The following is a 57,671-nucleotide window of genomic DNA, read 5'->3' as shown; positions in this document are numbered from 1 at the left end:
TGCAATTGTGGGTTAACCAGCCATGATGGAGATTTGGACCTACTAAAACAAGTTCGATATTGTCAATCTCTTCAATACTATCGCCAACAACTCTATTAACCCCTTTGCCATTGCTGATAAAATTCAATTCATATTCAGGATGGAAATGGATAGGAAAATCAAATTCATCCTTAACTCTATCGAAGACTAAAAAACTGTCTTCTGGAGATAGAGGTGTTATTTCTCTGTGTAGTTTATTTAAGATATTCATTTTAGTTGTAATTATATTTTATCATATTGATAAAATAATATCATAGATGGGCTCTATATAATTGTTAATTTTGACTTTCATAAAATTGTCGAAGTAAAATTATATATTTTATATTTAATGTAATATGAAATTATCAAAAAATGGTTACTAAATAAGTATGGGTTGTAAAATATGTGATTTTCAAAAAAGACTAGCAACGATTTTAATTGTGGGATTCATCACTATTTTTAATTCCTGTAAGCCTTTTTATAATATGGTTTATAAAAAGCCACTATTGGTTGATACTAAAGCGTCAAAACAAGTTAAAATACTTCATAAAAAATTATTCTACCTTTCAAAAGAAGGATTTGCTGTTGGTCATCAAGATGCCACAGCTTATGGTATTGGCTGGAAACATGCTGATTTTCCAAATCTCATTAAAAGTGATGTGTATGATATGGTAGAAGATTTTCCTGCCGTTTACGGATTTGACATCAGTGGTATTGAATTAGGAAATGCCAATAATATTGATGGTGTTCCTTTTAATACGATGAAAGCCTTAATGGTTGATGCATATAGTAAAGGGGGGATCATAACGGTAAGTTGGCATGCCGATAATCCAAAAACCAATAGTAATTCTTGGGACACAACGCCAGCTGTAAATGAAATTATAGGAGAAGGAGCGCTTGTCGAAAAATATGAGTCATGGTTGAGCAAAGTAGCCGTTTTTCTAAAATCCGTAAAACATAAAGGAAGAGAAATTCCGATCATATTTAGACCTTATCATGAAATGAATGGCGGATGGTTTTGGTGGGGTAATCCTAATTGTAATTCCATAGAATACATACAATTATGGCGACATACTGTTTACTCATTACGGGATAAGTATGAGGTTCATAATTTAATATATGTGTATGCTCCAAATAAATTGAACCCTAATGATGATTATATGGAATATTATCCTGGAGACCGTTTTGTAGATGTTTTAGGTATTGATATTTATGACTTTCAAAATGCTGTTGAATACAGTAATTCCGTTGTAAACGATTTGGGAATTATAAAAAATATTGCAAACGAAAAATATAAACTATATGCACTTACAGAAACGGGGATACATAAATCAGGTGACATAAACTGGTTTATAGAAGCATCTTATCCTGACCAGAATTGGTTTAATAACGTGTTGTACCCAAATATTGAAAACTCAGGAATTTCCTGGGTGCTTTTTTGGAGAAATGGCTGCGGAGGCGAACAATACATGCCAAACAAAGCGCATAAGAGTGAAGCAGATTTTAAAGCATTTGCAAAACAGCCCCAAGCATTATTTTTAAAAGACATTAATAATATAAAATACTAACCTAAACGAATTTTATGAAATTTCTCCATACTGTAGATATATTAATTATAGCGGCTTATTTAGTGACCATTATTGTAATAGGATTAGTACTTAGGAAAAGAGCTCAGCGTAGTAAAGACGATTATCTATTGGGAGGTAAAACGATTCCTTGGTATTTACTTGGTCTTTCCAATGCATCGGGAATGTTTGATATTTCCGGTACCATTTGGCTTGTTACCATCATGTTTGTTTATGGTATTAAAAGTGCTTGGATTCCTTGGTTATGGCCAGTGTTTAATCAGATATTTTTAATGGTTTATTTATCGAAATGGTTGAGACGATCTAATGCCACTACGGGAGCAGAATGGATAGGAACGCGGTTTGGATTTAAAAAAGGAGCAAAACTATCGCATATCATTGTTGTGGTTTTTGCTTTAATTATGTGTTTGGGGTATTTGGCTTACGGGTTTATAGGTTTAGGTAAATTTATAGAAATCTTTATTCCTTGGGAAGTGATAAGTAACTATATTCCTTTCTCTGTAACACCAGAGTTTGTACCCCATTTTTACGGTATTATTTTTACACTTTTTGCAGTTTTCTATTCGCTCCTTGGTGGGATGTCTGGTATTGTTTGGGCAGATGTTGTTCAATTTGCGATTATGACGATTGCAGCATTGGTAATTGGGTATTTAGGCTTCGTAGCAATTGGCGCAAACACACTTAACGTTCCAGATGGTTGGTTAAGTCCGTTTTTTGATTGGAAATTAAATATGGATTGGAGCGCCATTATTCCTGAGGTCAATCAAAAGATTAAAGAAGACGGCTTTAGCTTATTTACTATTTTCTTTATGATGATGGTTTTTAAAGGCGTTTTGGTAAGTATCGCAGGTCCAGCACCTACTTATGATATGCAAAAGATACTCTCAACAAAATCTTCTTCGGAAGCATCAAAAATGAGCGGATTTGTATCTGTAATCTTAATGCCAATTCGTTATTTAATGATTGCAGGATTTGCAGCTTTAGCCTTAGTGTATTATGAAAAGTTGGATTTGTTAACGGTTTCTGGTAATATTGATTTTGAATTAATTCTACCAACGGCCATAAAAGCATTTGTCCCTGTTGGTTTATTGGGTCTTTTGTTAGCTGGTCTAATCGCAGCGTTTATGTCAACTTTTGCAGGTACCTTAAACGCCGCACAAGCTTATTTGGTAAATGATATTTATTTAAAGTATAAAAATCCAGAGGCCAGTGCCAACCAATTAAAAATCATGAATTATGCTACTGGTATTATTGTGGTTTTTATTAGTATTGTATTAGGCTTGTTTGCAAAAGATGTTAATTCTGTATTGCAGTGGATTGTTTCGGTGCTGTATGGTAGTTATGTAGGGGCTAATATTTTAAAATGGCATTGGTGGCGCTTTAATGGGGAGGGGTTCTTTTGGGGTATGGCATCAGGACTCTTGGCAGCAGCTATTGTGCCAGAATTATTTCCAGATGTTTTAGGGTTATATCTATTTCCTGTTTTACTTGTGATATCAATTATTGGCTCTATTATAGGGACTTATTCCGCCCCTCCAACCGAGGAAGCTGTTTTAAAAACATTTTATAAAAACGTCAGGCCTTGGGGCTTTTGGGCACCGATTTATGAGAAATTAAAACTCGAAAATCCAGACTTTAAAAAGAATTCAGATTTTGGACGGGATATGTTCAATGTTGCCATAGGTATTATAGCCCAAACAGCTTTAGTGATTATCCCCATGTATCTCATATTTAGGCAGAATACACCACTATATATATCCATGGTAGTTTTAATCGTTTGTATAGTTCTATTAAAGAAATATTGGTGGAATACATTAGAAGAAAAATTAGATTAGTAACTTTTAAAAAAGAATACATTGTACAAAATAATTAACCATATAGAAGATGTAAAAATGGCTCATCAAAGATTGATTTGCAGAGAAAATGAGCCTGTTTCTAAATCAAATGGAGTTTATAATAGATATAAAAATCCAGTTGTAACTGCCGAGCATGTTCCAATCCATTGGAGATATGATTTAAATCCAGAAACAAACCCAAATGCTTTAGAAAGAATAGGGTTTAATGCGGTAATGAATTCGGGAGCAATAAAGTGGCATGATAAATATGTATTGTGTCTTCGAACAGAGGGTAATGATAGAAAATCATTTTTTGCCATAGCTGAAAGCCCGAATGGTATTGACAATTTTGAGTTTTGGGATAAACCTTGCGTGATACCCCAAATTGAGGAAAATCCAGATACCAATATATACGATATGCGCTTAATAACTCATGAAGATGGTTGGATTTATGGTGTTTTCTGCACCGAACGAAAGGATCCAAATGTTCCGCCAGAAGACACTAGCAGTGCTATTGCTAATGCTGGAATTGTAAGAACAAAAGACTTGATCAATTGGGAGCGATTGCCAGATTTAATTTCAAATACCGGGCAGCAACGTAATGTGGTACTTCATCCTGAGTTTGTTAATGGAAAATACGCTGTTTATACAAGGCCACAACAAGGGTTTATAGATGTTGGAAGTGGTGGCGGCATTGGCTTGGGGTATATTGATGATATGACGAATCCAGTTGTAAAAGGTGAAAGCATAATCAATAATAAAGTATACCATACCATCTACGAACTTAAGAACGGTTTGGGACCAGCACCAATTAAAACAGATAAAGGCTGGTTGCATCTTGCTCATGGTGTAAGAAATACAGCTGCAGGATTGCGTTATACCTTGTATATGTTTATGACAGATTTAAACGATATCTCAAAAGTGATCCACCGCCCAGCAGGTTATTTTATGGCACCGGAAAATGAAGAAAGAGTAGGAGATGTGTCTAACGTATTATTTTCAAATGGTTGGATAGCCGATAAGGATGGCACTGTTTATATTTACTATGCATCATGCGATACAAGAATGCATGTAGCAACTTCAACCATTGAAAAATTAGTGGATTATTGTATGAACACACCAGAAGATAAATTTACTTCTGCGGGTTCAGTACAAACAATTTTAAACCTCATAGAAAAAAACAAAGGTTTGTACTAATTATGAATGCCTACAACCAACTCAAATCAGAGCTGAATTCTGAATTAAAAAACATACTAAGTTATTGGACTAATAACACATTAGATTTAGAACACGGAGGGTTTGTAGGCAAAATAAATCATTATAATAAAGTTGTTTCGGAAGCCCCCAAGGGTATTATTTTGAATTCACGCATTCTTTGGTCGTTCTCAGCAGCTTCAAATCATTTAAAAACAGATGAATACCAAGATATTTGTGATAGAGCATTTCAGTATTTAAAGACTTTTTTTAAAGATGAAACTAACGGAGGGGTTTTTTGGGAACTTGATTATAAAGGGAATCCTTTAAACAAACGCAAACAAGTTTACGCTCAAGCATTTACTATTTATGCACTGTCTGAATATTATATATTTACAAAAAATGACGCAGCAAAAAAGTGGGCTATAGGAATTTTTGAACTTATAGAGAAGCATGCAAAAGACCCATTAAATACAGGTTATTTCGAAGCTTTTAATGAAGATTGGAGTCCGATAGAAGATATGCGATTAAGTGATAAGGATATGAATGCTTCCAAAACAATGAATACACATTTGCATGTTTTGGAAGCTTATACGACATTGCTTAAAATTTATGACACTATTCAATTAAGAGATTCTTTAAAAACACTTGTAAACCTGTTTTTTGAAAAATTCTTGAACAATCAAAATCATTACGATTTATTTTTTGATGACACTTGGACTTTATTGAGCCATACAGTATCTTATGGTCATGATATTGAAACCGCATGGTTGGTTATTGAAGCAGCGAAACAATTGAATAATGAAGATTTGGTAAATCAAGCGAATGTTATAGCTATAAAAGTAGCTGATACTTTTTTAAATGAAGCTATTGATGATGATGGCGCTGTTTTAAACGAAAAAAATTTAATCACCAACCATATAGATACAGATAAGCATTGGTGGCCACAAGTGGAAGCTTTAATAGGATTAAAATATGCCTTTGAATTAAATCCCGATAAAAACTTTAGAATCACTTCAGTAAAAATATGGGATTATATTAAAAAACATCTCATAGATCATGAAAACGGGGAATGGTTTTTTAGGGTAGATAAAAAAGGAAATGTTTATACGGAAGAAAATAAGGTAAGTATGTGGAAAGCACCTTACCACACATCTAGGGCATGTATAGTTTTAAATAATTAAACCATCTATAATATGTGCATAAGCAAATGAACAATCAAAACGAACCAATGTTAGGCAAAAGTAAGGTGTCCTTAATGCTTGTAATAGTTTTATTATCTGTAAGTTGTTCTAAAGATGAACTTACTGAAGATACGCCAATTCCAGATAATGGTTTTGTTTTGCAGCCACAAGATGCTACACTTTATATGGTAAACCCAAATGCTACAGCCGAAACAGTTGCTTTGTTTTACAATCTTAAAACACTATCAAGAACACACTTTATCGTTGGTCAGCATAATGCGTTTCATGATTTTTATAATAACATGGCAGGAGATTCCGATATTAAGAAAACAACAGGGAGTGATCCTGGATTATTAGGATCGGATTTTTTGTTTATTACAGACGACCTGAATGATGGCACATCTTCAAATTGGTTTTATCAACAAGAACAACGCATTAAATCCGATGCCATTGAAGCCTACAATAAAGGTATGGTAAACGCCTTTAGTTGGCACTTAAGAGAACCTTATGAAGGCGTTTCTTTTTACACCAGTGAGATGACGGATTTCCAGAAAAGCAATGCCTTTATTAGCATTTTACCTGGAGGGGAAAATCATGAATATTATAAACAAAAACTTGAAAAAGTTGCTGAAGTTGCCAAAAGTATGGTAGGTGCCGATGGTAAATTAGTACCCTTTATATTTAGGCCTTTTCATGAGTTTGATGGTGATTGGTTTTGGTGGGGAAAATCATATTGTACACCGCAACAGTTTATTTCTCTTTGGCAATTTTCGGTTCAATATTTAAGAGATATTTTGAATGTTAATAACATTCTTTTTGCTTTTTCTCCTGATAATAGCTTTGATTCTTCAATTGAATATTTAGAAAGGTACCCAGGGGATAGTTATGTAGATATTCTTGGAATGGATAATTATGGGGATTTAAATAACCAAGGGCAAACAGGTGTTAATAATGCCAATAAAAAACTTCAAATTATTTCAAATTTGGCGATAGAAAAGGTTAAAATAGCAGCACTCACCGAAACGGGTTATTTTATCACACCAGGAACAAATAATCCAATTCCTAACTTTTACTCAATAAACTTGTATAATGCCATAACAGCTAATAATACTGAAATTGGTTATATGATGTTTTGGTATAACACGGAGACTACATATTGTACACCCGCACCAGGGTTGCCAGATACTGCTGATTTTATTGCCTTTGCAAATAAACCAAAAACGGTACTTCAAAACGAATTGCCTACTATGTATACATTACCAAACTAAAACCAATTTATGATGAAAATAAATAAATTTATCCTGTTCATTTCGACAATTATGCTCTTTTCGGCTTGTAAAAGTGCTAAGTACAGAAAAGCTGTAAGAAGTGTAGATATCGACCAAATTAGAGTTCAGGATTCCCAGTTTGTAAAAGATGGTAAGCCCTATTATTTTGTTGGTGCAAATTATTGGTACGGCCCATTAATAGCGGCTAAAAATATAGGGGATAGGGATCGTCTTATTAAAGAATTGGACTTAATGAAAGAAGTTGGTATTGACAATTTGCGCATTCTGGTTGGAGCAGAAGGCGATGGGGGAGATTCTAAAGTATATCCCGCTTTACAACCAGAACAAGGGGTTTATAATAAGGATTTATTGGACGGTTTGGATTTCTTGATGGCAGAAATGCGCAAACGACAGATGTATGCCGTTTTATATTTAAACAATAATTGGATTTGGTCTGGAGGTATGTCCGAATATTTAAAATGGAATGGTTATGGAGAAGTTCCAAACCCATTTTTAGAACAATATTCTTGGGACGAGTATATGAATTACACCAAACAATTTCATAGCTGTAAACCGTGTAAAGAGGCTTATTATAATCATCTTAAATTTATTATTGGCAGAACCAATAAATATTCTGGGATAAAATATATGAATGATAATACGATTATGTCTTGGCAAGTTGCTAATGAGCCTAGAGTGTTAATGACTCCCAATCACGAAAAAGCTTTTGCTGGTTGGTTAAATGAAACCGTTGATTTAATTAAGTCTCTAGATCCAAACCACTTGGTATCTACAGGGGCAGAAGGAAAAGCTAGTTATTTAGATGACATCAAGATGTATGAAAGATTGCATTCCAACAAGAACATTGATTATTTAACCATGCACATGTGGCCTAAAAATTGGAGTTGGTATGATATCAATAATGAAAAACAAACGACACAAGAATCCATTGTAAAAGCTTATGAATATATGGATGAACATATCGAAATAGCCAAGAAACTCAATAAACCCATTGTGGTGTCTGAATTTGGTTTTCCACGTGAAAAAGAAAGTTTGTCTCTAGGGGCTTCTGTAGAAAATCGAAATATATTTTACAACGCTATTTTTGCTAGAATTACCGAAAGCTATAAAAAGCAAGAGATTCTTTCGGGATTAAACTTTTGGGGATTTGCTGGGTTTGCTAAAACCAATCCTGAAAAAGGCAAATGGCAACATGGCGATGATTTTACGGCAGATCCGCCACAAGAACCCCAAGGTTTGAATTCCGTTTTTGCCACAGATATTTCAACCTTGGAGCTGATAAAAACAGCCAATAAGGCGTTGGTTAATCAATCAAACTAAAGTCTGCCTCTAGAGTTGTTACAGAGCTTCCCCCAATAAATACTTTGAAATCTCCTGGTTCTACAATATATGTCCCATCATTATCGTAGAACCCTAAGTTTTCTTTGTTTAAGATGAAATGAATGGTTTTTGTTTCCCCAGCTTTTAATTCAACCAATTCGAAGCCTTTTAACTCTTTTACAGGTCGTGTTACAGAGGCAAATAAATCCCTAATGTATAGCTGAACCACTTCTTTTCCTTTAAGGTCCCCGGTATTTTTTAAAGTAACAGATACGTTTACATCTTCACCTATTTTAAACGAATTTTTATTTAGTTCTAAATTTGAATATTCAAAAGTGGTATAACTTAACCCGTATCCAAAAGGATATAAAGGCGTTTTTTCTACATCGGTGTAATGCGACCAAAACACATTGTTGTCTTTATTTGTAGGGCGTCCTGTGTTTTTATAGTTGTAATAAATGGGTACTTGACCCACGTTTCTAGGAAATGTCATAGGCAATTTTCCGCTTGGGTTGTAATCACCATATAAAATCTGGGCAACGGCGTTACCGGTTTCTGTTCCTAAATGCCAAGCTTCAACAATCGCTGGAATATGTTCATCAGCCCAATTGATTGCTAATGGCCGGCCGTTGTTTAATACTAAAACAATGTTTGGATTTACTTTATACACTGCTTCCAATAACTCCTGTTGCACACCAGGTAACAGTAAATTGGTTCTGCTTCTGCCTTCACCAGTTTGAAACCCATGTTCACCTAATACCATGACCACAACATCAGATTGCTCAGCGATGGCAAGGGCTTCAGCAAACCCACTTTTGTCGGTTGTATTGATAACTACTTCTTGAACAAAGTCGGCTTTTTCAGTTGTTACATCTGCTCCTTTGGCATAGGTCAGCGTATTGCCTTTATATCGCTGCATCCCTTCTAAAACAGATACGGCTGTATCGTCTTCGGCGGCAATTCTCCAGCTTCCTAAAGGACTGGATTTGTCATGAGCCAATGCGCCAATCAAAGCGATTTTTTGACCTTCTTTTTTTAATGGAAGCAACTTGTTATCGTTTTTTAAAAGCACAATGGATTTTTTAGCCATATCCAATACCGCTTCATGATTTTTTGAGTTGCCAATGGTTTCCTTTTCACGTGTTTCATCGCAATATTTATAGGGATCATCAAATAGACCCAACTCAAATTTGACTCTTAATATCCTTCTAACGGCATCATCTACTATCGATTCGCTTACAACACCATCTTTTACTAATTGTGCTAATGCTTCAATATACACATAGCCTTCCATATCCATGTCTGAACCTGCTGTAACTGCTATTTTTGCAGCTTCACGTTTGTCTTTGGTATATCCCCAAGTGATCATTTCATTTAAAGAGGCCCAATCTGAAACTACAAAGCCATCAAAACGCCACAAACCTTTTAAAATGTCTCTTTGTAAGTAAGCGTTTCCTGTAGCTGGTATGCCATTTACTTCATTAAAAGAGTTCATTAATGTTCTAACCCCTGCATCAACAGCTGCTTTAAATGGTGGTAATACCATATTATGTAAGGTTGAAGTCCCAATATCAACTGTGTTATATTCTTTTCCTGCTTCTGAAAAACCGTACCCAGCAAAATGTTTGGCACAAGCAGCAATGGTGTTTACTGCGGATAGGTCGTCACCTTGAAATCCTTTTACTCTGACTTCGGCGATTTTGCTTCCTAAGAACGGGTCTTCACCTGCACCTTCCATAACACGTCCCCAACGGGCATCACGAGAGATGTCAACCATAGGGCCAAAGGTCCAATTTATTCCAGATGCCGATGCTTCGGCGGCGGCTGCTTGAGCCGATTTTTTGATGGCTTCTAAGTCCCAACTGGCAGCTTCGGCCAATGGAATGGGACTGAGTGTTTTATAGCCATGAATCACATCAAAGCCTATAATTAAAGGAATACCCAAGCGCGTTTCTTCTACGGCTATTTTTTGAACGGCTCTGACTGCTTTTGCACCTCTTACGTTAAGCATGGAACCGACCCAGCCTTTTCGTAAATGGGCGTATTTCTTTTCTGCACTTCCTCCTTCAGGCGCAGGTCCAGTAACATCCCAAAATCCGTTGTATTGATTCATTTGACCTACTTTTTCTTCTACGGTCATTTGTTTTAAAAGGGTATCAATTTTTTGTTCTATGGTGTTTTTAGTATTCATTTGTTTTGGTTTTTGAGCTTGACAACTCATAAAAGCTATGAGCATTAAAGTGAAAATGAGTTGCGATTTTTTTAAATTCATGATATCTAATTTACGTTTTTATTTTTCTGTTGTAAAACTAGAAGCTGGTAGGTCAGCCTTGTTAAACAGATTGGATTGCAAAGTATTTCCCCAAGCGAATCTAATGTATTTGGGGGTTGTAATTTTATTTGATGAAAGGATAATATCTGTGCCTGATAGCTTACAAGTTGCTGGGTAAAACAATGTATCGGCTTCGGCAATTTCAAATAACGTTTTTTTGTCTTTTAAGTAAAGCCCTTCGGCATTTTTAAAAGAAACAATGGCTTTATTTTTTTTGAATGTGACACTGGAAAAGCTTGGACTTTCAACTAGCCCATCTAAAGTGTTATAATGTTTTTTTAAAGCTAAATTAGCTAATCTAATGCCCACTGATTTTTTGTCCTTTGGATGAATATCGTCTATCGGAGATATGTCACTGATAATGACCATGCCAGTATTTTCAATTTTATCATCGACTTTGCGTTGTGCATCCCTAACTTCAACACCTGAAAAATGATTTTTCCCATACTTGTAGGGAGCTATTTGGACAAAATAAAAAGGAACATTTTTCTGCCATAAATGACGCCAAGATTGAATTAATACTTCAAGGGTTTTATCATATACCTTTGAGCCCACATTTGATTCTCCTTGATACCAAAGTATGCCTGAGATGTTGTAGCCAATCAATGGATTGATCATGGCATTAAAGGCTCTAGCTGGCTCTATGGGGCCGTATGTGGTAGGTGCTAATTTATTTGCGGCTTTATTCAATATAGAATCTCTTTTTATAATTTCTTCAGGCATCCAAATTTCGGCAGGTGTTCCGCCCCACGCAGAAACCAATAGTCCAACGGGAACATTGTTTAGGTTTTCCTGTATTCTTTTGGCAAAAAAATAAGCCAAGGCACTCGTGTGTTCCATGCTCTCGGGGGTGCAGACTTGCCAATTGGCTATTAAATTATTTTGAGGTTTTTCAGCAGAAGCCTTTGGAACTGTGAAAAATCGAATGTTTGGGTGATTGGCTTCAGCTATTTCTTGTTCACCATTTTCAATTCCCCAGCTGGCCGACATTTCCATATTGGATTGCCCAGAGCACAACCATACCTCTCCAATTAAGATGTCCTTTAAAACAATTTCATTATAACCTTTAATTGTAATGGTAAATGGTCCGCCAAATTTCGGGGTCTTTATGGTAAGCTCCCAAAACGCTTGATTGGTTGCTTTTGTTTTGTAATTTTCATCTGTCCAAGAGGGTGATATAACCACTTCTTCATCTGGATTTGCCCAGCCCCAGAACCTTACGTTGTCTTGCTGCTGTAAAACCATATGATCTGAAAATACTGAAGGTAGAACCACATTTGCATAGGATACTTTTACAACCAATAATAGCACGATGATTTTTAAGAACTTCATTATTTAGTATGTAAAATGCTTTTAAAAAAAGGCGTTAGTTTTTCGGCTATTTGTCTATGATTTTCAACACTAGGATGCCATAAACAACCGTTTGTATATGTTTTGTCAAACTCAAATAATAAAATAGATTTATTATTGTTTTCAGCAAAATAGGATTGCACTTCTTTTAAACATGAAAGCAATAATATATTATTTTCGCCACCAACCATGGGGCTATTCAGTAAAACTATTTGTGTGTTGGGATAGTGGTTAAAGACTGTTTTTACAAAGTTTATGTAATTGGCTGTGTACTTTTCTTTATTAAAAGCTAAGCGAGATTTTATACCATCACCATTTGATAAATCGTTGGTTCCTAAACAAATACTAACAATGTTTGGCTTGCGTTCAAAATTGTATTTTTTTGAATGATTGGTATCTAGATACAAGTTTTCATAAACCTGTGGCATAATAGGTTCTTCTATGTTTTCATCGTTCCAATTTCTGTACATTCCGATGCCTGATACAGAACTTAACATAAAATCTGCTTGTAGTGCTCTGGCTATATTGGCGCCATAAGAATAATATACATTTTCATGGTCAAAATAGTCACCTTCATCGCAAGGGGTTACACTACCGTCTGATACGGCACCACATGTAATGGAATCTCCAATATATTCAATATAATATTTTGGTTGTTGAGTATAGCCCATAACTTTCTCTACCTTAATCCCGCTAAATAAGACAAATCCATTACTGGCTTCAGACTCTTTAATAATTTTTAAGGTATGTGTCTTTTCTTCTGAAGAGACTTCTAAAATATAAGGTTCAGTGGCTTCGCTTTCAATTTTTTTTCTGCCGAGGTATTTTCCATCTAATTCAAATGCTACGTAATTATAGGGGGCTTTTTCAGCCTTTAAATAGATTTCGCAAACATTCCCTGAAAAGTTGATAGATACAGAGGCTCCCGGAGATATTAATGCGGCACCATTTTCAATAAGGTCATATCTGCCATTATATTGGAAATTCTTGTTGTCTGCACCATATTTTGTTGGCAGTGTTTCATTGCAATTAAATAATAGCGAAAGTATTAGTATTTGAAGGAGGTGGATGTTCATATATATTATTTTTAATCTATGGAACCTTTATTAATTGTAGTTGTAGCTTTGAAGTTTTTTCTTAAAATACTTTCCATGTCTTGATGGGGTGTAGTTCCAGTTTTCAAATAATCTTGGCGCCCAATTAGGATCAAAAACCCAAACCACATATGAAATTTCTTTTTCATCACAATAATTGGTTATGGCATCTCCATAAGATTCATCTCCTATAACGGGATGGTGCTGACCTATATCTTCAGGGCCACAAAACCCAATCTCAGTTAGTATTACTGGATATGTTTCTTTTACAAATCCCCAATCTGCTGTCCATGCGTCTTCCCATGGCTTTTCTCTTTTTTCTGGGTAAGGGTGACTTACGTATGCAATACCTTCTGCATGGATAGGATTATTAATAATTGGGGTCAAGTCATAGGCCCAATTGAAACCTGCCACAAGCGGAATGCCTTCGCCGCCATTAGCTCTAACAATGGTTATGATTTCCTCATTAAGTGTTTTCCATGTTTCCCAATCTGCTGTACCTAAAGTATTATTGTATGTGGTAGGTTCATTAAATAACTCATAAAAGGCTACCGTTGTGTTTTTTCCATATTTTACAGCGATGGTTCTCCAGAAATCATAAGTTTGTTTTAATGTGGTATCGTACATATCGTGCTGATACATTTCTGTTTGTAAATTACCAATGCTATGCCAGTCAATTATAACGTAAAGACCTAACTCTTCCGCCCATTTTATACCATCATCTAGAAGCTTAAGGTAATTTTTCTTTCCTCTTTTTGTCCAAGTTGTTGGATGTACTGGGAAGCGAACTATGTTTGCTCCCCATTTTTTTATTTCTTTAAAGTAGGATTTGTTCCAATGACCTTGGGATTCCAGCTTATCGGGGTCGCTAGTATTCAAACCTCTAAAAACAAGGATATGTCCTTTTTCATTAATAAAATTGTTTAAACTTACCGATACTCTCTCTAAAGAGCTTTGCGTAAAGCCAAGGGTTATATATGAAAAATAAATACATATTATTAATTTGCCTTTAAAATTATTCATGTCTTGGATTATGGTGTTGTGAACTCATCTTGACTTTTTCTATTTCCTAAAACCTGCCTGCCGGCAGGCAGGAATGGCTAAAATTTATCCATATTTCGTTACTTTTTTTATGCGTAGCGATGCTATGCCTTACAAAAAGTGCCTCATCTGTACAAATTTTATCTCATTTTCGGTTAAAAACAAAAAATCAAGATGAGTTCGTTTTTAAATACAAAATAAATCATAGCAATTTATTTTATTATTAATTAATTTGAAAGTAAAAATTGTGGATTGACAAAATTGTAAATGTAAATGACAATATTGTACGGATTTAAGCAATGATTCATTTTTACATAATATTATAATTAAAAGGAATGCCGACCTTGCTTAGAGACTGTATAAGTTTTATCCTTTGGCTCTTTTACTCTTTTATGTGTCTTTTTCCACCATACATTAGCTATTCTTCGGTTCGTAGCTATGTTATGAATCTCAAAACACCTTCATCTGACAAAAAATACCCTAAAAAACATTTCAAAAAAAAATTTAAACAATCTCTTAGTTATGAACCCGAAAAATACCCCTCAGCTTTTTGGTTTTTTTATTCCCGTAATTTAGACATTCCTAATATAGGCAGGAATGTGTTAGGGCAAACGCACCAGTTTAGAAATAAAAAATTAGCCACGAATGACACTAATTTGCACAAATCTGGATGTTATAATTTAAATATTTCCCCGAAGGCTCAGAACTGCTCGAAAGGCAGTTCTGGGTGAGGTAAAATACAAAATTTCGGTTTTTTGACCCTGAGGTCAAAATGAAACAGGCGAAATACCTCTATGATTCTGCGAGGACAGTCTGTTTAAAGAAATTTTTTATTCCACGAATCTGCCAAAGGCAGATAAAATTTGTGTGATTTTTTAGAATCATTAAAATTTGTGCAAATTAGTGTCATTCGTGGCAAAAATAAAACTCAAGAGTTTGCTCTGAGGAATCTGTTTTTCATCTATATTTTATTATAAATTTGTTTTATCTTCGCATTCTAATAAAAACAAAGCAATGAGTTTACAACAGGATATTATGGTGGCTTTAAAGGAAGCTATGAAAGCTAAAGATCAAACAGCATTGACAGCTTTACGAGCTGTAAAATCGGCTATTTTATTGGCGCAAACAGAAAGCGGAGCAAAAGAAGAACTGACAGAAGAACAAGAACTTAAAATACTTCAAAAACAAGTTAAGCAGCGTAAAGATAGTGCTGCCATTTATTTGGAGCAAGGACGTGAGGATTTAGCAGCACCAGAATTAGCCGAAGCTAAAGTTATCAGTCAGTTTTTACCAACTGCGCTAAGCGATGACGATGTTGAAAAAGTAGTTGTAAATATTATAAATCAAGTGGGTGCGCAAGGCATGAAAGATATGGGCAAAGTTATGGGATTGGTTAGTAAAGAATTGGCAGGACAAGCTGATGGCAAAACCATTTCCAATATTGTAAAAGCTAAGTTGTCTTAAAAAGACGAGTTGTAATATTAATGTATTACAATAATAAATAGCGAATAAAAAATAATTAATATTTCGGCTGCGTAGTTCAATTGGATAGAATATCAGATTTCGGCTCTGAGGGTTGGGGGTTCGAATCCCTTCGCGGTCACTAAAACTAAAATTGTTTAGTAACAAAACCATGTAATTTTTATTAATTACGTGGTTTTTAGGTTTTTAGGAGTACATTAAATTTGAATCATTTTGGTTTAAAATGTTCGCTAATCGACAGTAAAATTTAAAGTGTCGGTTGAATCGTATGGAGAGATAAATAAATAAGCTTAGAGTAAGTAACAATTAAACGAGGGCAAATTCCACCTACAAAAGTAAAACGAGAGTAAAAAAGCTTAAAAAACGTCTATGTTTATATATTATTTGAGATTAACTATATGTTCCAAGGTAAATTGCAAACGGTTACATTGAGAAGACCTTTCGATTTTAATAAATGGGTAGATAATCTTACTGATAATAGAGTTAATATTATTAAAGCTATTCATAAAAACTATAAAGTTTCTAAAAGAGAACTTGAAGAAATAGTTGGCTTAAGTCCTATTGCTATTGATAATAATCTAGATGCTTTAAAGAATATTGCTCTTATTGAAAGAGTTGGTGGTGCCAAAGGTGACCATTTGAAAATCCTTGTTGCGATGTCAAGTTTTTTGAGCAAAAAACTTGACATATAGTATTTATTTGTACCTTTGCAGGATTATGAATATAGCAACTAAAATAGCAAGCCAAATAAAACAGTTTCCGCAAGGTAAAACCTTTGGTTATAAAGATTTAAATATAACTACAGACCAGTATGTAACGGCAGCAAAGGCATTGGAACGCTTACTTAAAAAGGGGATTATTAAAAAAGTAGCTAATGGTAAGTTTTATAAGCCAGAAAACACAGTTTTTGGTGAGCTTAAACCGAGTGAAGCAGAACTGTTAAAACCGTATTTGTTTGAAGGAAACACACGTATTGCCTACATTACTGGAGCATCTTTATATAATCAAATGGGATTGACAAGACAAGTAGCTTCTAAAATTAAAATTGCTAGTAGAGGAAAACGAATATATGTGCAAGCTGGAAATATAAAGGCTACACCTGTTAAAAGTTATGTCGAGGTAACAAATGATAATTATCGACAATTAGGATTTCTAGATGCACTTAAGGACATTAATATAATTTCAGATCTAGACCCAAAAGCAGCAGTTGTTATATTGAGTAACATGTTAAAAGAGATGCCAAATAAAAAATTGGCTGACACTATAAAATATGCCTTAGTATATCCTCCTAGAACTAGAGCGTTATTAGGGGCATTACTTGAAAATATGGAGAAGAATGAGTTTATACAAGTACTTAAAGAAAGTTTAAACCCATTTTCAGAATACAAAACGGCTATTAGTAAGCAACTTTCAACAGGAAAAAATTGGAATTTAGTATGAAGCTCCATGAGGATATAAAAATTTTTGAAGACGCTATTAGAATTACAGCACAGCAATTAAACATTGCTGAAATTCATATAGAAAAGGATTATTGGGTGACGTTAGCCTTGCATACTATATTTAACAATCCAATAGGAAAGCAGACCGTTTTTAAAGGTGGAACGGCATTATCAAAATGTTTTGGTTTTATAGAACGGTTTTCTGAAGACATTGATTTGGTGGTTTTGAATAATGAAGGTGAATCTGGGAATCAATTAAGAAACAAGCTTAAGAAGATAACTAAAGTTGTTGCTACAAAAATTGAAGAAGTCGATGTAGAAGGTATTACGAATAAATTGGGTATGATAAGAAAAATAGCTTATAACTATCCGAAGTTATTTCAAGGTGAATTTGGTCAAGTAAGAAATGTGATTGTCGTTGAAGCCACCTGGTTAGGACGTTTTGAACCTTATCGCAAACAACATATTAGTTCTTATGTTTTTGAGATGATGCAGATGAATAATCAATTAGATATAGCTGAAACTTATGATATGCTGCCGTTTGAAGTACAAGTATTGGATGTGAAAAGAACTATTTGCGAAAAGATTATGAGCCTTGTTCGGTTTTCTTATGGTGATGATGTTATTTATGACCTAAGAAACAAAATACGCCATACATATGATATTCACCAATTATTAAAGCAAGACACTATAAAAGCCTTTTTTAATTCACCTGAATTTGATAGTATGCTATTAACAGTGGGCAATGATGATGTATTCAGTTTTAAATCTGGAAATAAATGGTTAGAGAACCATCCAAAAGACGCCTTATTGTTTACCAATACCGAGGATGTATGGAATGAGTTGAAAGGGACATACAATAATGAATTTAAGGATTTGGTGTATGGTCAATTACCTAAGGACATTGATGTTTTAAAAACATTATTAGAAGTAAAACAGCGGCTTCAAAATATAAAGTGGAATGTGAAAGTATAGGAGCTAAAAGTTCTGATAATAAGAAAATGAAGTTTTAGTTTTGAACCATAATTTATATCTTTTAAATAAGATAATTTTATATCTTTATTTCAGATTGAAAGTCATTGGTCAACAAACCAATTTAATTAAAAGGGTAGTTATTTAACCACCATGAATTAATGACATCTTCAAGCACCTATAAAGATTACTAGTTTAAGATAGGGTTATAATCCCTCCGCGGTCACTAAAACTAAAATTGTTTAGTTTCAAAACCATGTAATTTTTGTTAATTACGTGGTTTTTAGGTTTTTAGGAGTATATTAAATTTGATGCAATTGGTTTAAAATGGTAGCCATTCGTCAGTTAATTTTCAAAGAGTCAGTTGAACTGGCTTTTTGTAAATCCTAACAAATCGGTATAGTTGATTTGACTTTAGACAAAAATCTTTAATAACTTAAAGACGAGAACTATACCTACTACAAATTCACTCTCAATTTTTTTGATTAGACCAAAAAAAGCAATCTTCAACTATGCGTTAATTTATGCCAGAGTTAACGTAAATGCTAAACATGTGGCTACGTCAGGGGCACTTGTAAATTGTTCAATGCAATCAAGATTGTTTAATTTTTATTGTCTAATTTTTTGTTCGATAGTATATTGTTGAATAACAAAATGTTACGTAACAAAAGTCATATTTTTTTTCATTATCAATCTTTACATTGTATAGCTATTCTCAATAGTATATTTTATAGTATTAAGTAACATAAGTTACCATACCAAGTAACATAGGTTACTAAAAGACTTCAAAAACACCTCTACATTTGTTCTGTTAAATAATAATTTTTTAATGAGCAAATGTAGAGGTCGATATCAACGAAAGTAATGCATGACTCATTCAATTTGACAATAAAAACAATAAATCAACAAATGAAAAACAACTTAAATATTTTAACTTTTTGTTTTTTAAGTTTTGCTTCTATTCTTAATGCTCAAGATATTATCCCAATATCTAAAGCAGAAGTGTTAAACAGAGTTAAAGAAGGCAATCAAACCATTAAAATTTCAAAAGAGGACTTTAATCAAGCAAGAGCTGATTATAGACAAACCAATGCCATTTTTTTGCCAAACATAGCAGTTTCCCATACAGGGATTTCTACAACCAACCCTTTAATGGCTTTTGGTTCAAAATTAAATCAGGAAATATTGACTGCCAATGATTTTAATCCAGCATTATTAAATGATCCCGATCAAACCCAAAATTTTGCGACACGCATTGAAGTGAAACAACCACTTATAAATATGGATGGTCTTTATCAGCGCAAAGCAGCTAAAAGTAAGATGGAAGCCATGACTTTACAAACTGAAAGAACCAGTGATTATTTGATGTTTGAAGTCAATAAAGCGTATATGCAATTGCAATTAGCTTATAAAGCATTAGATGTTTTAGAAAAAGCACTTAGAGCAGCAGAATCAAATAAAAAATTAGCAGATAACAGCTTTAAACAAGGCTATTTACAACAAGCCGATGTGTTGGCTGTAGAAGTTAGAGTTACTGAGGTTAAGAATCAGTTGCAAATAGCTAAAAGTCATGTTGAAAACGCTTCAGATTATATATCATTCCTTATGAACGATACCAGCAATGCTATACTAAAACCTACAGATAGCTTAACTGTCAATAATTTTGATTTAGTTGCAGCATCTCAAGTGCCCACAGAACGTTCAGATATTAAAGCCATGCAATTAGCATCCAATGCCTATCAAAGTATGAACAAAGCTGATAAAATGACGTTTCTACCTACTTTAAATGCTTTTGGAAGTTATGAATTGTACGATGACAAAGTTTTTCAAGGTGACGCCAATGGCTATTTAGTGGGTGCCCAATTAAGTTGGACTATTTTGGATGGTACCAAGCGTTTTGGGAAATCTCAAAAAAGTAGAGCAGCATATGAAAAATCAAAATTACAATATGAGCAATATCTATCACAAAGTCAGTTAGAATTGAATAAAGCCAAACGTATGTTTATGGATGCTGAAAACAAATTACAACTTTCAAAACTAGCTATGGAACAATCCCATGAATCTTTAAGAATTAGAACAAATCGTTTTGAAGAAGGCTTGGAAAAAACATCAGACTTATTAATAGCAGAAACGCAATTCGCACAAAAACAATTAGAATATTACCAAACCATTTTTGAATATAACTATACACAAGCATACTTACAGTTTTTAACTAAAGCTGAATGAAAACTATGAAACGAGCCATGTTAATGATGTTGATATCAATAAAAAAATTATTGGCGAATGACATTAACTTCTAAAAACAATAAAAAATAAATAGATGAAAACTAAATATACAATAGCCTTTTTAGCACTCACATTTTTAGCAGGAAGCTGTGGTAGTGAAGAGAAAAAAACAATAGCAGGGAATCCGCCAATTCCTGTGAAAGTAAGCAAAATAAATGAAAATAGTAGCAGGCCGTTTTTAACAGCTAGTGGAACCATACAAGCCGTTAAAAGTGCCAGTTTAAGTACACGGATGATGGGTTTTATTACGAACACGCCTGTAAATGTTGGTGATCATGTAAAAACGGGTCAGTTACTAGTCGCTATTAATAATGCAGATTTACAAGCTAAACTGTCACAAGTTAATGCAGGCATATCAGAAGCGATAGCGGCCTATAAAAATGCTGAAAAAGATTATAACCGTTTTAAAAATTTGTTTGCAGAAAATAGCGCATCTCAAAAAGAATTTGATGATATAACAGCGCATTACAATATGGCTAAAGCCAGATTAGAAGGTGCAAAACAAATGAAAAATGAAGTAGATGCCCAATTTGCTTATGCTAACATTCGTGCGCCTTTTGATGGTGTTATTACGGGTAAATTCATTAAAAATGGCGATATGGCGAACCCAGGAATGCCTTTAATAGCTATAGAAGCACCAGGAAAATTTGAAGTGATGGCTGGTGTGCCAGAAAGTGACATTTCAAAAATTAGTTCAGGAATCTCTGTCAATATCCTTGTAAAATCAATTGACAAAACGGTTGAAGGTAAGGTTACTGAAATAAGTAGTTCTGCAAAAAATACGGGTGGGCAATATATGGTGAAAGTGGCTTTAGATAAAACAGATGATTCAATCCTGTCCGGCATGTTTGTAACGGTTCAGTTTCCAATTACGACCCAAGAAAAATCTGAAATGGTTTTGATACCTAATGAAGTGCTTGTTACTAAGGGGCAACTTTCTGGAATTTATACGGTTAGTGAAAGTAATACGGCGTTATTACGTTGGTTGCGCTTAGGTAGAACGTTTGGTGACCAAGTAGAAGTGTTATCTGGGTTATCATCCAATGAAAGATATATTATTTCGGCTGATGGCAAATTGTTTAACGGAGCTAAAGTAATCCCATCCACAACTCCTTAAGGAAGGTAGTTTGATAAAAGACTTTAAAAAGAAATCAAAATAAGTTAAAAAATTAGTTCATAAGTCTTTGTGGCTTTGGAGTAGTTAAAAACGCGTTAAGGATAGCAGCGGCATCCTTTTTTATATCAGATTGAGTGCCTTGAGGTAACGAAAGGTATCGAGAACAAGTAAAAAAGATATAGCGAATAGCCTGTTAAAACGCCCAAAATAAACGAACATGAAAGAAGGAATTTCAGGTAAAATAGCTCATTTTTTCATCAACTCAAAACTTACCATTTTGTTGATGATTGGTTTGATGGTTATTGGCATATATAGTTCATTTCTCATTCCTAGAGAGGAAGAACCACAAATAAATGTGCCTATGGCCGACGTTATGGTTGGTTATCCAGGAGCAAATCCAGGCGAGGTTGAAAGTCGGGTTATAAAACCTTTAGAAAAGATTATTTCAAACATTAAAGGTGTTGAACACATTCACAGTATGGCTATGAACGGTCAAGCGGTTATGGTGGTTCAATTTTATGTTGGTGAAGATACAGAGCGCTCTTATGTAAAATTATATGATGAGTTGATGAAGCACAAAAATATGTTTCCTGAAGGTGTTTACCAACCTATAGTTAAAACACGTTCTATTGATGATGTGCCCATGCTAGGATTAACCCTTTGGAGTGAAAACTATGATGATTATCAATTGCGTCAAATTGCTGAAGAATTAATTTCGGAAATTGAAAAAGTAAAAGATGTTTCCATTACTAAAGTTATTGGTGGCAGAAATAGGGAGGTAAAAGTGTCATTAGATAAAGATAAAATGGCAGAAAGTGGCGTGGATGCTTTGGGAATTATGCAAATGATAAAAGCCAATAACAGCAGTTCACAATCCGGAAGTTTTGTTAATAATGATACGGAGTATTTAATTACTACCGGACGTTTTTTGGAAACCAAGGAAGATGTTGAAAATTTAGTTGTTGGTGTTAACCAAAATATGCCTGTTTATTTAAAACAAGTGGCTACTATTACAGACGGCCCTTCATCACCGAAAAGTTATGTGTCTTTTGGTTTTGGGCAAGCTAACGAAGGTTTTAAAGACTTTAAATCAGAATATCCTGCTGTTACCATTTCAATTTCAAAAGTAAAAGGGGCAGACGCCATGAAAATATCTGAAAAGATATTAACGCATATTGATAAATTAAAATCAACCTTAATTCCAAATGATGTCCATGTTGATGTGACGCGTAATTATGGTGAAACCGCATCAGATAAAGTAGGTGAGTTGTTATTGCATTTAGGTGTTGCCATATTAGCTGTAACTATTTTAGTCATGTTGGCGATGGGTTGGCGAGGTGGATTGGTGGTATTTTTCTCGGTGCCATTAACCTTTGCATTGACCTTGTTTGCATATTATATGCTGGGTTACACATTAAACAGAATTACATTATTTGCTTTGGTATTTGTAGTTGGTATTGTAGTAGATGATAGTATCATCATTGCCGAGAATATGCATAGGCATTTTAAAATGAAGCGCTTACCATTTAAACAAGCTGCCATTTATGCCATCAATGAAGTAGGGAATCCGACCATATTAGCCACTTTTACAGTAATCGCTGCCATATTGCCGATGGCTTTTGTATCAGGGATGATGGGACCTTATATGAGCCCAATGCCTATTGGAGCATCTATTGCCATGATATTATCATTATTTGTTGCATTAACTGTGACACCTTATTTAGGCTATCATTTATTACAGGGAAAAGAGAGGCAAACCCATAAAGAAGAAGCAGGATTAGAAACAAGTAAAATCTACAAAATTTATAAAAAAGTTGAGCAGCCGTTTTTAAACAGTTCTAAAAAACGTCATGTCATGTTTGCCATTACTGCTTTACTGCTTGTTGGTTCCGTACTCATGTTTTTTACCAAGACTGTTGCTGTTAAAATGTTACCTTTTGATAACAAGAATGAATTTCAAGTAGTTATCGATATGCCAGAAGGCACCACTTTAGAAAGGACAGCTGTTGTTACCCAAGAAATTGCACACTACTTAAAAACCGTTCCTGAAGTTGTAGATTACCAAAATTATGTTGGAGCTTCTGCGCCTATTACCTTTAATGGTTTAGTACGTCATTACGATTTACGAGGCGGTAGCAATATGGCAGATATACAGGTAAATCTGTTACATAAGGAAGATAGGGATTTACAAAGCCATGATATCGCAAAAAAGGTACGACCAAGTATTCAAAAAATTGCTAAAAAATACCATGCCAATGTAAAAATTGTTGAGGTTCCGCCAGGACCACCAGTACTTTCTACATTAGTAGCTGAAGTTTATGGACCAGATTATGATGAGCAAATAAAAGTTGCCCAACAAGTTAAAAATATTTTAGAGCATACTGTTGATGTGGTTGATACCGATTGGATGGTCGAAGCGAATCAAGTTGAATACCGTTTGGTGGTAGATAAAGAAAAAGCCATGTTAAATGGTATTGCTCCGCAGCAAGTGGTTGGAAACTTGACATATTTACTCCAAGAATATCCTATAGCTAATTTATATGATGAAACATCAAACGATCGTGTAAGTATGGTGCTTTCTTTAGATGATAAAGATAAAACATCACTTCAGGATATTCAAAACCTGAAAATAAAAGGAAATCGAGGACATGTTATTCCAATAAGTGATTTGGTGTCGGTTAAAAAAGAAACCTTAGAGAAAACCATTTACAGAAAAGATCAAAAACGTGTTGTTTATGTACTGGCAGATATGGCTGGTGCGCTAGAAAGTCCTGTATATGCCATTTTAGGGATGAATGAAAAACTTCAGAAAATAAAACTGCCCAAGGGCTATAAAATTAACGAACTGTATGTGGATTCACCTACCGAAGAAACAGATTTTACTGTGAAATGGGATGGCGAATGGCAAATTACTTTAGAAGTATTTCGCGATTTAGGGACTGCATTTTTAATTGTTATTGTTATTATCTACATGTTAATTGTTGGTTGGTTTCAAAACTTTAAAACACCTTTGGTCATGATGGTTGCCATTCCGTTATCGTTAGTCGGAATTGTTCTTGGTCACTGGATTTTAGGAGCATTCTTTACGGCGACGTCTTTCATTGGAATGATTGCCTTGGCAGGTGTGATGGTGAGGAACTCTGTTTTATTAATCGATTTTATTGAGATAAGATTAAACGATGGTATTCCTTTAAAGCAAGCTATTTTAGATGCGGGTGCCGTAAGGACAACGCCTATTTTATTAACTACTGGAGCAGTTGTCATTGGAGCATCTATTATTTTATTTGACCCGATTTTTCAAGGTTTGGCCATATCATTAGTAGCTGGAGCTATTGTTTCTACGCTTCTTACTCTTATTGTAGTGCCGCTGATTTATTACATCACGGAAAGAAAAAAATGGGAACATTAATTAATGTATAATCAAAGTAATGTAATATATAATCAAAGAAATGAAACTAGTTATTATTACCGCAATCAAAGAGTTTGAAAATGATATTAAACTCCAATTAAAAGAAGCCGATGTGAAGACATTCTCATTTAGAGATGTTACCGGTTATAGGGATAGCACTGAAGATGCTGTTGAATCTAATTGGTTTTCGAGAGAGATGAATCAAACGGAATCCATTCTTTTTTATGCATTTGTCAAGAAGGAAAATGTTGATATGCTGTTTGAATTAATCGATAATTTCAACCAGCAACAGCAAAGCTTGTCGCAAATTCATGTAGCAGTTATAAACATAGAAAAATCAAATTAAAATTATTCAAAATGAAAAATAGAATCGTTAGGGGGATTGCAGGAAGCTTTATATTAATAAGCTTATTACTTGCTGCTTATGTAAATCATAACTGGTTGTGGTTTACAGCCTTTGTAGGTGCCAATTTATTACAATCATCATTAACAAAATGGTGTTTAATGGATACTATTTTAGAAAAAGTATTCAAAGTAAAAAACTAAGTTTCAAAGCTGATAACGGTTTTCAGAATAAGCAGTTTCGTATTTTTTAAACGGCTTATTTTTAACCATCTTTAATATAAGTTTTCCAAAACACCGAACTGTTTAAAAGTGTGTTCATTTATTGTTTTTTAGTAAAATAGTTTCGTTGCCAACATAATCAAGTCTTTTTTAGTAAAAAATGGAATCCTATCAAATAAAGTTTTCATCAAAAACCTGAGTTTAAAATTCAATATTTTAAACTCAGGTTTTGTACTTTTAAGCTTTATATTATTTAACCTTTGTAATGACCGTAATATAACACCTGTTTACCTCTTATAGTAATTTCAAAGATGAAATGGTATTGATATATAATTAATTTTTAAAACAGACGTTTTTACTTGATGTTAAGCCTACTGGTTACTAAAGATTTTACTTTGGGTGGCAAAATTCTTATTGGAATTTTGTTAGTCATATTGTCCTGTATTATTTTGAATTATATCTTCAAAATGATAGAAATGGGTTATGTGCTAAAGCAAAAAAAACCATTATATAATCATTTTTATTTTCGACTAAGGCGTTTAAATAGAACGCAAAAAGATATTTTGCAGCATCAATTTTCATTTTATAAAAAACTTAGTAATGCAGAGAAAAAATACTTTGAACATCGTGTGGCATCTTTTATTAATGATAAAGATTTTATTGGTAGAGATGGTGTTGTAATTAATGATGAAAAAAAAGTTTTAATTTCGGCAACAGCTGTAATGCTTACGTTTGGTTTTCGGGATTTTTATATTGGCTTAATTTCTAAAATTGTCATATACCCAAACGCTTTTTATTCTAAAACAAACAAGGCATATCATAAAGGGGAGTTCAACCCTAGGCTAGCCGCTTTAGTACTCTCATGGGAAGATTTTGTAAAAGGATTTAATACCGATAATGACAATATTAATTTAGGCATACACGAGTTTACCCATGCCATACATATTAACAGTATGAAAGAACGTGATGTGAGTTCAACTATTTTTAGCGATTCGTTTAAGGAACTGTCAGGTATGTTAGCTTCAAATGAAGCTTTAAGAAATAAATTAAAGGAGTCGGATTATTTTAGGAAATATGCATTCACCAATCAATTTGAATTTGTGGCTGTAATAATTGAGAATTTTATTGAAACACCTAAAGAGTTTAGGTCGCAATTTCCGCAGGTCTATGACAAAGTGAAACAAATGCTCAATTTTAATGTTATTAACTATTGAGCATTTTTAAAACTCGTTTAAAATGAACCAATAATAAAACACGCACCTTATATTTTAAAACAATAAAAGGTGCGTGTTTTTTTTAAAGCTGGCCTCTAATTTCGCCTCCACCAAATGTTGGAAAGGTGTGAACATTTACATAAATAAGCCCATTTCTCATGGCGTCTATAAGACCTGGCATGTCACCTGCAAGTGAACCGGTTATATCTTCAGCTGTAACGTCGCCTTCTGCTAAAATACCATTCGCTGGACCTGAAGGTTGTTCATTCGGATTTACATACAATGTAACCACAACACCTCCGTTTACGCCCACAGGAGCCATATGGAAATGGGAAAACCTTACATTTTCTATGTTAGCCGTAATTAACTTGTAGTGAATAGTGCTTTCGTCTTTGCTAATAGTAACAATAGCTTGTCCGGTAGCTTTCGAACCATTAGGAGGAACTTCATTGGCGCCACTAAGGTTGGTTGTAAAATGCAATCTAGTGTCAGAGGTTTTTTTAGAACTGGTTTTAGCACTTTCTTGCAACATGCTTGCTGCCTCTGTTTGTGAGTCAGGTAGTGTTTCGTTTGAGCAAGTAAATAGTGACATGCTCGCTACAAAAAGTAACGCAATACTTTTCATAGAGTAATTTTTTATTTTCATAAATATTTAGTTTTAATATTTAGTTATATATACTAAGACTAAAAATTTGGGGAAGTGCACAGCATACACTCCTAAATAAGTTATATCTCCATAAGATAGTGAACAATTTTTGTTTTAGAAAAATTAATTGCTAACAGGTGATATTTATTATTTTAATGGTACAAACTTATTCATTGGTTTACATGATTTTTGTCATGCTTTTCTATGGTTTGATTTTATAATTTTAGTGATAGTAAAAACTAAAATTGAAAAGTCATGATACGTAAAGCGCCTATTTCAATGATAATGACAGCGCCTGTTGTTACGTTAAAAAAGAAGGATAGTTTAGAAACAGCAGAGCGTCTTTTCAAAAAGTACCATATACGACATTTGCCCGTAGTTAATGACAATGTCGTTGTGGGCATGCTAAGTTATACAGATTTACTTCGACTTAGTTTCGCAGATATTACAGATAATTCAGATTCCGACGTTAATGCCGATGCCATGGTATATAATATGTTTACTATAAAGCAAGTAATGAAAAAGCATATAATGACAGTTTCAACTTCAAATTCAATAAAAGAGGTAGCAGAGATCTTGGCAAGTAAAGAGTTTCATGCTTTACCTGTTGTCGATAATAACAAATTAGTTGGTATTGTTACCACTACAGATCTTATAAAGTACTTACTAAAACAGTTTTAATATCATTTAATCTTTCAATTAATAAAAAAAATGAACCGAAGAGCACCAGTTTCAGAAATAATGAGTAAAAGTGTTGTCGCATTAAAAAGAGGCGATAATTTAGAGAGAGCCGAAATGCTTTTTAATAAGCACCGAATCAAACACATTCCAGTTGTTAGTTCAGATGTGATAATAGGAATGTTAAGTTATTCCGATTTACTAAAAATTAGTTTTGCTGAAACCACAAAAGACGAGCATGATGTAAATACTGTTGTATATAACTCGTTTACAATAGAGCAGGTGATGAGTAAGCGCATCGTAACTATAAATAGCAATACCACTATAAAAGAAGCGGCTACTATTTTAGCTGAAAGAGAGTTTCATGCACTGCCTATTGTAGATAATGGTATTTTGGTGGGTATGGTAACGACTACCGATTTGTTAAACTATTACATAAAGCAATATTAAGAGACTATTTAAATTTTGTTTTTGGAATGGTTTATAGAGTATTTATTTATCAGACAGGGCCGAGCGTATAAAAAAGGTATGGGAGACCTTTTTAGCGAAGGAGCCAGGCTGCTGCGAGAGAGAGGTACATAGCTATGGACCGAAAGATAGCTGAAGTATGGCGGAAAAAGACACATAAAAGAGCCAAAAGATAAAACTTAAACAGTCTTTAAGTATTGGCAATAGCTTTAAGTTGCTTTATGGTTTCAAGTGGATTGTTGCTTTTGAAAACAAAACTTCCGGCAACTAAAACATCAGCACCAGCGTCGGTAAGTGCTTTTGCGTTGGCAGTTGTTACACCTCCATCAATTTCTATAATGGTGGAAGCGCCTTTACGTGTAATTAATTCTTTTAGCTGTTTTACTTTATCATACGTATTTTCAATAAAGCTTTGACCACCAAAACCAGGATTCACACTCATAATAAGCACTAAATCAATGTCGTTAATGGTGTCTTCTAAAAGACTCACATTTGTATGTGGATTTAATGAAACACCAGCTTTCATGCCTTCGGCTTTAATGGCTTGTAACGTTCTATGTAAGTGTGTACAGGCTTCGTAATGAACCGTTAAAATATGGCTTCCTAAATCTGCAAATGTTTTAATGTATCTATCAGGGTCAACAATCATTAAATGCACATCAACCGTTTTTTTTGTATGCTTAGTTATGGCTTGTAGAACAGGCATACCAAATGAAATATTTGGTACAAAAACACCGTCCATAATGTCTATATGAAACCAGTCGGCTTCACTTTGGTTTACCATTTCTATATCGCGTTGAAGGTTGGCAAAATCGGCAGCAAGTAGCGAAGGCGCAATTAATTTAGAACTCATTATAAAGGTGTGTTGTAAAGTTTATGCAAATATAGAAAAGTCTTTTAGAAGTCCCTTTCCTTTATAGGGGGATTTATAATTAAGGAAAAAAGTTTCTTCCCTTAGGGAAGACGGAAGATGGGAAAAATAAACCCCCGGTAATCAGCCGGGGGTTCTTTCATCAATCAAAAAACGAACAGTTATGTGTAACTGTTTGTTACTGTTATTTAGTCGTAAAAAGTTTACTAACCTAAATATGTTTTTAATATTTTACTTCTAGAAGTGTGTTTTAACCTTCTAATAGCTTTTTCTTTTATTTGACGTACACGCTCACGAGTTAAATCGAACGTCTCACCAATTTCTTCTAAGGTCATTGGGTGTTGGTTTCCTAAACCAAAGTATAAACGAATCACGTCTGCTTCACGAGGTGTTAAAGTTTCTAAAGCACGTTCAATTTCTGTACGTAACGATTCGTGTAATAACTCTCTATCTGGGTTAGGCGATTCACCACTATTTAATACATCATATAAGTTAGAATCTTCACCTTCAACTAGAGGCGCATCCATACTTACGTGACGGCCCGAATTTTTCATAGACTCTTTAACATCGTTAATAGTCATGTCCAATTCTTTTGCAATTTCTTCAGCACTAGGTGGACGCTCGTGACTTTGCTCTAAAAACGCAAATGTTTTATTAATCTTGTTAATAGAACCAATTTTGTTTAAAGGTAAACGTACAATACGTGATTGTTCAGCCAAGGCTTGAAGAATCGATTGACGAATCCACCAAACGGCATACGATATAAATTTAAAACCACGGGTTTCATCAAAACGTTGTGCCGCTTTAATTAAACCTAAATTACCTTCATTAATTAAATCGGGCAATGTTAAACCTTGGTTTTGATATTGCTTAGCTACCGATACAACAAAACGTAAATTTGCTTTTGTCAACTTCTCTAAAGCAGCTTGGTCGCCAGCTTTAATGCGTTGTGCTAATTCTACTTCTTCGTCTGCGGTAATTAAGTCAACTTTTCCAATTTCTTGAAGATATTTGTCTAACGAAGCGGTTTCTCTGTTGGTAACCTGCTTCGTAATTTTAAGTTGTCTCATCTAAAGTTCTCCTAAGTTATAAAATGAATATTGTTATTCAATGGTTATACGTAACTATATTAAAAAATGTTACAAAAAGTTTTAAATTTATTATTGCATGACCTTAAAAAAGGTCACGTTATCCATTATATCTTTTATTTACAAAAATAAAAGGATGCCGCTCCTATTGTTAATGCAGATTTTAGTTCTGAAAATTTTATTTTAAATCTTAATTAATGTTTTGTTATTAAGATTTATTGCCTCCAACATTTCTTGTGTAAAAGCATAATGCCCACGAGCTGTAATAAGTCTAAATCTAGACGATTTTAAATTGCTTAAGGTGTTGAGAAATAACCATTTGGATTTTAATAATTTTGGTTTTTCGGATTTCAAACTTAAATCAAAATAATGTTTCCTACCTTCCTTTTCTGCTACAATGTCAGGGGTAATGCTAATATCACTTCCTGCTTTTAGATAAGATTTTGGGGTTTCATAACCATCAGTATCAGCTTTAATTTTTTTAAAACCGTGGTTCTCTAAATAAGTAATAGAGTTCTTTAAAATGTCTGAGTATTTTGCTTTGTCTTCGTATATCATAACTCATAATATAATGAAAATGAGTAGAAAAGCAAATTTTTAACAAGGTTTAACGTTTGGTGTCAGATTATATGAGCTAATAATTTTTGAATCAATTAAATTAGAAATCAAAAATATTATTGTATATTTACAATTACATAGACGTAAAAATACAATCATGAATGTAAAGGAAAAATCAAAAGATTCAAATAAAAAGAAAGGTGTAACAAAAACGAGGGTTGCTACAAAAGGAAGGGAATCAGTTGGTCCTGCAAAATTTTCGCCTTCTTGGGTTGTTGCAAATGCTAAAGATGCTCCAGGGTTTAAAATGGAATTAATAGGACGTATCAGGGAAGGTGTGAAAAAGACAGATTGGAAACAATTAATACATTTTACAGGTTCAACTGAAAAAGAGTTTGAACATATACTTCCAGCATCTATTAGTAGTATGCAAAAGAAAACCGTTTATGGAAAAGAAACTTCAGAACGAATCTACGAATTGGCGAGATTATTCGGATTAGGTTATGAGGTTTTTGATTCTAAAGAAGACTTTAAGAAATGGTTAATGACTCCATCCAAGACTCTTGGGAATAAAATTCCATTTGAACTACTTGATAGTAGTTTTGGTTTTGAAATGGTTGAAACCGAAATTGTTAGAATTCAATACAATGTTTATAGCTAATGATTGTCTATCGGGTAGCTAATGTGAAATATAAAGATCTAACACTTTCTGGAATAGGGGCTGAAAAGGTTGGCGGTAGATGGAACGAAGTTGGAACACGCGCTGTTTATTGTTCAGAAAATATTTCATTGGCCTTGCTAGAGTATTATGTTCACTCTGAAAACATCGCATATTTGCCAAAAGAAATATTAATTGTGAAAATTCAATTTCCAGATGATTTTGTAATAGAAGAGTTAAAAGAGCTTCCGGAAAGATGGAATCAATACCCATATTCTTCTAAAACAACAGGAATTTTCACGGATTTGGCAAAAGATCGACATGTTTTTGCATTACGAGTACCATCTACTATTGTTGGATTAGAATCAAATATTATTTTAAATCCTTTATATAAAGAATTTGGGAAAGTAGAAGTTATTGAGTTTATTGAATTACCTATTGATGAAAGACTTAAAAAAGACAAACGCGAATAATGTTAGATAAATTAATTGAGTATTATATGACAAAATTGCCGTATAATTAATTGGCATTTGTTTTATGAACAAGGAACAACTTAAAAAGAAAATTGGTCAGCGTATTGTTGAGTTAAGAAGTCAGAAAGGTTGGAGTCAGTCCGATTTAGCTCTTGTTTGTGATAAAGATATTGCTATTCAAAATCAAACGCATCATTATCGATAATGATGCGTTCTCGCAATCGGTTTATTTTTTGATGCATTCTATTAAAAAATAAGGACCTGTCTTTTTCGCCGGCATTCACCAATAGCTTAGAAATACTCATTTGTTTTTCAAAAAAATCGTGCATAAGTTCACAAGTTGGTTGATGCTCTATTTTAAAATAACTTATTACTGTAAAAGGTGTAAAGAATACTTTTTTATAAGGTGTTTTTACCATAATAGTATTGCTCATGGTATGGATATCGTTAATGTATAGATTGTAAATAGCTTTGTTTTTGGAACCAATTATAGACTGTTGAATGGCTTGTTTTTCTACATGTCGAATAACATCTTCAATGTCTGAACAAATAAGCAATGCCAATTTTTTTGATAGCGCTCCTGCTTCAAAATAGTATAATACTTGTTGTAATGTACCATTAATGGTGGTATTGTTCCAAATCTCTGTAATGTTTATGTCTTTGTAAACTTCACCTAATTTGTATGCGTTTTCAAGTAATGAATCAGGAATGGTCTTTATAAAATCATCAAAAGAGACTTTGCTTTTGGTCATATTGGTATCAACATCTTTTAACCAAACATAAATTTTATAACGCGATAAAAAGGAATCTTTTAATGTATGAAAAAGGGGGATGTCTTTAGCTGAATAAATTATGGAAGCACTTTTTAATTGTGTTAATGGTAAAACATTATTAAGCGATTGTTTAAAGTAGCGTTCTAAACCTTCTTTATTGTGTATTGGTGGTGATAATTCTGTAAGGATAGAATTTTGACTGCCAACTTCAAATAAATTATTTAATGATATTTTATAGTGTTTTGCAAGTTTTACACTTTCCTCAAGAGATAGGCTGGTTTTTAAATTAATACGTCTATATGCCGCATCATAACCTATATCTAAAATAGTGGCTATTTCTTCTACAAATGAGGTATGATTTTGTGTTTTTTCCTTTAGATACCTAATAAATTGTTCTTGCATTTTTTGAAAGATTACAAGTAGGTTTCTGGAAGGCTTTGTGAAATTTAAGAAAAAAAAATCTAATTATCAGCGTTTTAGTCAAATGATTATCAAATATCACAAAGTACATTTGAACTGCTAACCATTCATGTGTTTTTTAAAATAAAAAGCATGACTTTAAACACTGTTATTATGAAAGCATTATTGAATTTATTATTGGTGATTATTGTGAGTTCTTGTGGGGTTAAAAGGGTTTATACCACAGGTTCGTATGGCTCGATAAAGTCCTATACAGAAAAACAACATTTTATAGATAAAAAAACAACAGCAACCTATGTGTCTGGTGATGTTAGTTTTGGAAAACATTCGCAAGAGGATGGTAGTTTTAATGATACTAAAACTATAGCAGCAATTAATATTCATAGAAATACTACGGGAAGGTTTTATAATTATTATTATGGATTGGGAGGAACCTATGGTACTTATAATTTTAAGGAAGGATATAGTGATCTAATTGTTAAAGGTGAAAAGAGTCATTTTTATACCATTAATATTAAATCTGGAATAAACTATACTTATACAAGACCTAAAGTGGATTGGCGTTTTATAGGTTTAGAATTTGCTTATCTAAATGAATTTGGACCTTATCAAGATAAATTATCTGAATTAGAATTAACTACAAATAATGATGTGGACCTGATTATTGCCAATCAAAAATCTATGTTCACTTTCAATTTATATTCAGAATATGTGTTTAAAATTTCTAATGAAGAAGCGTTCACTCTAGGTTTTTATCTAGGTGATTTGTTAAATTACAAAAACACAGAATTATATAGTGATAGCACGGGATTTAGCGGTATAACATTAGGGTTGAGGCTTAAAAAATACTCCGTTAATGCTATTTTTGAAACAGGTGAAGGAGACATTAAATCTTCTAAAATCGGACTTACTTATAAACTCTAATAAAATTAATTACAATAGCTAACTATATAAATTTAAAAAATCATGAAATCGCCATTATTTGGAAACACACACCCCAATGAAGATAAAAGGGATACCATATGATCATTAAAAACAATAAATATTTACATATGAAAACACTAAAAAAGCAAATCAGAATAATGGCTTTGGCTATAGTTTTGGTATTTAGCACAAGTACGTATGCTCAAAACGAAGTAAAAAAGTACAATATATACCTTAGAGTATATAATTTGGAAGGCAAGCAGATAAATAAGGGGTCGCTAATTTTTATTAATGATTCACTTCTGGAACTAAAAGGCAGTAGCAAACAAGAAAAAATAAGTTTACAAGAAATTGGTTTTATAAAAACCAAACGTGCAGCAGGTAATAATGTGCTTATTGGTGCTGCGTCTGGAGCTGCTTTAGGAGCGATTGTAGGAGTGTCAACAGCTGATCCGGATGCTTGGGTCCTAGCATATACTGCGGGTGAAGGAGCACTTGCTTTTGGAGGAATTGGTGCTTTAGGCGGTGCAGCTATAGGAGGTGTGACGACTCTTTTTAAGAAATCGGAAACTTTTATTATTAATGCTAGTGACGTGAATTGGAGTTTATTTCAAAAAGCAATGGGTAATCAAAGGTTTAAGTAAATTAAAAAACCTCACAAAAAAATATCTTGTGAGGTTTTAAATTTATCAGATTATTAAACTTAGTCGTCTTTTCTGTCTTCTCTAGGCCTTCTATCGTCACGACGATCATCTCTACGATTATCACGTCCGCGATTATCACGACTTCCACCTCTGTTATCACGTCCACCACGGTCGTTGTTATCTCTTGGTGGTCTTGCTACATAACCTTCAGGTTTTTCCAATAATGCTTTACGGGATACTTTTTCTTTACGGGTTTTTGGATCTACACCAAAATACTTCACGTTAAAGACATCACCCATATTAACCACATCGGTTACATTTTCAGTGCGTTCCCAAGCTAGTTCGCTTACGTGTAATAACACCTCGTTTCCTGGGGCTTCTGTATATTCTACAACAGCTCCAAAATCAAGCATTTTAATGACTCTTACTTCGTATGTACCACCAACTTCTGGTTTAAACATTAACGAATCTATTTTGGCCAATACAGCAGCAATACCTTCTGGGTTTGTTCCTAAAATTTCAACAATACCTTCTTCGGTAATCGGATCTTCGTTAATAACGATGGTTGTTTTAGTAGCTTTTTGTAATTCCTGAATCACTTTTCCACCAGGACCAATTAAGGCACCAATAAACGCATTAGGAATCACTCTTGTAATCATTTTAGGAGCATGTGCTTTTACATCTGCGTTTGGTTGCGCAATTGTTTCAGTAAGTTTGCTCAAAATATGCAAACGTCCAGCTTGTGCTTGTTTAAGAGCATTTACTAAAATTTCATAAGAAAGGCCTTTAACTTTTATGTCCATTTGGCAAGCAGTAATACCATCGGCAGTACCGGTTACTTTAAAGTCCATATCGCCTAAGTGATCTTCATCACCTAAAATATCAGATAGCACAGCGTATTTTCCTGTTTCAGCATCAGAGATTAATCCCATGGCAATACCTGAAACTGGTTTTTTAATTTGAACCCCTGCATCCATTAATGCCATTGTACCGGCACAAACAGTAGCCATAGAAGAAGAACCGTTTGATTCTAATACTTCGGACACGATTCTTACGGTATATGGACAGTCTTCAGGCACCATACCTTTTAAGGCACGTTGCGCTAAATTTCCATGACCTACTTCACGACGAGACGTTCCTCTTAAAGGACGTGCTTCACCAGTTGAAAAAGGAGGGAAGTTATAATGTAAATAGAAACGCTCTTCACCTTCAAACGATGGCATATCTATTTGATTTGCTTCTCTAGAAGTTCCTAAAGTGACTGTTGCCAAGGCTTGAGTTTCCCCACGGGTAAAGATTGAAGAACCATGTGTAGATGGCAAATAATCAACTTCACACCAAATAGGTCTAATATCTGTTGTTTTACGTCCGTCTAAACGTAAGCCTTCATTCAAGGTTAAATCTCTAACTGCTTTTTTCTCAGCTTTATAGAAGTATTTGGAAACCATGCCTCCATAGTCAGCCAATTCTTCTTCGGTAAAAGTTGCTTTTACTTCTTCTTTAATAGCATCAAAAGCAGCACTACGTTCATGTTTTGCCGATGCAGCTCTTGCTACGGCATATACTTTATCGTAAGTTAAAGCTTCTACTTTTTTAGCTAATGCCTCATCTTCACGTTCTGGTTCGTATTCACGGGTTTCTTTTTTGCCAAAGGCTTCCGCTAATTTTACTTGAGCAGTACATTGTATTTTAATGGCATCGTGTGCAAATTTAATGGCTTCAACCATTTCTTCTTCAGAAATCTCACTCATCTCACCTTCAACCATCATCACAGAATCTGCAGACGCTCCAATAACCATATCGATATCGGAAACTGCTAATTGTGCTCTTGTTGGGTTGATGATGAATTGACCATCTACGCGACCTACTCTAACTTCGGAAATTGGTGTTTCAAAAGGAATATCAGATAATTGAATCGCTGCAGAAGCTGCTAATCCAGCCATAGCGTCTGGCATCACATCCTCATCATGAGACATTAACTGAATCATTAATTGGGTTTCAGCGTGGTAATCTTTTGGAAATAACGGACGTAAAACACGGTCTACTAAACGCATTGTTAATACTTCGCCGTCACTTGGTCTTGCTTCTCTTTTGAAGAAACCTCCTGGATAACGTCCAGAAGCAGCAAATTTTTCTCTGTAATCTACCGTTAACGGTAAAAAGTCAACATCACTTTGTTGGTAGTTGGAAACAACTGTACACAAAAGCATACATTTTCCAGATTGCACAACAACAGAACCATGCGCCTGTTTTGCTAATTTTCCGGTTTCGATGGAAATTGTACGTCCATCACCAAGGTCAATGACCTCTCTAAAAACTTTTGGAATCATAAATTTTTTAATTCTAATTAAACAATGGTCGTTGTGTTGTTGTGTGTAGTTGTTGTGTGACCAATGAAAAACTATAATAAGCTTCTTCAATACGGGTTTATACTCTACGCAGAGTTATATTTAAAACGAAAAAGAGGCTGAAAAGCCTCTTTTTTTTATTTTCTCAATCCTAATTCTTTTATTATTGCACGATATCTTAAGATATCTTTCTTTGTTAAGTAGTCTAGTAAACTTCTTCTTTTACCTACTAATTTTACTAGTGAACGCTCTGTATTAAAATCTTTACGATTCTTTTTTAAGTGTTCAGTTAAGTGGTTGATTCTGTAAGTGAACAACGCGATTTGTCCTTCTGCAGAACCTGTGTCTTTTGCATCTTTACCATATTTTGTAAAGATGGTTTCTTTTTCTTTTTGATCTAAATACATGCTAATATTGTTGTAAATAATTTTTATGTACACGAAAGTCTTTCTTTCGAGCGGCAAATATAGTAATTTTTAATGATTCGCAAATAAATCTACGGAAAAGATAAGCAGCCAATAGGCTGTTTGCCATATTATGCTCTTAAAGGTTGATTTAAAATTAAATCCAAATACTGATTTACTTTGGCTTTTAAATCTTTTCTTAGTGTAATAAAATCTAAGAAACCGTGTTCCAATAAAAACTCTGAGGTTTGAAAGCCTTCAGGTAAATCCTTACCAGTCGTGTCTTTTACTACACGAGGACCTGCAAATCCAATTAAAGCACCTGGTTCTGCAATATTAATATCTCCCAGCATGGCAAACGATGCTGTAGTACCACCAGTTGTTGGGTCGGTACATAGCGATATGTATGGAATGCCAGCATCTGCCAATTGTGCTAATTTCACCGATGTTTTTGCTAATTGCATAAGCGATAATGCTGCTTCCATCATACGGGCACCACCAGATTTAGAAATGACCATTAGTGGAATGTTGTTTTTTAATGAATAATCTGCAGCACGTGCAATTTTTTCGCCAACAACACTTCCCATAGAGCCACCAATAAATGCAAAATCCATACAGGCAACGACCAAGTCTTTTCCTTTAGATTTGCCAACGCCCACTCTAATAGCATCTTTTAATTTGGTTTTTTCTTGTGCAGCTTTTAAACGGTCTGGATATTTTTTAGTGTCGACAAATTTTAACGGGTCTTTAGATTCTAAATTAGCGTCCAGCTCTTTAAATTTATTATCATCAAAAAGAATTTCGAAGTATTCTTTACTTCCTATTCGAACGTGGTATCCATCTTCCGGACTTACATAAAAGTTCTTTTCAAGTTCATCTGCATCGACAATTTTTCCAGTTGGAGATTTGTACCAAAGTCCCCTAGGGGTGTCTTTTTTTTCCTCCGTTGTAGTTGTTATTCCTTTTGTTTTTCTTTTAAACCAAGACATAGTGATTTATGATTTTAGATTTACGATTTTAGATTAAAAAAAACCTTGTACATCGATATTTTCGTTAAGGACAGTTGCTAAATAATTTTTTTTTTTAATAAATTCTTTATGTATAAAATAAAAAATGATAAAGCAAAAAGCCTGACTACAAAATTAAGGCTTTATTTTAATTTAGGAGTAAAGCCATTCTGTTTTTATTAATTGATTTTTTTAATTGTTTTGGATACTTTATTGCTTAGAAATGAAAAAATCCTGCGTGAAGCAGGATTTTTTCTATATTAAGAATTCTGTTTTATAGTGTATTTACGTTGTTAAGGTCTTCGAAAGCCTTTTTTAAACGTTCAATAAAAGTCACTTCGCCCGAACGTAACCAAACACGTGGGTCGTAGTATTTTTTGTTAGGAACATCGGAGCCTTCTGGGTTTCCTATTTGTCCTTGTAAATAATCTTTTTTACTACTCATATAATCACGAATACCACTCATAAAGGCATACTGTAAATCGGTATCGATATTCATTTTAATAACACCGTAGCTAATACCTTCTCGAATTTCTTCAACTGTAGAACCAGAACCACCATGGAATACAAAATCAATATGGTTATGACCTACACCGTATTTTTTAGAAATATAATCTTGAGAATTTTTTAAGATTTTTGGTGTTAATTTTACGTTTCCTGGTTTGTATACACCATGTACGTTACCGAAAGCAGCAGCAATAGTAAACTGGTTACTTACTTTACTTAATTCTTCGTAAGCATAGGCAACTTCTTCTGGTTGTGTGTATAATTTAGAATCGTCTACATCGCTATTATCTACACCGTCTTCTTCACCACCTGTAATACCAAGTTCAATTTCTAATGTCATACCCATTTTGCTCATACGCTCCAAATAGGTTTTACATATTTCTATGTTTTCTTCGATGGGTTCTTCCGAAAGGTCAATCATGTGAGAACTGAAAAGTGACTTCCCGGTTTCAGCAAAATGTTTTTCACTGGCGTCCAATAAACCATCAATCCAAGGTAATAGTTTTTTTGCACAGTGGTCTGTATGTAAAATTACAGGAACACCGTATGCTTCTGCTAATGTGTGTACGTGTTTTGCTCCTGCGACAGCTCCTGCAATAGCAGCTTTCTGCCCATCGTTACTTAAGCCTTTTCCTGCATTAAATTGTGCACCACCGTTTGAAAATTGAATAATTACAGGTGCATTTAGTTCTGCTGCAGTTTCTAATACACCGTTAATTGTATCAGAACCAATTACGTTTACAGCTGGTAGAGCAAATCCTTTTTCTTTAGCAAGTTTAAAAATGGCTTGTACTTCTTGTCCCGTAGCAACGCCTGGTTTTATATTATGTCCCATAATTATTTAAGATTTTATTTTAGTTTGTAAGTTTCAAAAGTAATCAATTTTTAAAACATCTCTAGTATTTTTATGGTTTGAAAACACTAAATAAGTACTAAAACGTTATAGTTTATGAAGAGTAATTTAGATGTTAAAACGGGTAATTAATACCTATATTATACACGGCATTAGAAAAATTATAGTCGTTAAACCAACGATTTTGGTCTTGGTATGAAGGGTCGTAAGTTTTAAAGCCGACATCAAAACGGAATATGAAAAAACTAAAATCATAACGTAAACCAAAACCTGAACCAACAGCAATATTTTTTAATGAGCTAAGGCTTGAAAATGTAGCGTTTTCATCTGTAACATCGTCTAGCACATTCCAAATGTTTCCAGCGTCTACAAATACAGCACCATTTAATTTCCCAAAAATATTAAAGCGCTGTTCAACGCTTAAGGCTAATTTTAAGTTGGCCTCGTTAAACTCGTTAGTAGATTCTGAACTTCCAGGGCCTAAGCGGTAGGCGGTCCAAGCACGATTATCGTTAGCGCCTCCGGCAAAAAAACTTTTAGAAAAAGGAATATTGCTGGAATTTCCATAGGGTATGGCAATACCAAAATAACTTCTGGTAGCTAGTATGTTTTTTTTGCCTAAACTCCAATGTTTTATATAGTCGAATTCGGTTTTTACAAATTGTGAATAGGCTACATTAAAAAGTTCATAACGGTTGTCAGTGTTTTTTTTCAGACCAACAAGATTAGACATGCTAGAAAGTAGGTTTCCTGCCAATTCTAATTTAAAACGGAAAATGGAGAAATCATCGTCAAACAAATTGGTGCGTTCATCGTTGGTTAAGCTGAAGCTTGATGAAATTATCAAGTTGTTTTCTGTTAAACGTTGTTTGCGTTCATTAATACTGGAAACCGACTTGAAACTAGGATCATTAGGGTTTAAAGAGGTGTTATTGGTTAACACATCATTTATAAAAATATCTGCTTCATTTACTGGGTTTTCAGAATTTGGAAGATTTAAGCTAGTACCATCTTCAATGTAATTAATATCTCTTGCAACTTGATTTAATGCACTAAACGAGTTGTCATAAATTCTAAAATAATTTTGAATGTTTAAATTTCTAACATATTGAATATTAAAAACGTCGAGCCTGTTAGTCACTTTGGGAGAAGGTTGCCAGTTGTAATTAAAAATACCAGTGAAGGTTTGTTTATCTAATCCTATGTTAGTTTGACTGGTGGTCGCTAAGCTTATTCTTGTACTTGGCGACATGTATTTTGGGATGATTTTTTCGGTGTTAAAAAGGAAAAAGAATCGTGGAATGGTTAATTTTAAATCGGCACCAATTTCATTAATATCAAAAAACGGGTCGTTAATATTGTTTTTGTCTTTTGATGCGCCAATAGACCCAATGGCCGATAGTTCTAAAGTTTCGGCACCTCTAAAAACGTTTCTAATCAATAGACTGGGGTTTAATGAAAAACCTACTGTTTGTATATTGCTTTGCGATACATCGGCACTAAAACTTAAACTGAATTTCTTTAAAGGTGTTAACCTAATGGTATCTGTTAGTGTATTGTCAACGTTTTCTATGTACTCAATATTCGGGTATTTGAAGGTGCGTAATTCGTTAATGTGCCTATAGGTTAGCGTTCGGTCGCTGTCTTTGAAAATAGTGTTTGGTGTAATAAAAACGGCATCGGTTAAAGCTTTGGGACGGTATTTTATTTTGTTATAACCATATATTTTGTAGCCTTCATAGGTTATGGAATCAAGAAAAGGCTTGTCTCTGTTTTCAAAAGTATAATCGGTTATAATATTAACATCCTTGATTTTGTAAATGTCAAACGGTACACGTTTTATGGAGTCTTGTGTTCTAACCGCCCTATTTTGAATTTGAACCTCAACATTTACTTTTTTATTAGTGCCAATGGTATCCATTTCAAAAGTGATATAATCTTGATTGAAATGATAGACGCCAGAGTTGCGTAATTCATTAGAAATACGTTCGCGTTCCTGTGAAAAGTTTGAAGACCGGTATTGCTCGTTATGCTTAATTACCGTGTTTTTCTTGGTTCTTTGGTATATAGAATTAACAACATCCGATTTTATTTTTTCTGATATGGAATCTAAAATATAGGGTGTTCCTGTTTCAACGTAGTATTCCACATCGGCACGTTTATTTTCTTTTTTGTTAATGTTGTAAGTTGTTTCAATGTCAAACCATCCGTTGTTTATATAGTAAGCCTCAAGTCTTTTTGTAGATTTCGTTGTTTTTTCCTCATCAACAATTACTGGAGCTTCCCCCGTTTTACGTAGCCAATTATTAAAGCCTATTGAAGATTCTTTTAATTTATCTAATTGTTTTTTAGACAGGCGTTTTGTTAAACGTTCTCTACGATTCGGATTTTTATCTAGCCATGCTTCAAATAAGGAATCTTTATTATTACGGGCTAAATTATATATATGCAAACGCAAAGGGGTACCTATAACTGGTATTCTGCTATTAGGTTCTTGGTATAACAAATTATTTATTAGTTCGGTTTTGTCCTTTTTACCGTTTATAAAAACAGTGTTATTGGTAAGTAAATGTTCATCTTCGGCAACTCGTTTTACTGCATCGCAAGATATTAAGTGCACTGTAAATACTATTAAAAGTGTTATTTTTGAGAATTGTTGTTTCATCTGCTAATTTCTATTTTTAAAATGGTCAGATGCAATTCGTAATGTTGAAATTCGTATTGTGCTATGGGTTTTTTATAACTCATTTCAAATGAAATAAAAATTAATTGAGGTTAAAGGAGCCAATTTGACTGTTTGATTAAAAAAAGACCTTTGCCGAATCAAAAATACATTTTTTCCGTCTAAAAAAATATTTAAAATAATTGAGTTCAAGACAATGGTATTTTTCATTTCTTTATAAAAGTTTAAATGAGTTCTATAAAAAAAAATTGATATATTAAAATAATTACATGCTCTCTAAAAACCAGATAAAATTAATAACGAGTTTAAGGCAAAAAAAATATAGACAGCAACACGGTTTTTTTGTTGTTGAAGGCGTTAAAACAATTAAAGAACTATTGCAATCTCATTTAGTGCTTCATGCGTTATATACGACAGAACCATTCAATATTGATGCCAAAAATGAAGTTTTAATTTCTGAAACCGATTTAAAACGTATTAGCTTTTTAACAACACCTAATACGGCACTGGCAATTTTTGAAATACCACAGCCAAAAACTATAGAAAAGAAAGGGCTTATTGTTGCGTTGGATGCAGTTAGAGATCCAGGGAATTTAGGAACCATTATAAGACTTTGCGATTGGTTTGGTGTAAAAAATTTGGTGTGCAGTAAGGAAACGGTAGATTGTTTTAATCCCAAAGTGATTCAAGCAACTATGGGTTCTATTACTAGAGTGGCTATTAATTATATTGATTTGGTTGATTTTTTAAAATCGACAAACTTACCCGTATTTGGTGCTTTTATGGAAGGTGAGAATGTTTACACCAAACAATTACCTGAAAATGGTATTTTGGTTATGGGTAATGAAGCCAATGGCGTATCAAAAGAAGTGGAGGCTATTATCACTAATAAAATAGCTATTCCAAGGTTTGGGGATTTGCAAGCAACAGAAAGTTTAAATGTGGCTACGGCAACCGCTATTTTGTTGAGTGAGTTTAGGAGAAGCAATTAACAATTGATAATTAGCAATGAACAATTAACAATTAACAATGAAAAATTAAAAAATGAAAATGTTTTTTTAAACAGCCTGTGAAAAGTGAATAGTGAAAAGCGAGACGTGTGAAAGGAGTGTGTTGTATGTCCCTAATATAAATATACCTAGCACCCAATGCCTAATACCCAGTACCCAAAACCCAACAACCTAAACCCAACGACCATCAACCAGTCTTATTGAAACGTAAAATTAATAAACACCCCTCTGGTTTTCATAGTGTTTATGTTACTGGTCCAAGGGCTGTCTGGATTTTCATCACGTACTAGTTCATCATTAATTCCAAAAACGCCGCGAATAGATGGCGTGAATTTAAAATTGTATAAATAAAGATCGATACCAAAACCTAGTTCGTAAAACAAGTTGTTTTTGGTCGTTCTAAATTGCCCATTAGTGTTGTCGTTTGGGTTTTCCTCATTACTCGATAAGTTTAAAGCTGTAGAAAAACCACCCACTATAAAGGGTTTGAAGTTATTTATGCGTTTGGTTGAAACTTTTAATAATAAAGGGATATGTATGTATGTGGATTTTACTTCTCGTATTAAATCGGACGAAGTAAAAGTGGTGCCTTGAAAATACGTTTGACTATAATAAAGTTCTCTGGTTGTAATTAGTAAACCAGGTTCTAAACGCAAATCTAAAAACTCGTTAATGCGTAAATTTCCTATTAATCCAACACTAAAGCCTGGACTTCGTTTTACATAAATATCCCGCAAATCTTCGTTGTAATCAAAGTTGAAGTCGTAATTGTTAATACCTAAAAAGTACCCCCAGCGTAGTAAGTTGTTGTCAGTAGAGCCTCTTCCTGAGTTTGCATCATAGGTTACCTTTTCTTTTTTAAACAACTGTGCATTAGAAGTTTGTATGATGAGTAAACATGTGGTTAATGCAAAAAAATACTTCATGTGTTTATATGTTTTTTTTAACGGACACGTGCAGTTCGCTATTAATCATTCCCTTGGGCGATAAAATTTTTAACATGCTCGTTTCATAGTTTTATTTTGATGATTTATAAATGGTCGCAACACCAAAAGTTTGCGGAAAATCTTCAACATTAATAAACCCAATTTTACGTAAAATATTGTTTAAAGCTTCACCATAAGGAAAAACAGATGCCGATTCACATAAATATTTATAAGCACTTCTGTCTTTAGAAAACATTTTGCCAATTAAAGGCAAAATATTTTTGGTGTAAAATTTATAGCCTTGTAAGTAAGGAAATTTAGTAGGCATTGAAGTTTCTAAAATAACAAAAGTACCATTGGGTTTTAGTACTCTGTAAATTTCTTTTAGTCCATTTTCAAGTGTTTCAAAATTACGTACACCAAAGGCAACGGTAATGGCATCAAACGAATTGTCTTCAAAAGGCATGTTTTCGCTATCACCCAAAACCATATCTATTTTAGATTCCAAGGCTTTCTTTTTAATTTTTTCTTTGCCTATTTCGAGCATGCCACTACTAATATCTAGGCCAACAATTTTGGTAGCATTTGTTTCGGCTAGATTAATAGCCAAATCGCCCGTTCCGGTGGCAATATCTAAAATAGTGTTTGGGTTGCTTTCCTTAACCAGTTTAACTACTTTTTTTCGCCATGTGATATCAATTCCAAAAGAAATAACACGGTTTAACCCATCATAATCTCCGGAAATGGTATCAAACATTTTAGTTACCTGTTCTTTTTTTCCTAAATCGCTGTTCTTGTAAGGCTTAATTTTCGACAATGCTCTGTTTTTTTGGCAAACCTACATAATTTATTTCTACTTTAAAATATCAATTAAAGTCTAAATACTTTAAAGTAATAATAATTTTAGCTTTTCTAAATCATTTAACTGATACAGCTTACACGATTTATTGGTTACATAAACCTAATTTTAATATGCAAATTGCAAATTATAGTATATTGCAGTACCTTTATAAGGTAGTTAGAATGAATATTAATAGATGAACCACCCATGCTAAAAACACTTTTAACATATAAGAGCATAATTATGGATGTGTCGTCTAACAATCAATTAAAAAACAAATAAGAAAGACAGATGAAAGTAATTATTGCTGGAGCAGGTGAAGTTGGATTTCATTTGGCTAAATTATTGTCATACGAATCGCAAGAAATTACTTTAATAGATCCAAACAAGGTAAGTTTAGCTTATGCCGATACCCATTTGGATATTAGAGTTATTAGAGGTGATGCCACGTCTATTTCTATTTTAAAAGAGGCACGTGTCAATGTTTGCGATTTATTTATAGCCGTAACATCTAGCGAGACGACTAATATTACAATATGTGTATTAGCAAAGCAATTAGGCGCTAAAAAAACCATTGCTAGAATATCCAATACCGAATTTATACATTATAAAGATGAGGTAGGATTTACAAAGTTTGGTATTGATGAGTTAATTTCTCCTGAAGCTTTAGCAGCATCAGAAATTGAGTTATCGTTAAAACAGTCTTCATTTAACGAAAATTATGAGTTTGAAAATGGGGCACTTACTATGGCAGGTTTAACATTGTCTAGGTCGGCGTCATTTGTTGGGAAGACGGTAAAAGAAGCTGCTGAAATTTTTCCGGAAATACACTTTGTACCTATTGCCATTCAGCGTTTTGGTACGCAATATACCATCATACCTCGTGGTGATACTAAGTTTAAACGCGGTGATAACGTGGTGTTTATAACATCGGAAGGTGGTGCCGATGAACTTTGCAGACTTACCGGGAAAGTAAATCGAGTCATAAAAAACATTATGGTTTTGGGAGGAAGCCAAATAGGGTTTAAAACCGCTAGGGATTTGAGCGAAAAGGGGTTTAATGTAAAGCTTTTAGAAGGTGATAGAGATAGAGCCTTCGAAATTGCGGAAGTGCTAACCAAGGTGTTGGTTATTAATAGCGATGGACGTAATGCAGACTTGTTAGATGAAGAAAATATTAGTGATATGGATGCTTTTGTTGCAGTAGGTGCAAATTCTGAGACTAATATCATGTCTTGTTTAGTTGCTAAATCTAAAGGTGTTAAAAAAACCATTGCTTTGGTTGAAAATATGGACTATTTTGAATTGTCACACTCCATAGGAATTGACACCTTGGTAAATAAAAAATTATTAGCAGCTAATAATATTTTTAGGTATATACGTCGCGGTGAAGTTGTTGCCATGACAAAACTTAACAATTTAAATGCAGAGTTGTTGGAATTTGTGGTAAAAGGCACTTCGGCAGTTTGCAATAAAACCATTAAATCAATAGACTTTCCTAGGTCTGCTATTATTGGCGGTGTTATTAGAAACGATGTTGGTATGATTGCGCTTGGTAATTTTAAAATTCAAGAAGGAGATAAAGTGGTAGTATGTTGTTTGCTCCAATCTATAAAAAGGGTTGAGAAATTATTCCTTTAAAAACGAAATAAACCTAATTAGATATTGAAATTCAATTATAAAATCATTTTTCACTTTTTAGGCTTGCTGCTATTATTTAATGGTGGTTTCATGCTGTTATCGTCGCTAGTCAGTTATTTTTATGGTGATGGTGTAACGTTACAAATATTTTTTGCTGGCCTGTTTACCATAATCGTTGGTATTGTAACCATGATTCTTACTGCCAAGCACAGAAAAGAAATGAACAAGCGGGAAGGCTATATTGTAGTGGCCTTTGGTTGGATTATTATGTCTTTATCTGGTACGTTACCATATGTGTTAACAGGAAGTGTTCCAAATTTTACGAATGCTTTTTTTGAAACCATGTCTGGTTATACGACTACGGGAGCATCCATTTTAAACGATATTGAAATATTACCCAAAGGCATATTGTTTTGGCGCAGTACCACACATTGGATAGGTGGCATGGGTATTATTGTACTTGCCGTAGCTATTTTGCCATTATTAGGCATAGGAGGGATGCAGCTTTTTGCCGCCGAAGCACCAGGCCCCAGTGGCGATAAATTACATCCAAGAATAACCGACACCGCCAAACGTTTATGGCTTATTTATTTTGGTTACACGGCAGCCGAAACACTGTTGCTAAAATTGGCAGGTATGTCTTTTTTTGATGCCATCAATCATTCTATGGCAACCCTATCTACAGGCGGGTTTTCTACAAAAAATGCCAGTGTTGCTTATTGGAATCATCAGCCAATTATTCAATACATCATTATATTGTTTATGTTTTTGGCAGGCTCAAACTTTGTGTTAAGTTATTTTGCGTTTAAAGGAAAAGTTCAAAAAATAATTAATGATGAAGAATTTAAGCTATACTTTAAATTTATAGCTGTTTTTACCATGATAGCAGCCCTTGTAATTTACTTTCAGGCAGATGTCTCAAAATCGTCCATAAACCACCCTATGGTTTGGGGAAAAGGTGAAAGTGTTTTTAGGCACGCCTTGTTTCAGGTGTTAACTGTTATTACTACAACAGGGTTTATCTCTGCCGATTATACCTTATGGACACCATTTTTATTGGTTTTCTTTTTCGGACTTATGTTTTTGGGAGGCTCAGCAGGAAGTACGGCAGGTGGTGTAAAAGTTGTACGCCATTTAATACTTATAAAAAATGGATTTTTAGAGTTTAAGCGCACACTTCACCCTAGTGCCATTGTACCTGTTCGTTATAACAATAAAGCCATAAACAGGTTTATTGTGTTTAACGTATTGGCATTTTTTATCCTATATATGCTGTCGTTTATTATTGGTGCTTTGGTGTTTTCTATGTTCAACATAGATTTTATATCGGCAATAGGTTTATCCGCTTCCAGTTTGGGTAATATTGGTCCGGCACTTGGTGATTTTGGCCCGGTTAATAATTATTCGGCATTACCTGCATTGGCAAAATGGTGGTCATCTTTTTTAATGCTTATTGGGCGTTTGGAACTCTTTACGGTACTTATTTTATTCACACCTTTCTTCTGGCGAAATAGATAGTTTGATAATTCATTTGTCATTTCTGCGTAGGCGGGAATCTCGTTGTTTTTTGAACTTTGTATTAATTGGGCGTTACCACACCCTTCGTCTGCGCTCAGGGCAAGAGGTCGCGCTATCCGTTACTAGTTTTGGCTCGATGCGCGCCTCGCCAAAAGCTATTTACTGCTATCACTAACGCAAAAAAGCAAATAACTTTTGTAACATTTTAATAAAATGCCATACTTATAATTTAAAGCAGCTTTTTACGATTGTTAACTGATAATCTTTGAGCAAATCTCAAAATAATCTTTTATACTTTTTAATGCATTTTAGCAAACATGAGTTTGTTAACGAGCATAACCATTAAAACTTAGAAATTATGGGTGGAGAAGGTGCCATGATGGCTGCTAATAATTCACTGAAAAACAACCGAAGTCTTTTAGCAAAACGTAAAGAAACTAAAGCGTTAGAAGGAAGCTATGCTGCTATTGAATTAAAAGAATTTCCTAAAGCTACAGCAGAACAATTAGAGGAGATTAGAGAACGAATTCAAATTAAAAATAAACAGAACAGGATTCGGCAGCTTATAGTTTTAGGAGTATTCTTAATAATTTTAAGTTTCATTTACTATATATCTTAATCATTAAAAATTATGAGTTTTGGTGTTGTACAATCTATGATTGCGTCTTTGAAGAGTAATAGGAATTTACTAGATAAAAGAAGTAAATTGAAGGGTACTTTGTCTGGAAAAGAAAGTGGTAAACTTGAATTTAAAAGTTTAGAAGCAACCCCAGAACAGCTCAAAAAAATTAAAGAAAGGCTTCAGTTAGAGAATCAGCATAATAGAATCAAGCAAATAATATTATCTGTATCAATTACATTTATTGTAACTTTTATAGTCATGTATTTTATACATTAATTATGTTAAAGTCACTTCATCAAGTATTTTTTTTATCCCTAAAACACCTTATTAAAATTCTATAATAATCTGTAATAATTGTGTAACAGCAAATGTTTACTGCTATGCTACCTTTGTATTAAATGATTAAAGCTTTTTTATAACTTATTAAATTACTAAGCCATTTAAATTACTAAGCCATGAATAAAAGTGTAAAAACAATTTTAATAATAGTAGGTGTGGGGTTGTTGGCTTATGGTATTTATACCATGATAATTCCAGAAACACAATTAAGTATTGGAGATTTAGATATTGTCACACAACAAGACAATACCAATGCATACATAACTATTGGGTTAGGTCTTGTAGCACTTCTTATTAGTTTTTTTGGAGGTAAAAAAGTTTAGAAAGTAAAATATAAACCCAAAAATTTGAAATTATGAACACAACAGAAATTAAAGGAAACTGGAACGAGCTAAAAGGGAAATTAAAGCAAAAGTACGCCACATTAACAGATGATGATTTGCTTTTGGCAGAAGGAAAACAAGACGAGTTAGTTGGTAGATTACAAGAAAAACTTGGGAAAACTAAAGAAGAAGTGCATGAAATTATTTCTAATCTATAGAAAATAAATATACTGTCTAGAATGATTACAATTACGGTTGTTTGGTTGGTTAGTGAAACCGTTTTTTGTAACTTTTAGGCAGTTTTTTTATTGTATAATAATGAATATGAAAAACCACATCAATCACAGTGCTTTAAGCCTATTGTCGATTATTGCTGTGGTTTTTATTCTATACATATCAAAGCCTTTTATAGTGCCAATATTATTTGCTATTATTTTTAGCGTTATGATATTTCCTATTCAAAGGTTTCTTGAAAAAAGGTGGCGTTGTAACAGGTTGTTTGCAACATTTGCATCATTAGCAACCTTGTTTTTTTTAACCGCATTAATCTTTTTTTTAATTAGTACACGGTTAATTTATTTTATGGATAATAGCGAGGTTTACTCGCAAAAATTGGGAGAGCTATTTCATGAATTCGTAAATGGTTTAGAGCGTACATTTAATATAGGAAACAATAGACTTTTTGCAGAGCAGGAGTTTAAAGCCGAAAACATTATTAAAGCCAATTTAGATAAAATAGGTGTTGTTATATCTGAATCGAGTAGTCTTTTGGGTGATATGGTTTTAATTCCTATTTATGTATTTTTCTTCTTGTATTACCGTGCCTTTTTTAGAACATTTTTTTATAAAGTGTTTAGATCCAAATCAAAATCGTTCATAAATAGTATCTTAAAAAAGATATACGAAATCCAACAAAATTATTTATTAGGTTTAATTAAGGTCATTATTATTGTTGGCTGTTTAAATAGTTTGGGTTTGTTGCTTTTGGGCATAGGTAATCCGTTTTTCTTTGGTTTTTTAGCAGCATTTTTACTGTTAATCCCTTATATAGGTGTTGTTATTGGGTCGTTATTACCGGCCATAATAGCTTTGGCAACTAAAGATTCTGCGTGGTATGCATTTGGTGTTATTGCTGTTTTTGGGTTTATTCAATTTTTAGAAGGTAATTTTATAACGCCTAAAATAACGGGTTCTAAAGTAAGTGTTAATGCTTTCGTTGTTATTACATCGTTGGTACTGTTTTCAATGCTTTGGGGAATAACGGGCATGATTTTAGCGTTACCTATTACTGCAACTTTAAAAATACTGTTTGACAATGTGCCTGGTTACGAAGCTTATGGATTTCTTATAGGTGAACCTGTAGATAAGCATCTTCAAAGTAAAGCAAGGAGCCGTTTAAAAAAATGGAAAAGCATCAGGAAAGCTAAATAGGTATAACCTATAATAAATTGAGGTTAAGACAAAATGCTTTCTTAACTTTACAGTGAAGTGATTTGAATTTTTTGTTTGTAGGCAAAAGAAAAGTTTAAACGATTTTATTAATTAAACTTTATATGAAATTGCCATTGATAAATGCGTTTTAAATAAAGTTTAATGAAGATAAGGAGATACCCATGACTTAAAAAAACAATCATTATTAGCGTATGAAATTATTTATAAAGTTCGATTTTAATACCATTTGTAAGAAAGTTTTAGAAATAAAACTTGATGAGCTCAATATAAAGTACAGAATTTTAGCTTTTGGAGAAGTTGAGTTATTGGAAAAAGTATCAGATGAAACCTATAAAACCTTAAATAATGCTTTAAACGATTATGGCATCGAAATAGTTGAAAATCAAAAAAGCATTTTGGTTCAAAAAATTAAAGATGTTATTGTAGATATGGTTTTTAATGAAGATGCTACTGTAAATGTTAAAAGTTCGGTATATCTGTCAGAAAAATTAGGACATAGCTACGGGTATCTTTCCAATTTATTTTCAGAGGTTACTTATACATCCATTGAAAATTTTATCATCATCCAAAAAATAGAATATACCAAACAACTGTTATTAACTACTAATTTAAGCTTAACAGAAATAGCCTTTAAACTTAATTATTCCAGTGTGGCACATTTGAGTACACAATTTAAAAATAGCACAGGAATTACACCTTCTGCTTTTCAGCGTATTATTTCAAAAAGAAGAAGTATTGCACAACAAAAAAACTAACCAGTATTTATATTAAATTTATTTATGCCAAACAATTATATACATATTATTCTTACCGATGATGACGAAGACGACAGACTGTTTTTTATCGATGCTTTTGATGAACTAGACATGAATACCAAAGTAAGTACCTTTAACGATGGGGTAGAACTTATGGATTATTTAAACAACGAAGATTCCATTTTGCCAAATGTGCTTTTTTTAGATTTAAATATGCCAAAAAAGTCGGGAATAGAATGCTTAAACGAAATTAAGGCGAATAGTAAAATGTCCGACATTGCCATTGCTATTTACTCAACATCAGCATCGGAAGAAGATATTGAAGAAACTTTTGTCTTAGGCGCCAATATTTATATTAAAAAGCCAAGTAGTTTTAAACAGCTTAAAAAAGCACTTTCAGAAGTCGTGTCCATTAATTGGCAATATCACACCAACGGTTTAAACAAAGATAATTTTTTAATGAGGCTGTGATGATTAGGCAAGTATTTACACAATCGGCTTTATTTTTAAGAATCGTTTTTTTGGCTAGTGTGTTCCTCATTCTAGTAATAGGTGGTTTTACATACCGACATATTTCTAATTTAACAAACTCTACCAAACAGGTCGTTAGCACTTATAAAGTTAATGTTGAGTTAGAAAAAGTTATTTCGTACTTAAAAGATGCCGAAAATGGTCATAGAAATTACATTTTAACAAAAGATACTACCCACTTAGAGCCCTATTTAACCGCCAGGGAAAAGGTTAACGAGTCGTTTGCCGAATTAAAGGAAACAGCAAGCGATAGCAAGACTCAAGAAGAAAATTTAAAAACATTAAGTAAGTATATCGATGCTCTATTCAACAATTTTACACAAACAAATGCTTTTGTTGAAAACAAGCGAACACTAACAGAAGAATTTAAATCCAATTTTTTTGAAGAAAAAATAATCATGGATTCTATCAGGCAAATAATCAACGAGATGATTGCGCTTGAAAACAACCAACTTAAAGAACGCCAAAAACAGTACCAAAGCAATTTACAATTTACGCCATTATTCTTGTATTTATTATTGTTGTTTACGTTGGTGTTAATCATAATCTCATACAATAGAATAAGTAACGATTTTAAAAACATAAAGATCTTTAATAACCAATTATCAATATTTAAAGAAGCTACTATTCAATTAGAAACTATAGGGAAACATGGTAATTGGGTTTGGCATGTTGATACAAATACCTTTGTTTTTTCAGATAATTTGTATAGGGTTTTAGGCGAAAAGCCAGGAGCATTTAAGTCTACTTTAGAAAACTTTATGGAATTTGTTCATCCAAATGATAAGAAAAAGTTTGCTGCCGATATAGAAAAAATGATGGAGGTAGATGATTTGCCTTTTACATACTTCAGAATTATTAAAAAAGATGGTACTGTAAGACATATAAAAGCCTACGGTAAATTACTTGTAATTGGAGATGGAGATAAACGAATTGTTGGGAATATTACTGATATTTCAGATGAAATTGAGAACTATTTACAGCTTGAAGAGCGTAATTTAGAGCTTGAAAAAAACAATGCTGAACTTTCAGAATTTAATTATGTTGCCAGTCACGACCTGCAAGAACCTTTGCGAAAAATACAAACCTTTATATCTAGATTGGAAGAAAAAGAAGCCAAAAACTTTTCGAGTTTGGGACTTCAGTACCTTGAACGTATCAATGTGTCTGCCGCTAGAATGCGCCTGTTAATAGACGATTTGCTTCAATTTTCAAGAACCAACAAACCAGATAAGGAATTTGTTTTAACCAATTTGAATGAACTTCTTGAAAATGTAAAACAAGATGTAGCAGAAACCATTTTAGAAAAAGAAGTAACTATTACCAGTGATGTGTTGCCATCATTGTCCGTGATCCCTTTTCAAGTGCATCAATTGTTTTTAAACTTGCTAAGTAATGCGTTAAAATACAGTAAAAAAGATGTAGATCCCGTTATTAAAATAACATATTCAAAAATTAATTCAAAAGATGATGAAGATTTGATGAACGTACCAAAGAACAATTATCATAAAATTACTTTTTCAGATAATGGTATAGGTTTCGAACAGCAATATGCAAATCAAATATTCGAACTATTTAATAGACTTCATGACAAACATGACTATTCCGGAACAGGTGTAGGCCTTTCAATTTGTAAAAAGATTGTAGATAACCACGATGGGTTTATTATGGCTCATGGAGAACCTCAAGTAGGTGCCACCTTTAGCATTTACTTTCCCGAATAAACGAGTTCAATTAAAAAAACCTTTTTAGAAAGCCCTAAAGTAAAATACTTCAGGGCTTTTTTATGTTTTGAGATTAATTTTTTTACTGTGTATTGAAATTCTATAACAAACGCTAAAAATGCTGTAACGTAAAACACCTATTTGGTTTGCATCTTTGCAATGTAGAGAAAGAATAGCAAGTGATAATTAATAAAAACATAAAAAAGTATGTAGCACTCTCACTAATTATAACGATATGTGTGAGTATTGTTTCTTGTGATTTAGATAGAAATGAAAATGAGAACTATTTGTACAATAATGATGCTATAACTGAAAGAGTTAAAATCAATATTGAAGAAGCAAAGGCAATGTCGGATATATCAATGTTGAATGAAACTATAATTGCTTTGAGTAGGTTATCACTAGAAAAAACCAGTGCTTATCGCGTAAAAACCATATCATATAAGCTAAAAAAGGACAACATAGAACTTAAAAAGAACTTAAATGATTTAGCTAAAAAAAAATTGATACTGCTGCCAATAAAGTTGGATGATAAAGAAATGAATGAGCTATCTAAAATTGATGAAGCTGGTTTTTCTGAAGCGTACTTAAATAAAGTTAAAGAGTTATTGGAAAGAGAAATTACAGAATTAGAATATTTGTCTGCCATAACAAACGATCTGGATTTTAAGGTATTAACAGTTAGATCATTAGTGAAGTTAAATTATAATTTAAATCAAGTACAAAAAATACTTAAATAAAATCATTAACAATTAAAAAATAAATATTATGAGAAGTTTATTATATCTAGTAGCGATAGTGCTTATAATAGGTTGGGCTTTAGGGTTCTTTGTTTATAGTGCGGGAGGATTAATCCATATATTATTGGTCATTGCTGTAATAGCCATATTACTAAGGTTAATTGGTGGTAGAGGCTTGTAGTTTTTACACAAACTTAAAATAACAAAACTCCACCACATAAGTGATGGTAATTTATAAATCAAAAAAAAATAAAATCATGAAATCAAGTGTATTAGGCGTATTAGCAGGAATTGCAACAGGTGCTGTATTAGGCATATTATTTGCCCCAGATAAAGGATCGAAAACAAGAAAAAAAATTAAAAATAAATCTATAGAAGCCAAAGAAAACTTAAAAGAAGAGTTCGACAATTTTTTAGAAACCGTATCAAAAAAATATGATTCGGTAGTTAAAAATGGGGAAGAAATTCTAGAAAAAGGAAAAAAGGAAATAAAAGATACAGTGAATTCTAAACTGTAAATTTTAAATTAAAAAAAATGAACAGCAACACAGACATGGCAAAAAGCATAGACATGCTTTATGAAAAGGCTAAAAAGTACACAGGAACAAGTGCGGAGTTATTTGCATTAAATACAGTTGATAAAACTGCAGATGTACTTTCGTCTTTAACAGCTATAGTGCTTCTTGTTATAGTTGTTGCCATGTTCACACTGTTTGTTAACGTGGGCTTAAGTCTTTTTATAGGGAGCTTGTTAAATGCGTATTATTTAGGTTTTTTTATTGTGTCAGCGTTCTATTTGGTATTGGCTTTAGTGCTTTATGCGTTTAAAGATAAATTTATTAAAATGCCCGTTGCCAATTTAATCATCGCAAAATTATTGAAATCTAAAAATTCAGATTTTAACATTCCAGACATACTTAAAGAAACCAATCATGAACATGAAGAAGTCTAAAAATCAAATAGAGTCATTAAATGATGCTATGGTGCTTCTTGAAAAAAGGAGAAGGAAGGAATATGAAGATTTAAAACTTCAGTTTTATGAAACTTCCGAAAGCTTTAGACCCATAAATATATTCAACCAAGCTGTAAGAGATTTCAGGGAGTTTCCAGAAGTAAAAACAAATCTTTTTGAAACGATACTAAGTGTTACAGGAGGTTATTTTTCAAAAAAGATAATTGTAGGTAAATCAAATTCTTTCATAAAGAAGATTTCAGGATATGTTTTGCAGTATGCTGTTACCAATTTTATTTCAAAAAAAGTAGGTGCAGATACAGATAGTAAAGAGTAAATATAACTAGTGAAGAATAAATACTTAATTATTAATTAAAAACTAAATAAAATGAAAGCATTAAAATTAACAATAGTACTAATCGCTACATCGGTAATGTTTGTAGCATGTAATGATAGCCAAAAAGAAAAGGCTCAAAAACAAGTAGATAGTTATAAAGCTTATGTGGATTCTATAAGCGAAATAGCTGCTGATAAAGCCGCTGAAAACTGGGAAGCTATTGAGGATAAGTACCAAGAAAAGAAAGTAGAAACCAGTAATGCCATTGTGTCTGTTAAAGAAAACACCGATTTACAAATGGAAATAGACGAAACTACTTTAAAATATGAAGCGTTTAAGGCAGAAGTAATTGCAGAACATGAAAGAGTGGAAGTAGAAAATTCTAAAATGATGATGCGTCAGTCGTTGTTAGGAAGTCACTATACAGGAGGCGATATGAAGTTTACATGGATTAATAAAGATAACATTTTAAGTGTTTACGAAAACTTTGTTGATACCGTAGATAAAAATAAAGATTCGTATTCTCGAGAAGATTGGGATGAAATCAAGTTGATTTATGAAGCCATCGATACCAGAAAAAATACTGTTGAAAAAGAAGGTTTGTCAAGTGCCGATAATAGAAAAATAGCTGGGTTAAAATTAAAATTTGCACCTATGTACACATTTAACAGGATGGGTGCCAAATCGGAAGAAAACGCCGAAGCAAAAGAATAAGCATTAATACAAATAACTTAAAAATCAAAAAAATGAAAATATATTTAATTACAGGTATTCTAGCATTAATAACGAGTGTGTCAATGAATGCACAGGAAATTTCAAAAAATGCATTAGGACTGCGATTAGGAGATAGCAATGGTTTTGGGAGCGAAATATCTTACCAAGCTCGCTTAGGAAATGACCATAGATTAGAGTTGGACCTTGGTTGGAGAGATGGTAAAAACTATGATGGTTTTAAACTGGCAGCACTGCACCAATGGGTTTGGAATATTGATGGAGGTTTTAATTGGTACGCTGGTCTTGGTGGGGGTGTAGGGTCATATAGTTTTAATGACGATAACTTCAATGATGGTAATGATTATAATGATACTTTTATTTTTGGCGCAGGTGATATAGGGATAGAATATAATTTTGACATTCCATTACTTCTTTCATTAGACTTTAGACCAGAATTGGCTTTTGGTGATGAACGTTATAATAATAATGATCTAGATTTAGATATAGCCTTAGGTCT

58 protein-coding genes and 1 tRNA gene (2 of these 59 running past the window's edge) are annotated in these 57,671 nt (G+C 33.3%); 42 read left to right on the top strand and 17 right to left on the bottom strand.

Annotated elements, in window-relative coordinates; translation table 11 throughout:
* Window positions 1-250, bottom strand: partial view of a helix-turn-helix domain-containing protein gene (locus ACGLWY_RS02230; protein WP_396618042.1) — the beginning only. It extends 629 nt beyond the left edge of the window; only the first 250 of its 879 coding nucleotides appear in the window; its start codon is at window positions 248-250; the stop codon falls past the left edge of the window.
* A gap of 157 nt (window positions 251-407) precedes the next feature.
* Between ACGLWY_RS02230 and ACGLWY_RS02225 the strand changes: the two genes are divergently transcribed.
* Genes ACGLWY_RS02225 through ACGLWY_RS02200 form a run of 6 tightly spaced genes read left to right on the top strand, consistent with a single transcriptional unit; the run spans window position 408 to window position 8,426 of the window.
* Window positions 408-1,586 carry a glycoside hydrolase family 26 protein gene (locus ACGLWY_RS02225; protein WP_396618041.1) on the top strand — a complete coding sequence of 393 codons (1,179 nt, stop codon included), beginning with the start codon at window positions 408-410 and terminating at the stop codon, window positions 1,584-1,586.
* Window positions 1,587-1,600: 14 nt separating this feature from the next.
* Window positions 1,601-3,439, top strand: a complete 1,839-nt coding sequence (locus tag ACGLWY_RS02220) for a sodium:solute symporter family protein (protein WP_396618040.1) — start codon at window positions 1,601-1,603, stop codon at window positions 3,437-3,439.
* A 57-nt stretch (window positions 3,440-3,496) separates the two neighbouring features.
* Window positions 3,497-4,636, top strand: a complete 1,140-nt coding sequence (locus ACGLWY_RS02215; protein WP_396618615.1) for a glycosidase — start codon at window positions 3,497-3,499, stop codon at window positions 4,634-4,636.
* A gap of 2 nt (window positions 4,637-4,638) precedes the next feature.
* On the top strand, window positions 4,639-5,817 hold the full coding sequence (locus ACGLWY_RS02210) for an AGE family epimerase/isomerase (protein WP_396618039.1): 1,179 nt from the start codon (window positions 4,639-4,641) through the stop codon (window positions 5,815-5,817).
* Between the two features lie 26 nt (window positions 5,818-5,843).
* Window positions 5,844-7,085 (top strand): glycoside hydrolase family 26 protein, encoded by a 1,242-nt coding sequence (locus ACGLWY_RS02205; RefSeq protein WP_396618038.1) that lies wholly within the window; start codon window positions 5,844-5,846, stop codon window positions 7,083-7,085.
* Between the two features lie 9 nt (window positions 7,086-7,094).
* Complete coding sequence (locus tag ACGLWY_RS02200; protein WP_396618037.1) at window positions 7,095-8,426, top strand: beta-mannanase; 1,332 nt, start codon at window positions 7,095-7,097, stop codon at window positions 8,424-8,426.
* Here the strand turns inward: ACGLWY_RS02200 and bglX are convergent.
* Genes bglX through ACGLWY_RS02180 form a run of 4 tightly spaced genes read right to left on the bottom strand, consistent with a single transcriptional unit; the run spans window position 8,410 to window position 14,225 of the window.
* The gene (gene bglX / locus ACGLWY_RS02195) at window positions 8,410-10,698 is read right to left on the bottom strand and encodes a beta-glucosidase BglX (protein ID WP_396618036.1); all 2,289 of its coding nucleotides are present in this window, start codon (window positions 10,696-10,698) and stop codon (window positions 8,410-8,412) included. The two genes, ACGLWY_RS02200 and bglX, sit on opposite strands and share 17 nt — an antisense overlap.
* 18 nt (window positions 10,699-10,716) lie before the next feature.
* Window positions 10,717-12,090: a sialate O-acetylesterase gene (locus ACGLWY_RS02190; RefSeq protein WP_396618035.1), complete on the bottom strand. Its 1,374-nt coding sequence runs from the start codon at window positions 12,088-12,090 to the stop codon at window positions 10,717-10,719.
* Window positions 12,090-13,184 carry a GDSL-type esterase/lipase family protein gene (locus ACGLWY_RS02185; protein WP_396618034.1) on the bottom strand — a complete coding sequence of 365 codons (1,095 nt, stop codon included), beginning with the start codon at window positions 13,182-13,184 and terminating at the stop codon, window positions 12,090-12,092. Before ACGLWY_RS02185 ends, ACGLWY_RS02190 begins: the two co-directional genes overlap by 1 nt.
* A gap of 30 nt (window positions 13,185-13,214) precedes the next feature.
* The gene (locus tag ACGLWY_RS02180) at window positions 13,215-14,225 is read right to left on the bottom strand and encodes a glycoside hydrolase family 5 protein (protein WP_396618033.1); all 1,011 of its coding nucleotides are present in this window, start codon (window positions 14,223-14,225) and stop codon (window positions 13,215-13,217) included.
* 1,032 nt (window positions 14,226-15,257) lie between these two features.
* Here ACGLWY_RS02180 and ACGLWY_RS02175 point away from each other — a divergent pair.
* The 11 genes from ACGLWY_RS02175 to ACGLWY_RS02125 all read left to right on the top strand — a co-directional run bounded on the left by ACGLWY_RS02175 (window position 15,258) and on the right by ACGLWY_RS02125 (window position 26,726).
* Entirely contained in the window at window positions 15,258-15,707 is a 450-nt protein-coding gene (locus tag ACGLWY_RS02175) for a GatB/YqeY domain-containing protein (RefSeq protein ID WP_396618032.1), read from the top strand.
* Window positions 15,708-15,772: 65 nt separating this feature from the next.
* Window positions 15,773-15,846, top strand: a tRNA-Arg gene (locus ACGLWY_RS02170).
* A gap of 277 nt (window positions 15,847-16,123) precedes the next feature.
* Complete coding sequence (locus tag ACGLWY_RS02165; RefSeq protein WP_396618031.1) at window positions 16,124-16,417, top strand: hypothetical protein; 294 nt, start codon at window positions 16,124-16,126, stop codon at window positions 16,415-16,417.
* Window positions 16,418-16,442: 25 nt separating this feature from the next.
* On the top strand, window positions 16,443-17,165 hold the full coding sequence (locus ACGLWY_RS02160) for a DUF6088 family protein (protein WP_396618030.1): 723 nt from the start codon (window positions 16,443-16,445) through the stop codon (window positions 17,163-17,165).
* Window positions 17,162-18,139, top strand: a complete 978-nt coding sequence (locus ACGLWY_RS02155; RefSeq protein ID WP_396618029.1) for a nucleotidyl transferase AbiEii/AbiGii toxin family protein — start codon at window positions 17,162-17,164, stop codon at window positions 18,137-18,139. The genes ACGLWY_RS02160 and ACGLWY_RS02155 overlap by 4 nt, the downstream gene beginning before the upstream one ends.
* A 906-nt stretch (window positions 18,140-19,045) precedes the next feature.
* Entirely contained in the window at window positions 19,046-20,362 is a 1,317-nt protein-coding gene (locus ACGLWY_RS02150; protein WP_396618028.1) for a TolC family protein, read from the top strand.
* 94 nt (window positions 20,363-20,456) lie between these two features.
* Window positions 20,457-21,539 carry an efflux RND transporter periplasmic adaptor subunit gene (locus tag ACGLWY_RS02145; RefSeq protein WP_396618027.1) on the top strand — a complete coding sequence of 361 codons (1,083 nt, stop codon included), beginning with the start codon at window positions 20,457-20,459 and terminating at the stop codon, window positions 21,537-21,539.
* Window positions 21,540-21,756: 217 nt separating this feature from the next.
* Entirely contained in the window at window positions 21,757-24,948 is a 3,192-nt protein-coding gene (locus ACGLWY_RS02140) for an efflux RND transporter permease subunit (protein ID WP_396618026.1), read from the top strand.
* 40 nt (window positions 24,949-24,988) lie between these two features.
* Window positions 24,989-25,294, top strand: a complete 306-nt coding sequence (locus ACGLWY_RS02135) for a hypothetical protein (RefSeq protein ID WP_396618025.1) — start codon at window positions 24,989-24,991, stop codon at window positions 25,292-25,294.
* 11 nt (window positions 25,295-25,305) lie between these two features.
* Window positions 25,306-25,494, top strand: a complete 189-nt coding sequence (locus tag ACGLWY_RS02130; protein ID WP_396618024.1) for a DUF2892 domain-containing protein — start codon at window positions 25,306-25,308, stop codon at window positions 25,492-25,494.
* A 380-nt stretch (window positions 25,495-25,874) separates the two neighbouring features.
* Window positions 25,875-26,726, top strand: coding sequence for a zinc-dependent peptidase (locus tag ACGLWY_RS02125; protein WP_396618614.1), 852 nt, complete (start codon window positions 25,875-25,877; stop codon window positions 26,724-26,726).
* 82 nt (window positions 26,727-26,808) lie between these two features.
* On the opposite strand, the gene ACGLWY_RS02120 is transcribed toward ACGLWY_RS02125, so the two are convergent.
* A complete protein-coding gene (locus ACGLWY_RS02120; RefSeq protein WP_396618023.1) occupies window positions 26,809-27,372 on the bottom strand; it encodes a CHRD domain-containing protein in 564 nt (187 codons plus the stop codon).
* A 255-nt stretch (window positions 27,373-27,627) separates the two neighbouring features.
* Between ACGLWY_RS02120 and ACGLWY_RS02115 the strand changes: the two genes are divergently transcribed.
* Window positions 27,628-28,053: a CBS domain-containing protein gene (locus ACGLWY_RS02115; RefSeq protein WP_396618022.1), complete on the top strand. Its 426-nt coding sequence runs from the start codon at window positions 27,628-27,630 to the stop codon at window positions 28,051-28,053.
* Between the two features lie 30 nt (window positions 28,054-28,083).
* Window positions 28,084-28,500 carry an HPP family protein gene (locus ACGLWY_RS02110; RefSeq protein WP_396618021.1) on the top strand — a complete coding sequence of 139 codons (417 nt, stop codon included), beginning with the start codon at window positions 28,084-28,086 and terminating at the stop codon, window positions 28,498-28,500.
* 208 nt (window positions 28,501-28,708) lie between these two features.
* Here ACGLWY_RS02110 and rpe read toward each other — a convergent pair whose 3' ends face one another.
* The 3 genes from rpe to ACGLWY_RS02095 form a co-directional block, all read right to left on the bottom strand.
* Window positions 28,709-29,371, bottom strand: a complete 663-nt coding sequence (gene rpe / locus ACGLWY_RS02105) for a ribulose-phosphate 3-epimerase (protein ID WP_396618020.1) — start codon at window positions 29,369-29,371, stop codon at window positions 28,709-28,711.
* A gap of 224 nt (window positions 29,372-29,595) precedes the next feature.
* Complete coding sequence (locus ACGLWY_RS02100) at window positions 29,596-30,459, bottom strand: RNA polymerase sigma factor RpoD/SigA (RefSeq protein ID WP_100610046.1); 864 nt, start codon at window positions 30,457-30,459, stop codon at window positions 29,596-29,598.
* Between the two features lie 201 nt (window positions 30,460-30,660).
* Window positions 30,661-31,035, bottom strand: a complete 375-nt coding sequence (locus ACGLWY_RS02095; RefSeq protein WP_396618019.1) for a hypothetical protein — start codon at window positions 31,033-31,035, stop codon at window positions 30,661-30,663.
* Window positions 31,036-31,192: 157 nt separating this feature from the next.
* Here ACGLWY_RS02095 and ACGLWY_RS02090 point away from each other — a divergent pair, with 157 nt between their 5' ends.
* From ACGLWY_RS02090 to ACGLWY_RS02080, 3 genes are all read left to right on the top strand, one after another.
* Window positions 31,193-31,696, top strand: a complete 504-nt coding sequence (locus ACGLWY_RS02090; RefSeq protein WP_396618018.1) for an antitoxin Xre/MbcA/ParS toxin-binding domain-containing protein — start codon at window positions 31,193-31,195, stop codon at window positions 31,694-31,696.
* Window positions 31,696-32,166: an RES family NAD+ phosphorylase gene (locus tag ACGLWY_RS02085; protein ID WP_396618017.1), complete on the top strand. Its 471-nt coding sequence runs from the start codon at window positions 31,696-31,698 to the stop codon at window positions 32,164-32,166. Before ACGLWY_RS02090 ends, ACGLWY_RS02085 begins: the two co-directional genes overlap by 1 nt.
* Window positions 32,167-32,230: 64 nt before the next feature.
* Window positions 32,231-32,371, top strand: a complete 141-nt coding sequence (locus tag ACGLWY_RS02080) for a hypothetical protein (RefSeq protein ID WP_396618016.1) — start codon at window positions 32,231-32,233, stop codon at window positions 32,369-32,371.
* On the opposite strand, the gene ACGLWY_RS02075 is transcribed toward ACGLWY_RS02080, so the two are convergent.
* A complete protein-coding gene (locus ACGLWY_RS02075; RefSeq protein ID WP_396618015.1) occupies window positions 32,340-33,341 on the bottom strand; it encodes a hypothetical protein in 1,002 nt (333 codons plus the stop codon). The two genes, ACGLWY_RS02080 and ACGLWY_RS02075, sit on opposite strands and share 32 nt — an antisense overlap.
* Window positions 33,342-33,512: 171 nt before the next feature.
* Here ACGLWY_RS02075 and ACGLWY_RS02070 point away from each other — a divergent pair, with 171 nt between their 5' ends.
* Together ACGLWY_RS02070 and ACGLWY_RS02065 are read left to right on the top strand one after the other, a co-directional pair.
* On the top strand, window positions 33,513-34,283 hold the full coding sequence (locus ACGLWY_RS02070; RefSeq protein ID WP_396618014.1) for a hypothetical protein: 771 nt from the start codon (window positions 33,513-33,515) through the stop codon (window positions 34,281-34,283).
* A gap of 128 nt (window positions 34,284-34,411) precedes the next feature.
* Complete coding sequence (locus ACGLWY_RS02065; protein ID WP_396618013.1) at window positions 34,412-34,927, top strand: hypothetical protein; 516 nt, start codon at window positions 34,412-34,414, stop codon at window positions 34,925-34,927.
* A 59-nt stretch (window positions 34,928-34,986) separates the two neighbouring features.
* Here the strand turns inward: ACGLWY_RS02065 and ACGLWY_RS02060 are convergent, their stop codons facing one another.
* The 5 genes from ACGLWY_RS02060 to ACGLWY_RS02040 all read right to left on the bottom strand — a co-directional run bounded on the left by ACGLWY_RS02060 (window position 34,987) and on the right by ACGLWY_RS02040 (window position 42,711).
* On the bottom strand, window positions 34,987-37,257 hold the full coding sequence (locus ACGLWY_RS02060) for a polyribonucleotide nucleotidyltransferase (RefSeq protein WP_396618012.1): 2,271 nt from the start codon (window positions 37,255-37,257) through the stop codon (window positions 34,987-34,989).
* Window positions 37,258-37,412: 155 nt separating this feature from the next.
* Window positions 37,413-37,682, bottom strand: a complete 270-nt coding sequence (gene rpsO, locus ACGLWY_RS02055; RefSeq protein WP_396618011.1) for a 30S ribosomal protein S15 — start codon at window positions 37,680-37,682, stop codon at window positions 37,413-37,415.
* A gap of 128 nt (window positions 37,683-37,810) precedes the next feature.
* The gene (gene accD, locus ACGLWY_RS02050; RefSeq protein ID WP_396618010.1) at window positions 37,811-38,668 is read right to left on the bottom strand and encodes an acetyl-CoA carboxylase, carboxyltransferase subunit beta; all 858 of its coding nucleotides are present in this window, start codon (window positions 38,666-38,668) and stop codon (window positions 37,811-37,813) included.
* A gap of 292 nt (window positions 38,669-38,960) precedes the next feature.
* On the bottom strand, window positions 38,961-40,028 hold the full coding sequence (gene fbaA / locus ACGLWY_RS02045) for a class II fructose-bisphosphate aldolase (RefSeq protein WP_396618009.1): 1,068 nt from the start codon (window positions 40,026-40,028) through the stop codon (window positions 38,961-38,963).
* A gap of 133 nt (window positions 40,029-40,161) precedes the next feature.
* On the bottom strand, window positions 40,162-42,711 hold the full coding sequence (locus tag ACGLWY_RS02040) for a BamA/TamA family outer membrane protein (RefSeq protein ID WP_396618008.1): 2,550 nt from the start codon (window positions 42,709-42,711) through the stop codon (window positions 40,162-40,164).
* Between the two features lie 287 nt (window positions 42,712-42,998).
* Here ACGLWY_RS02040 and ACGLWY_RS02035 point away from each other — a divergent pair, with 287 nt between their 5' ends.
* The gene (locus ACGLWY_RS02035; protein ID WP_396618007.1) at window positions 42,999-43,721 is read left to right on the top strand and encodes a TrmH family RNA methyltransferase; all 723 of its coding nucleotides are present in this window, start codon (window positions 42,999-43,001) and stop codon (window positions 43,719-43,721) included.
* Between the two features lie 215 nt (window positions 43,722-43,936).
* Here ACGLWY_RS02035 and ACGLWY_RS02030 read toward each other — a convergent pair whose 3' ends face one another.
* Window positions 43,937-44,665, bottom strand: coding sequence for a porin family protein (locus ACGLWY_RS02030; RefSeq protein WP_396618006.1), 729 nt, complete (start codon window positions 44,663-44,665; stop codon window positions 43,937-43,939).
* A gap of 91 nt (window positions 44,666-44,756) precedes the next feature.
* Window positions 44,757-45,482, bottom strand: coding sequence for a bifunctional demethylmenaquinone methyltransferase/2-methoxy-6-polyprenyl-1,4-benzoquinol methylase UbiE (gene ubiE / locus ACGLWY_RS02025; RefSeq protein WP_396618005.1), 726 nt, complete (start codon window positions 45,480-45,482; stop codon window positions 44,757-44,759).
* A 315-nt stretch (window positions 45,483-45,797) separates the two neighbouring features.
* Here ubiE and trkA point away from each other — a divergent pair, with 315 nt between their 5' ends.
* The 17 genes from trkA to ACGLWY_RS01940 all read left to right on the top strand — a co-directional run.
* Window positions 45,798-47,147 carry a Trk system potassium transporter TrkA gene (gene trkA, locus ACGLWY_RS02020; RefSeq protein WP_396618004.1) on the top strand — a complete coding sequence of 450 codons (1,350 nt, stop codon included), beginning with the start codon at window positions 45,798-45,800 and terminating at the stop codon, window positions 47,145-47,147.
* 90 nt (window positions 47,148-47,237) lie between these two features.
* Window positions 47,238-48,665: a TrkH family potassium uptake protein gene (locus ACGLWY_RS02015; RefSeq protein ID WP_396618003.1), complete on the top strand. Its 1,428-nt coding sequence runs from the start codon at window positions 47,238-47,240 to the stop codon at window positions 48,663-48,665.
* A gap of 358 nt (window positions 48,666-49,023) precedes the next feature.
* Window positions 49,024-49,284: a hypothetical protein gene (locus ACGLWY_RS02010; RefSeq protein ID WP_396618002.1), complete on the top strand. Its 261-nt coding sequence runs from the start codon at window positions 49,024-49,026 to the stop codon at window positions 49,282-49,284.
* Between the two features lie 12 nt (window positions 49,285-49,296).
* Complete coding sequence (locus ACGLWY_RS02005; protein WP_396618001.1) at window positions 49,297-49,563, top strand: hypothetical protein; 267 nt, start codon at window positions 49,297-49,299, stop codon at window positions 49,561-49,563.
* A gap of 179 nt (window positions 49,564-49,742) precedes the next feature.
* A complete protein-coding gene (locus ACGLWY_RS02000; protein WP_396618000.1) occupies window positions 49,743-49,949 on the top strand; it encodes a hypothetical protein in 207 nt (68 codons plus the stop codon).
* 32 nt (window positions 49,950-49,981) lie between these two features.
* The gene (locus ACGLWY_RS01995) at window positions 49,982-50,167 is read left to right on the top strand and encodes a CsbD family protein (RefSeq protein ID WP_396617999.1); all 186 of its coding nucleotides are present in this window, start codon (window positions 49,982-49,984) and stop codon (window positions 50,165-50,167) included.
* Window positions 50,168-50,273: 106 nt separating this feature from the next.
* Window positions 50,274-51,380 carry an AI-2E family transporter gene (locus ACGLWY_RS01990; RefSeq protein ID WP_396617998.1) on the top strand — a complete coding sequence of 369 codons (1,107 nt, stop codon included), beginning with the start codon at window positions 50,274-50,276 and terminating at the stop codon, window positions 51,378-51,380.
* 212 nt (window positions 51,381-51,592) lie between these two features.
* Window positions 51,593-52,156 carry a helix-turn-helix domain-containing protein gene (locus ACGLWY_RS01985; protein ID WP_396617997.1) on the top strand — a complete coding sequence of 188 codons (564 nt, stop codon included), beginning with the start codon at window positions 51,593-51,595 and terminating at the stop codon, window positions 52,154-52,156.
* 24 nt (window positions 52,157-52,180) lie between these two features.
* Window positions 52,181-52,627, top strand: a complete 447-nt coding sequence (locus tag ACGLWY_RS01980; RefSeq protein WP_396617996.1) for a response regulator — start codon at window positions 52,181-52,183, stop codon at window positions 52,625-52,627.
* Entirely contained in the window at window positions 52,627-54,411 is a 1,785-nt protein-coding gene (locus tag ACGLWY_RS01975; protein ID WP_396617995.1) for a CHASE3 domain-containing protein, read from the top strand. The genes ACGLWY_RS01980 and ACGLWY_RS01975 overlap by 1 nt, the downstream gene beginning before the upstream one ends.
* Window positions 54,412-54,650: 239 nt before the next feature.
* Entirely contained in the window at window positions 54,651-55,151 is a 501-nt protein-coding gene (locus ACGLWY_RS01970) for a DUF4142 domain-containing protein (protein WP_396617994.1), read from the top strand.
* Window positions 55,152-55,179: 28 nt separating this feature from the next.
* Window positions 55,180-55,332: a lmo0937 family membrane protein gene (locus tag ACGLWY_RS01965; protein ID WP_396617993.1), complete on the top strand. Its 153-nt coding sequence runs from the start codon at window positions 55,180-55,182 to the stop codon at window positions 55,330-55,332.
* A gap of 76 nt (window positions 55,333-55,408) precedes the next feature.
* Window positions 55,409-55,669 (top strand): YtxH domain-containing protein, encoded by a 261-nt coding sequence (locus tag ACGLWY_RS01960; RefSeq protein ID WP_396617992.1) that lies wholly within the window; start codon window positions 55,409-55,411, stop codon window positions 55,667-55,669.
* A gap of 17 nt (window positions 55,670-55,686) precedes the next feature.
* Window positions 55,687-56,103 carry a hypothetical protein gene (locus ACGLWY_RS01955; protein WP_396617991.1) on the top strand — a complete coding sequence of 139 codons (417 nt, stop codon included), beginning with the start codon at window positions 55,687-55,689 and terminating at the stop codon, window positions 56,101-56,103.
* Window positions 56,090-56,440 (top strand): hypothetical protein, encoded by a 351-nt coding sequence (locus ACGLWY_RS01950; protein ID WP_396617990.1) that lies wholly within the window; start codon window positions 56,090-56,092, stop codon window positions 56,438-56,440. Before ACGLWY_RS01955 ends, ACGLWY_RS01950 begins: the two co-directional genes overlap by 14 nt.
* 51 nt (window positions 56,441-56,491) lie before the next feature.
* Complete coding sequence (locus ACGLWY_RS01945) at window positions 56,492-57,154, top strand: hypothetical protein (protein WP_396617989.1); 663 nt, start codon at window positions 56,492-56,494, stop codon at window positions 57,152-57,154.
* A gap of 32 nt (window positions 57,155-57,186) precedes the next feature.
* On the top strand, window positions 57,187-57,671 hold the 5' portion of the coding sequence (locus ACGLWY_RS01940; protein WP_396617988.1) for a hypothetical protein. Its footprint extends 16 nt past the window's final position; the window shows 485 of its 501 coding nt (coding positions 1-485); the start codon lies at window positions 57,187-57,189; its stop codon lies off the right edge, out of view.

Origin of the sequence: Mariniflexile sp. HMF6888 (assembly GCF_044335535.1) — a bacterium.
Classification (GTDB): domain Bacteria; phylum Bacteroidota; class Bacteroidia; order Flavobacteriales; family Flavobacteriaceae; genus Mariniflexile.
This window is presented reverse-complemented; position numbering and strand designations above follow the sequence as displayed.

Bases quoted from the DNA above. Each gene is read 5' to 3' on its own strand.
- ACGLWY_RS02225 (WP_396618041.1), top strand. From the start codon at position 408: ATGGGTTGTAAAATATGTGATTTTCAAAAAAGACTAGCAACGATTTTA.
- ACGLWY_RS02220 (WP_396618040.1), top strand. From the start codon at position 1,601: ATGAAATTTCTCCATACTGTAGATATATTAATTATAGCGGCTTATTTA.
- ACGLWY_RS02215 (WP_396618615.1), top strand. From the start codon at position 3,497: ATGGCTCATCAAAGATTGATTTGCAGAGAAAATGAGCCTGTTTCTAAA.
- ACGLWY_RS02210 (WP_396618039.1), top strand. From the start codon at position 4,639: ATGAATGCCTACAACCAACTCAAATCAGAGCTGAATTCTGAATTAAAA.
- ACGLWY_RS02205 (WP_396618038.1), top strand. From the start codon at position 5,844: ATGAACAATCAAAACGAACCAATGTTAGGCAAAAGTAAGGTGTCCTTA.
- ACGLWY_RS02200 (WP_396618037.1), top strand. From the start codon at position 7,095: ATGATGAAAATAAATAAATTTATCCTGTTCATTTCGACAATTATGCTC.
- bglX (WP_396618036.1), bottom strand. From the start codon at position 10,698: ATGAATTTAAAAAAATCGCAACTCATTTTCACTTTAATGCTCATAGCT.
- ACGLWY_RS02190 (WP_396618035.1), bottom strand. From the start codon at position 12,090: ATGAAGTTCTTAAAAATCATCGTGCTATTATTGGTTGTAAAAGTATCC.
- ACGLWY_RS02185 (WP_396618034.1), bottom strand. From the start codon at position 13,184: ATGAACATCCACCTCCTTCAAATACTAATACTTTCGCTATTATTTAAT.
- ACGLWY_RS02180 (WP_396618033.1), bottom strand. From the start codon at position 14,225: ATGAATAATTTTAAAGGCAAATTAATAATATGTATTTATTTTTCATAT.
- ACGLWY_RS02175 (WP_396618032.1), top strand. From the start codon at position 15,258: ATGAGTTTACAACAGGATATTATGGTGGCTTTAAAGGAAGCTATGAAA.
- ACGLWY_RS02165 (WP_396618031.1), top strand. From the start codon at position 16,124: ATGTTCCAAGGTAAATTGCAAACGGTTACATTGAGAAGACCTTTCGAT.
- ACGLWY_RS02160 (WP_396618030.1), top strand. From the start codon at position 16,443: ATGAATATAGCAACTAAAATAGCAAGCCAAATAAAACAGTTTCCGCAA.
- ACGLWY_RS02155 (WP_396618029.1), top strand. From the start codon at position 17,162: ATGAAGCTCCATGAGGATATAAAAATTTTTGAAGACGCTATTAGAATT.
- ACGLWY_RS02150 (WP_396618028.1), top strand. From the start codon at position 19,046: ATGAAAAACAACTTAAATATTTTAACTTTTTGTTTTTTAAGTTTTGCT.
- ACGLWY_RS02145 (WP_396618027.1), top strand. From the start codon at position 20,457: ATGAAAACTAAATATACAATAGCCTTTTTAGCACTCACATTTTTAGCA.
- ACGLWY_RS02140 (WP_396618026.1), top strand. From the start codon at position 21,757: ATGAAAGAAGGAATTTCAGGTAAAATAGCTCATTTTTTCATCAACTCA.
- ACGLWY_RS02135 (WP_396618025.1), top strand. From the start codon at position 24,989: ATGAAACTAGTTATTATTACCGCAATCAAAGAGTTTGAAAATGATATT.
- ACGLWY_RS02130 (WP_396618024.1), top strand. From the start codon at position 25,306: ATGAAAAATAGAATCGTTAGGGGGATTGCAGGAAGCTTTATATTAATA.
- ACGLWY_RS02125 (WP_396618614.1), top strand. From the start codon at position 25,875: ATGTTAAGCCTACTGGTTACTAAAGATTTTACTTTGGGTGGCAAAATT.
- ACGLWY_RS02120 (WP_396618023.1), bottom strand. From the start codon at position 27,372: ATGAAAATAAAAAATTACTCTATGAAAAGTATTGCGTTACTTTTTGTA.
- ACGLWY_RS02115 (WP_396618022.1), top strand. From the start codon at position 27,628: ATGATACGTAAAGCGCCTATTTCAATGATAATGACAGCGCCTGTTGTT.
- ACGLWY_RS02110 (WP_396618021.1), top strand. From the start codon at position 28,084: ATGAACCGAAGAGCACCAGTTTCAGAAATAATGAGTAAAAGTGTTGTC.
- rpe (WP_396618020.1), bottom strand. From the start codon at position 29,371: ATGAGTTCTAAATTAATTGCGCCTTCGCTACTTGCTGCCGATTTTGCC.
- ACGLWY_RS02100 (WP_100610046.1), bottom strand. From the start codon at position 30,459: ATGAGACAACTTAAAATTACGAAGCAGGTTACCAACAGAGAAACCGCT.
- ACGLWY_RS02095 (WP_396618019.1), bottom strand. From the start codon at position 31,035: ATGATATACGAAGACAAAGCAAAATACTCAGACATTTTAAAGAACTCT.
- ACGLWY_RS02090 (WP_396618018.1), top strand. From the start codon at position 31,193: ATGAATGTAAAGGAAAAATCAAAAGATTCAAATAAAAAGAAAGGTGTA.
- ACGLWY_RS02085 (WP_396618017.1), top strand. From the start codon at position 31,696: ATGATTGTCTATCGGGTAGCTAATGTGAAATATAAAGATCTAACACTT.
- ACGLWY_RS02080 (WP_396618016.1), top strand. From the start codon at position 32,231: ATGAACAAGGAACAACTTAAAAAGAAAATTGGTCAGCGTATTGTTGAG.
- ACGLWY_RS02075 (WP_396618015.1), bottom strand. From the start codon at position 33,341: ATGCAAGAACAATTTATTAGGTATCTAAAGGAAAAAACACAAAATCAT.
- ACGLWY_RS02070 (WP_396618014.1), top strand. From the start codon at position 33,513: ATGAAAGCATTATTGAATTTATTATTGGTGATTATTGTGAGTTCTTGT.
- ACGLWY_RS02065 (WP_396618013.1), top strand. From the start codon at position 34,412: ATGAAAACACTAAAAAAGCAAATCAGAATAATGGCTTTGGCTATAGTT.
- ACGLWY_RS02060 (WP_396618012.1), bottom strand. From the start codon at position 37,257: ATGATTCCAAAAGTTTTTAGAGAGGTCATTGACCTTGGTGATGGACGT.
- rpsO (WP_396618011.1), bottom strand. From the start codon at position 37,682: ATGTATTTAGATCAAAAAGAAAAAGAAACCATCTTTACAAAATATGGT.
- accD (WP_396618010.1), bottom strand. From the start codon at position 38,668: ATGTCTTGGTTTAAAAGAAAAACAAAAGGAATAACAACTACAACGGAG.
- fbaA (WP_396618009.1), bottom strand. From the start codon at position 40,028: ATGGGACATAATATAAAACCAGGCGTTGCTACGGGACAAGAAGTACAA.
- ACGLWY_RS02040 (WP_396618008.1), bottom strand. From the start codon at position 42,711: ATGAAACAACAATTCTCAAAAATAACACTTTTAATAGTATTTACAGTG.
- ACGLWY_RS02035 (WP_396618007.1), top strand. From the start codon at position 42,999: ATGCTCTCTAAAAACCAGATAAAATTAATAACGAGTTTAAGGCAAAAA.
- ACGLWY_RS02030 (WP_396618006.1), bottom strand. From the start codon at position 44,665: ATGAAGTATTTTTTTGCATTAACCACATGTTTACTCATCATACAAACT.
- trkA (WP_396618004.1), top strand. From the start codon at position 45,798: ATGAAAGTAATTATTGCTGGAGCAGGTGAAGTTGGATTTCATTTGGCT.
- ACGLWY_RS02015 (WP_396618003.1), top strand. From the start codon at position 47,238: ATGCTGTTATCGTCGCTAGTCAGTTATTTTTATGGTGATGGTGTAACG.
- ACGLWY_RS02010 (WP_396618002.1), top strand. From the start codon at position 49,024: ATGGGTGGAGAAGGTGCCATGATGGCTGCTAATAATTCACTGAAAAAC.
- ACGLWY_RS02005 (WP_396618001.1), top strand. From the start codon at position 49,297: ATGAGTTTTGGTGTTGTACAATCTATGATTGCGTCTTTGAAGAGTAAT.
- ACGLWY_RS02000 (WP_396618000.1), top strand. From the start codon at position 49,743: ATGAATAAAAGTGTAAAAACAATTTTAATAATAGTAGGTGTGGGGTTG.
- ACGLWY_RS01995 (WP_396617999.1), top strand. From the start codon at position 49,982: ATGAACACAACAGAAATTAAAGGAAACTGGAACGAGCTAAAAGGGAAA.
- ACGLWY_RS01990 (WP_396617998.1), top strand. From the start codon at position 50,274: ATGAAAAACCACATCAATCACAGTGCTTTAAGCCTATTGTCGATTATT.
- ACGLWY_RS01985 (WP_396617997.1), top strand. From the start codon at position 51,593: ATGAAATTATTTATAAAGTTCGATTTTAATACCATTTGTAAGAAAGTT.
- ACGLWY_RS01980 (WP_396617996.1), top strand. From the start codon at position 52,181: ATGCCAAACAATTATATACATATTATTCTTACCGATGATGACGAAGAC.
- ACGLWY_RS01975 (WP_396617995.1), top strand. From the start codon at position 52,627: ATGATTAGGCAAGTATTTACACAATCGGCTTTATTTTTAAGAATCGTT.
- ACGLWY_RS01965 (WP_396617993.1), top strand. From the start codon at position 55,180: ATGAGAAGTTTATTATATCTAGTAGCGATAGTGCTTATAATAGGTTGG.
- ACGLWY_RS01960 (WP_396617992.1), top strand. From the start codon at position 55,409: ATGAAATCAAGTGTATTAGGCGTATTAGCAGGAATTGCAACAGGTGCT.
- ACGLWY_RS01955 (WP_396617991.1), top strand. From the start codon at position 55,687: ATGAACAGCAACACAGACATGGCAAAAAGCATAGACATGCTTTATGAA.
- ACGLWY_RS01950 (WP_396617990.1), top strand. From the start codon at position 56,090: ATGAAGAAGTCTAAAAATCAAATAGAGTCATTAAATGATGCTATGGTG.
- ACGLWY_RS01945 (WP_396617989.1), top strand. From the start codon at position 56,492: ATGAAAGCATTAAAATTAACAATAGTACTAATCGCTACATCGGTAATG.